General features: G+C 56.1%; 45 protein-coding genes and 1 tRNA gene (2 of these 46 cut by a window edge). 27 read left to right on the top strand and 19 right to left on the bottom strand.

Annotated features, from left to right (window positions below; genetic code table 11):
* The 3 genes from HNQ64_RS19175 to HNQ64_RS19165 form a co-directional block, all read right to left on the bottom strand.
* Positions 1 to 1318, bottom strand: partial view of a sulfatase family protein gene (locus HNQ64_RS19175; protein WP_184211702.1) — the 5' portion only. 293 nt of this gene lie to the left of the window's left edge; the window shows 1318 of its 1611 coding nt (coding positions 1-1318); the start codon lies at positions 1316 to 1318; its stop codon lies off the left edge, out of view.
* Between the two features lie 104 nt (positions 1319 to 1422).
* Positions 1423 to 2226 carry a hypothetical protein gene (locus HNQ64_RS19170; RefSeq protein WP_184211700.1) on the bottom strand — a complete coding sequence of 268 codons (804 nt, stop codon included), beginning with the start codon at positions 2224 to 2226 and terminating at the stop codon, positions 1423 to 1425.
* Positions 2227 to 2288: 62 nt separating this feature from the next.
* Positions 2289 to 3890 (bottom strand): sulfatase/phosphatase domain-containing protein, encoded by a 1602-nt coding sequence (locus HNQ64_RS19165; RefSeq protein WP_184211786.1) that lies wholly within the window; start codon positions 3888 to 3890, stop codon positions 2289 to 2291.
* Positions 3891 to 4007: 117 nt separating this feature from the next.
* On the opposite strand from HNQ64_RS19165, the gene HNQ64_RS19160 reads away from it, so the two are divergent.
* Entirely contained in the window at positions 4008 to 4241 is a 234-nt protein-coding gene (locus HNQ64_RS19160; RefSeq protein ID WP_221305502.1) for a DUF4160 domain-containing protein, read from the top strand.
* A gap of 28 nt (positions 4242 to 4269) precedes the next feature.
* A complete protein-coding gene (locus HNQ64_RS19155) occupies positions 4270 to 4554 on the top strand; it encodes a DUF2442 domain-containing protein (protein ID WP_184211698.1) in 285 nt (94 codons plus the stop codon).
* A gap of 114 nt (positions 4555 to 4668) precedes the next feature.
* Here the strand turns inward: HNQ64_RS19155 and HNQ64_RS19150 are convergent, their stop codons facing one another.
* Positions 4669 to 5766, bottom strand: coding sequence for a glycoside hydrolase family 3 protein (locus tag HNQ64_RS19150; protein WP_184211696.1), 1098 nt, complete (start codon positions 5764 to 5766; stop codon positions 4669 to 4671).
* 98 nt (positions 5767 to 5864) lie between these two features.
* Positions 5865 to 7070 (bottom strand): Tm-1-like ATP-binding domain-containing protein, encoded by a 1206-nt coding sequence (locus tag HNQ64_RS19145; protein ID WP_184211694.1) that lies wholly within the window; start codon positions 7068 to 7070, stop codon positions 5865 to 5867.
* Positions 7071 to 7265: 195 nt separating this feature from the next.
* Here HNQ64_RS19145 and lepA point away from each other — a divergent pair, with 195 nt between their 5' ends.
* The gene (gene lepA, locus HNQ64_RS19140; protein WP_184211692.1) at positions 7266 to 9062 is read left to right on the top strand and encodes a translation elongation factor 4; all 1797 of its coding nucleotides are present in this window, start codon (positions 7266 to 7268) and stop codon (positions 9060 to 9062) included.
* 48 nt (positions 9063 to 9110) lie between these two features.
* On the opposite strand, the gene HNQ64_RS19135 is transcribed toward lepA, so the two are convergent.
* The 3 genes from HNQ64_RS19135 to HNQ64_RS19125 all read right to left on the bottom strand — a co-directional run bounded on the left by HNQ64_RS19135 (position 9111) and on the right by HNQ64_RS19125 (position 14778).
* Entirely contained in the window at positions 9111 to 12488 is a 3378-nt protein-coding gene (locus HNQ64_RS19135; RefSeq protein WP_184211690.1) for an immunoglobulin domain-containing protein, read from the bottom strand.
* Between the two features lie 82 nt (positions 12489 to 12570).
* On the bottom strand, positions 12571 to 13671 hold the full coding sequence (locus tag HNQ64_RS19130; RefSeq protein WP_184211688.1) for a type IV pilus twitching motility protein PilT: 1101 nt from the start codon (positions 13669 to 13671) through the stop codon (positions 12571 to 12573).
* A 54-nt stretch (positions 13672 to 13725) separates the two neighbouring features.
* Positions 13726 to 14778, bottom strand: coding sequence for a type IV pilus twitching motility protein PilT (locus HNQ64_RS19125; RefSeq protein WP_184211686.1), 1053 nt, complete (start codon positions 14776 to 14778; stop codon positions 13726 to 13728).
* 196 nt (positions 14779 to 14974) lie between these two features.
* On the opposite strand from HNQ64_RS19125, the gene HNQ64_RS19120 reads away from it, so the two are divergent.
* Positions 14975 to 16351 (top strand): efflux transporter outer membrane subunit, encoded by a 1377-nt coding sequence (locus HNQ64_RS19120; RefSeq protein ID WP_184211684.1) that lies wholly within the window; start codon positions 14975 to 14977, stop codon positions 16349 to 16351.
* A 12-nt stretch (positions 16352 to 16363) separates the two neighbouring features.
* On the top strand, positions 16364 to 17998 hold the full coding sequence (locus HNQ64_RS19115) for an endonuclease/exonuclease/phosphatase family protein (RefSeq protein WP_184211682.1): 1635 nt from the start codon (positions 16364 to 16366) through the stop codon (positions 17996 to 17998).
* 11 nt (positions 17999 to 18009) lie between these two features.
* On the opposite strand, the gene HNQ64_RS19110 is transcribed toward HNQ64_RS19115, so the two are convergent.
* Positions 18010 to 19482 carry a glycoside hydrolase family 10 protein gene (locus HNQ64_RS19110; protein WP_184211680.1) on the bottom strand — a complete coding sequence of 491 codons (1473 nt, stop codon included), beginning with the start codon at positions 19480 to 19482 and terminating at the stop codon, positions 18010 to 18012.
* A gap of 155 nt (positions 19483 to 19637) precedes the next feature.
* Here HNQ64_RS19110 and HNQ64_RS19105 point away from each other — a divergent pair, with 155 nt between their 5' ends.
* Positions 19638 to 20405 carry a hypothetical protein gene (locus tag HNQ64_RS19105; protein ID WP_184211678.1) on the top strand — a complete coding sequence of 256 codons (768 nt, stop codon included), beginning with the start codon at positions 19638 to 19640 and terminating at the stop codon, positions 20403 to 20405.
* A 9-nt stretch (positions 20406 to 20414) separates the two neighbouring features.
* Here HNQ64_RS19105 and HNQ64_RS19100 read toward each other — a convergent pair whose 3' ends face one another.
* The 4 genes from HNQ64_RS19100 to HNQ64_RS19085 form a co-directional block, all read right to left on the bottom strand.
* On the bottom strand, positions 20415 to 21143 hold the full coding sequence (locus HNQ64_RS19100) for an isoprenyl transferase (protein WP_184211676.1): 729 nt from the start codon (positions 21141 to 21143) through the stop codon (positions 20415 to 20417).
* A 12-nt stretch (positions 21144 to 21155) separates the two neighbouring features.
* On the bottom strand, positions 21156 to 22280 hold the full coding sequence (locus HNQ64_RS19095; RefSeq protein WP_184211674.1) for an Ldh family oxidoreductase: 1125 nt from the start codon (positions 22278 to 22280) through the stop codon (positions 21156 to 21158).
* A 115-nt stretch (positions 22281 to 22395) separates the two neighbouring features.
* Positions 22396 to 26103, bottom strand: coding sequence for a hydantoinase B/oxoprolinase family protein (locus tag HNQ64_RS19090; RefSeq protein WP_184211672.1), 3708 nt, complete (start codon positions 26101 to 26103; stop codon positions 22396 to 22398).
* Between the two features lie 8 nt (positions 26104 to 26111).
* A complete protein-coding gene (locus tag HNQ64_RS19085; protein ID WP_184211670.1) occupies positions 26112 to 26798 on the bottom strand; it encodes a tetratricopeptide repeat protein in 687 nt (228 codons plus the stop codon).
* A gap of 217 nt (positions 26799 to 27015) precedes the next feature.
* Between HNQ64_RS19085 and HNQ64_RS19080 the strand changes: the two genes are divergently transcribed.
* Entirely contained in the window at positions 27016 to 28035 is a 1020-nt protein-coding gene (locus HNQ64_RS19080; protein WP_184211668.1) for a cytochrome-c peroxidase, read from the top strand.
* A gap of 196 nt (positions 28036 to 28231) precedes the next feature.
* Here the strand turns inward: HNQ64_RS19080 and HNQ64_RS19075 are convergent, their stop codons facing one another.
* Entirely contained in the window at positions 28232 to 29200 is a 969-nt protein-coding gene (locus tag HNQ64_RS19075; RefSeq protein WP_184211666.1) for a hypothetical protein, read from the bottom strand.
* Positions 29201 to 29970: 770 nt separating this feature from the next.
* Between HNQ64_RS19075 and HNQ64_RS19070 the strand changes: the two genes are divergently transcribed.
* A complete protein-coding gene (locus tag HNQ64_RS19070) occupies positions 29971 to 31161 on the top strand; it encodes a DegT/DnrJ/EryC1/StrS family aminotransferase (protein ID WP_184211664.1) in 1191 nt (396 codons plus the stop codon).
* Here HNQ64_RS19070 and HNQ64_RS19065 read toward each other — a convergent pair.
* Complete coding sequence (locus HNQ64_RS19065; protein ID WP_184211662.1) at positions 31151 to 31654, bottom strand: GtrA family protein; 504 nt, start codon at positions 31652 to 31654, stop codon at positions 31151 to 31153. The genes HNQ64_RS19070 and HNQ64_RS19065 overlap by 11 nt on opposite strands.
* A 111-nt stretch (positions 31655 to 31765) precedes the next feature.
* On the bottom strand, positions 31766 to 32083 hold the full coding sequence (locus HNQ64_RS19060; protein ID WP_184211660.1) for a glycine zipper domain-containing protein: 318 nt from the start codon (positions 32081 to 32083) through the stop codon (positions 31766 to 31768).
* Positions 32084 to 32274: 191 nt separating this feature from the next.
* Here HNQ64_RS19060 and rpmJ point away from each other — a divergent pair, with 191 nt between their 5' ends.
* The 10 genes from rpmJ to HNQ64_RS19010 all read left to right on the top strand — a co-directional run bounded on the left by rpmJ (position 32275) and on the right by HNQ64_RS19010 (position 40699).
* Entirely contained in the window at positions 32275 to 32388 is a 114-nt protein-coding gene (gene rpmJ, locus HNQ64_RS19055; RefSeq protein WP_133796336.1) for a 50S ribosomal protein L36, read from the top strand.
* 35 nt (positions 32389 to 32423) lie between these two features.
* Positions 32424 to 32807, top strand: coding sequence for a 30S ribosomal protein S13 (gene rpsM, locus HNQ64_RS19050; protein ID WP_184211658.1), 384 nt, complete (start codon positions 32424 to 32426; stop codon positions 32805 to 32807).
* A 35-nt stretch (positions 32808 to 32842) separates the two neighbouring features.
* Entirely contained in the window at positions 32843 to 33406 is a 564-nt protein-coding gene (gene rpsK / locus HNQ64_RS24380) for a 30S ribosomal protein S11 (RefSeq protein ID WP_184211656.1), read from the top strand.
* 27 nt (positions 33407 to 33433) lie between these two features.
* Positions 33434 to 34045 (top strand): 30S ribosomal protein S4, encoded by a 612-nt coding sequence (gene rpsD / locus HNQ64_RS19040; RefSeq protein ID WP_184211654.1) that lies wholly within the window; start codon positions 33434 to 33436, stop codon positions 34043 to 34045.
* A gap of 79 nt (positions 34046 to 34124) precedes the next feature.
* Positions 34125 to 34436: a gamma-butyrobetaine hydroxylase-like domain-containing protein gene (locus tag HNQ64_RS19035; protein WP_184211646.1), complete on the top strand. Its 312-nt coding sequence runs from the start codon at positions 34125 to 34127 to the stop codon at positions 34434 to 34436.
* A gap of 97 nt (positions 34437 to 34533) precedes the next feature.
* On the top strand, positions 34534 to 35949 hold the full coding sequence (locus tag HNQ64_RS19030; protein ID WP_184211644.1) for a Gfo/Idh/MocA family protein: 1416 nt from the start codon (positions 34534 to 34536) through the stop codon (positions 35947 to 35949).
* A 74-nt stretch (positions 35950 to 36023) separates the two neighbouring features.
* Positions 36024 to 37238 carry a hypothetical protein gene (locus tag HNQ64_RS19025; RefSeq protein ID WP_184211642.1) on the top strand — a complete coding sequence of 405 codons (1215 nt, stop codon included), beginning with the start codon at positions 36024 to 36026 and terminating at the stop codon, positions 37236 to 37238.
* A gap of 118 nt (positions 37239 to 37356) precedes the next feature.
* Positions 37357 to 37854: a low molecular weight protein arginine phosphatase gene (locus HNQ64_RS19020; RefSeq protein ID WP_184211640.1), complete on the top strand. Its 498-nt coding sequence runs from the start codon at positions 37357 to 37359 to the stop codon at positions 37852 to 37854.
* A 139-nt stretch (positions 37855 to 37993) separates the two neighbouring features.
* A complete protein-coding gene (gene rpiB, locus HNQ64_RS19015; RefSeq protein ID WP_184211638.1) occupies positions 37994 to 39703 on the top strand; it encodes a ribose 5-phosphate isomerase B in 1710 nt (569 codons plus the stop codon).
* Between the two features lie 162 nt (positions 39704 to 39865).
* Positions 39866 to 40699: a 3-keto-disaccharide hydrolase gene (locus HNQ64_RS19010; protein WP_184211636.1), complete on the top strand. Its 834-nt coding sequence runs from the start codon at positions 39866 to 39868 to the stop codon at positions 40697 to 40699.
* A 124-nt stretch (positions 40700 to 40823) separates the two neighbouring features.
* Here HNQ64_RS19010 and HNQ64_RS19005 read toward each other — a convergent pair whose 3' ends face one another.
* Positions 40824 to 41129: a hypothetical protein gene (locus tag HNQ64_RS19005; protein ID WP_184211634.1), complete on the bottom strand. Its 306-nt coding sequence runs from the start codon at positions 41127 to 41129 to the stop codon at positions 40824 to 40826.
* 204 nt (positions 41130 to 41333) lie between these two features.
* Here HNQ64_RS19005 and HNQ64_RS19000 point away from each other — a divergent pair, with 204 nt between their 5' ends.
* Positions 41334 to 44834 (top strand): PVC-type heme-binding CxxCH protein, encoded by a 3501-nt coding sequence (locus HNQ64_RS19000; RefSeq protein ID WP_184211632.1) that lies wholly within the window; start codon positions 41334 to 41336, stop codon positions 44832 to 44834.
* Positions 44835 to 45105: 271 nt separating this feature from the next.
* Here the strand turns inward: HNQ64_RS19000 and rlmN are convergent, their stop codons facing one another.
* Positions 45106 to 46197 carry a 23S rRNA (adenine(2503)-C(2))-methyltransferase RlmN gene (gene rlmN, locus HNQ64_RS18995; RefSeq protein ID WP_221305500.1) on the bottom strand — a complete coding sequence of 364 codons (1092 nt, stop codon included), beginning with the start codon at positions 46195 to 46197 and terminating at the stop codon, positions 45106 to 45108.
* A 129-nt stretch (positions 46198 to 46326) separates the two neighbouring features.
* Between rlmN and HNQ64_RS18990 the strand changes: the two genes are divergently transcribed.
* The 6 genes from HNQ64_RS18990 to HNQ64_RS18965 all read left to right on the top strand — a co-directional run bounded on the left by HNQ64_RS18990 (position 46327) and on the right by HNQ64_RS18965 (position 54733).
* Positions 46327 to 46398: transfer RNA gene (locus HNQ64_RS18990), tRNA-Arg, on the top strand.
* A gap of 147 nt (positions 46399 to 46545) precedes the next feature.
* A complete protein-coding gene (locus HNQ64_RS18985) occupies positions 46546 to 48045 on the top strand; it encodes a type IV secretory system conjugative DNA transfer family protein (RefSeq protein WP_184211630.1) in 1500 nt (499 codons plus the stop codon).
* 21 nt (positions 48046 to 48066) lie between these two features.
* Entirely contained in the window at positions 48067 to 49242 is a 1176-nt protein-coding gene (locus HNQ64_RS18980; protein ID WP_184211628.1) for a hypothetical protein, read from the top strand.
* A gap of 316 nt (positions 49243 to 49558) precedes the next feature.
* Complete coding sequence (locus HNQ64_RS18975; RefSeq protein ID WP_184211626.1) at positions 49559 to 50608, top strand: hypothetical protein; 1050 nt, start codon at positions 49559 to 49561, stop codon at positions 50606 to 50608.
* 315 nt (positions 50609 to 50923) lie between these two features.
* Positions 50924 to 54220, top strand: coding sequence for a hypothetical protein (locus tag HNQ64_RS18970; protein WP_184211624.1), 3297 nt, complete (start codon positions 50924 to 50926; stop codon positions 54218 to 54220).
* A 78-nt stretch (positions 54221 to 54298) separates the two neighbouring features.
* Positions 54299 to 54733 carry a cyclic nucleotide-binding domain-containing protein gene (locus HNQ64_RS18965; protein WP_184211622.1) on the top strand — a complete coding sequence of 145 codons (435 nt, stop codon included), beginning with the start codon at positions 54299 to 54301 and terminating at the stop codon, positions 54731 to 54733.
* A gap of 21 nt (positions 54734 to 54754) precedes the next feature.
* On the opposite strand, the gene HNQ64_RS18960 is transcribed toward HNQ64_RS18965, so the two are convergent.
* Positions 54755 to 55516 (bottom strand): dienelactone hydrolase family protein, encoded by a 762-nt coding sequence (locus tag HNQ64_RS18960; RefSeq protein WP_184211620.1) that lies wholly within the window; start codon positions 55514 to 55516, stop codon positions 54755 to 54757.
* Between the two features lie 167 nt (positions 55517 to 55683).
* Between HNQ64_RS18960 and HNQ64_RS18955 the strand changes: the two genes are divergently transcribed.
* Both HNQ64_RS18955 and HNQ64_RS18950 read left to right on the top strand, forming a co-directional pair.
* Positions 55684 to 55827, top strand: coding sequence for an entericidin A/B family lipoprotein (locus HNQ64_RS18955; protein WP_184211618.1), 144 nt, complete (start codon positions 55684 to 55686; stop codon positions 55825 to 55827).
* A 216-nt stretch (positions 55828 to 56043) separates the two neighbouring features.
* On the top strand, positions 56044 to 57671 hold the 5' portion of the coding sequence (locus HNQ64_RS18950; protein WP_184211616.1) for a serine/threonine-protein kinase. The gene runs 505 nt beyond the window's last position; the window shows 1628 of its 2133 coding nt (coding positions 1-1628); its start codon is at positions 56044 to 56046; the stop codon falls past the right edge of the window.

The following is a 57671-nucleotide window of genomic DNA, read 5'->3' as shown; positions in this document are numbered from 1 at the left end:
GGGCGAGCTTCCACGGCCCCTCGCGGATGGCAAAGACACCCTGGATGCTGTGATGGATGAGGGATTCGCGAGCGGGTTTGCCAGTTTCACCCAAGAGGGTAGGGAGGAAGCTGAAGCTGTCTTCGGCGGCAGTTTCTGGAGTAGTTGCTTCGGTGATGTCGGCGGCGGTGGCAAAAAAGTCCGTCAAGCAGGTGAGCTGGCTAGTCGTCTGGCCGGGCTTCACCTTGGCAGGCCAGCGGACCAGGAAGGGAACCCGGTGGCCACCATCGTAGATGTCAGCTTTGTGACCGCGCAGTTTAGAGCTGGGGTTGTGGCCTTTGGCCAGCAGTTCGGGATAGTTGGCACTGGGCGAGCAGCCATTGTCGCTGGTGAAGACGATGACGGTGTTTTCGGCCAAGCCGTTGTCATCCAGAGCTTTGAGGACTCGGCCAATGGCGGCATCGGTTTCCATCACGAAGTCGCCATATTGGTTCAGGCCACTTTTGCCCCGCCACTCGGGATTGGGCAGGATGGGGGTGTGCGGGGAGGCGAGGGGGAGGTAGAGGAAGAACGGCTTGCCTGACTTTGCATCGGCGGATTTTTCGCTGACGTAGGCGACGGTTTTGTCAATCAAGGTCGGCAGAACTTCGTAGCCAGTGAAACCTGGGGCAGCAGGGCCCTTGCGGGTGTATTTGTCCGTCTTTCCCTGAACCATTTCAATGGAGCGGTCTTCGGTCGGCAATGCCGTGACACGGTCATTCTCAATGAAGCAGTATGGCACCATGTCCAGGGAGGCACTGATACCAAAGTAGTGGTCGAACCCGACGCTGTTCGGCCCGTGGGTGGCAGGTTGGGTGAAGTCCACACTCCAGGTCTGTTGGGGGGATTCAATGTTCAGTTCCGCCACGGTCTGGCTCTCTTTGACTTTCCAGTCCATGCCGAGATGCCATTTGCCGATGACGGCGGTGTGGTAGCCCTGCGCTTTGAGCATGGAAGCCACGGTCATGCGATCTGTGGCAATTAGGTGCGGGCTGAGTCCGCCCAGGACGCCCTTTTGCAACTTGGTGCGCCAGTTGTAGCGGCCTGTGAGGGTGCCATAGCGGGTGGGGGTGCAGACGCTGGAGGGCGTGTGGGCATCGGTGAAGGTCATGCCTTCCTTGGCGATGCGGTCCATGTTGGGCGTGGCAATTTTGCCCTCAGGATTGAGATGCTTCACATCGCCATAACCCAAGTCATCGCAGAGGATGAAAATGAAGTTCGGTTTGTCTGCCGCCGAGGCGGCCAGCGTCATGCCCAGGGCAATAACTGCGAAGGTGAGTTTTTGGAACGAAGCGGTCATGGATAAAAAGAAGAATGTGGGCAACCACAGAAGACACTGAACACACGGAAGGGTATCGCCAGGATTTGAAATTCCGTGTGTTCAGTTTTTTCTGTGGTTGTTCCTCACGGTTGAGTATCGAAAACGATGCCCTTTTCAGGATCGGTATGCGCCAGGCGGACCTTGGCGGTGTTGCCGATGCCTTTTGTGGATTGATTCTCGGCAATTAAAAACTGGTTAGGCCCAATGCAAGCGAGGCCTATGGAAGCATTGAACTCCCACTTGCCTGTGAAACGGAAGTTTTCATCCGCACGCAGCAGAATGGCAGGTTTGCCATAACATCCGAACCACCACGAACCGTCGGCATACTCCACCGTCTGGATGCCCATGAGGGTGTAACCGCTGGCCAGCGTGTGACGTTGGATAAATTGGAACTTCGTGTCGTATTCATACACGTAGTTTTCATCCGTGCCGGGGGGCAAGCCGCCAATGAGGATGAAACGACCTTCACGATAGGCCATGCCTCCTGCACCATGAACAAGCTCTGGCACGGGATGACGAGAGAGCTCTGTGAGCGTTTCGCCATCAAAGACAAAGACCCAAGAATCGGCTTCGCCTGCGGGCTGATTGAACTTGCCTAAATTGACCGCGACATAAATCTTGCCGCCTTGATAACAGAGATCTCCCTGGTGGCTCGGCGCAGCAACTTTTTTGAGAATCTTGCCATCAAGATCCGTTTTCACGATCGCATCCGTCCAGGACCAATAGATGGCCTCTTCGCCATCGGTACAGATGCCCTGGACATGACGCGGGTAAGCCCCTTCGCAGTCCACGGGTTTGAAGGTTTCAGCCGCATTTGCAGCCGTGCTCAAAAGGAAAACAACCACGGAAAGCAAGGAGCACACGGAAGGCACAGGGAATGGATTCATAAAATCAGTTCATGAATACATTCCGTGTCTTCAGTGTCTTCCGTGGTTGTTCCATCTAGAGATCACTCCGCCTGTTTCTTTTTGCCCTTACCTTTCCCTTTGCCCATGCCTTTGGCATTCTCGGGAACAGGGGGATTCACCTCGCCATCGAAGGCTTTGTTACCATGCGTGAGGCGTGGCGGTGGAAGGATTTCTTTGACCTCGGTTTGCAGACGGGTGAGCTCGGTTTTCAGCTCTTTGACGGTGTCTGCATAGGCCGGATCTTGGTAAAAACTTTTGGTTTCCAATGGGTCTTTTTGACGGTCCAGCAGCTCCCAGTCATCCACATCTGGCGCATAATAACGGATGAGTTTGTAGCGGTCGGTGATCACTCCGTAGTGTGGACGCACGCGATGAGGCACAGGGAACTCATAGTAGTGGTAGTAGAAGCTTTTGCGCCAGTCCGCAGGCGTCTCTCCTTTGAAGAGAGGCACCAGGGATCGGCCCTGCATGTCCGCAGGCTGGGGCTGCCCCGCGATGTCCAGGAAGGTCTGGGCGAGATCCAGCAAGGAAACGATGCTGCTATTGGTGCTGCCTGCTTTGGCCACACCCGGCCAGCGGACTAGGAAGGGGGTGGTGAGGGATTCCTCAAAGATCCAGCGTTTGTCGAACCAGCCGTGCTCGCCGAGGTAGAAACCCTGGTCGCTGCTGCAAATGACGACGGTGTTTTCGGCAAGGCCGGATTTGTCCAGGTAATCGAGAACCGTAGCGATGCTTTCATCCACACCTTTCACGCAGCCCAGGTAGTCGTGCATGTAACGTTGGTAGCGCCATTTGATGAGGTCTTTCCCGGTGGGCGGTGCCTGATTGTACTTTTTGTTAATCGGGTCGTAATAGGCATTCCAGGCTTTCCGCTGTTCCTCATTTAAGGAAGGCGGCGCGATGAGCTTCATGTCACGCTCGGTGATGGTGCGGTCTAAGCCCATGTCATGATCACTCACGGCCTTGCTGCGTCCTTCGAAGTTGTCGAAAAGCGTAGGAGGTTCTGGATAAACGCGACCTTTATCATGGTCCAAATGGCGCAGTGCGGGTTCCCACTCCCGGTGAGGGGCCTTGTGCTGGAGCATCAGCATGAAGGGCTTGGTCTTGTCACGGCCTTCCAGCCACTTGAGTCCCTGTTCAGTGATGATGTCGGTGACGTAGCCAGTGTGCTTCACCTCTTGGCCATTTTCCACCATGGGCGGGTTGTAGTAGATGCCCTGACCAGGAAGGACGTTCCAATAGTCGAACCCCTGTGGGTCAGTCATCAGATGCCATTTGCCGATGACGGCGGTGGTATAACCGCCTTTTTGCAGCAGCTTAGGAAAGGTCTGCTGGTTGCCATCGAAGCGGCTGTTGCTGTTGTTGTGAAAGCCGTTCAAGTGCGAATATTTGCCCGTCTGGATGACCGCGCGCATGGGGCCGCAGATGGAGTTCGTGACTAGGCAGCGATTAAAACGAATGCCTTCTTTGGCGAGGCGATCAATCCCCGGGGTCTCGAGCAGCTTGCGCTCGTCGCCATAACTGGAGATGGCCTGGGAGGCGAGGTCGTCCGAAAAGAGGAAAAGGATGTTCGGCGGTCCTTTCGGCGCAGCCGAAAGAGAGGTGGCCAGCAAACCGGCGCAGGTGAGGAGGAGTCGTCGCATCATGGTCAGAGAATCTGGTAACGACGGGGACGGGGTTCACATTGCAGGGAAATGTGAGCGGGAATTGCCATTAAATCCAAAGTTGCTCCTCAGGATTTTTACGGCAGGTTTTGGAGTATGCCCGAAATCAGTCGGTTCTTTGGAATCCGAGTTGAGATGTTTTATGACGACCATCTTCCTCCGCACTTTCATGCACGTTATGAAGGCGAACGTGCTGCATTTACTCTGGATGGCGGATTGATGGAAGGTTCTTTCTCTGGCCAAGCTCAGCAACTGATTCGGGAGTGGGTGACCTTGCATCCAGCAGAGTTGGCCGAAACTGGGATTTGGCCGAGCACCATCTTCCCCTGAAGCGTATCCCACCACTTACCTGACCCTCATGAGCATCATTACAACTACTCCTGTGTCCCTGGAAGCCTGTGAAGTCTCTTCATTGCGGGTGACTGGCCCGCATCGGGTGAGTCTGCATTTTCGCGATGGTTATGTGTCAGATCTGGATTTTGCGGATTACGGGAATGAAGGCGGACCACTCCGCCGTGCTTTGTCTGATCCTGGTTTGTTTGCCGAGGCTTACTTAGCCTACGGAATTGTTTCCTGGCCAAATGGCTACGATATTGCCCCAGAAACGTTGCGCCGCTATGCTCAGCAGGGGTTCATAGGCTGAGAAACAGGAGATGATTCGTTCTGTGTCGGACGAGAGCAGCCTTATGGCTGGGTAAAATCATGGATAAAATTATTCATGATTCTACCGAATCGGTCGTTCCTGCGTGGCTGCTTTTTAGTACAGCTCCACCGGTGAGCGTTTTCCATCTTCTACGCTCTTGTTCTGGGCGAGTTCTTCCCCCAGCGTAGCTACGCGGAGGTCCCAAATGTCGCGATTGATTTTGGCGAAGCGGTCGAGGCTGAAAGGATCGGGAGCGACGAGGCGCTTTTTGGTCTTCTCGATGCGGACGAGGGCATCGTGAAGGATGGGGGCCTCCACACCTTCGAGGTGCTGGCGGGCGAGTTCGACCATCTCTAGGCGATGGCAGATCATGACAAGATCGTTCCCAGCGCGCACGGCTTCCTGGATGGCTTGCTCAAAGGTCACCTCATTGAGAATGGCGCCCATGTCCAGGTCATCGGTCATGGCCAGGCCTTCGAAGCCTAACTGATCACGTAACAATTTGGTGCACACATTGTGACTGAGGCTGGCGGGCCAGCGAGGACGGTCGGGATCGTACGCCGTGTAGTTGCTGTGGCAGGTCATCACGCTGTCAATCTCCGGCAGCAGGGCGGTGTAGGGCAGCAGCTCGGACTCCAGCATCTCCGGATGGGATTTGCCGATGACGGGCAGGAACTCATGTGGATCGCACTCGGCCGGGCCGTAACCTGGGAAGTGTTTGGCACAGCTCAGGATGCCTTCCCCCCGCATGGCACGGTTAAAGACGCCGGCGTTGTTGATGACTTGTTGAGGATCGCGGCCCCAGCAGCGGCCTTTGAGGGAGTTGTCTGCGGTGTCGTCGTAAGAGATGTCCAACACAGGGCAGAGATCCAGATTGAAGCCAAATAGACGCAAAATCTGGCCCGTGAGCTTGCCATGCTGCTTGATGAGTTTCACATCGCCTTTGTCACGCAGGGACTGGGCATTCGGCGGCTCCTCGCCGATGAGGCGCAGGCGGGACACGCGGCCTCCTTCCTGGTCAATGGTGATGAAGGGCTCGATGTCCGAAAGATCGCGCAGATCATCAATCAGCTTCCGCACCTGCTCCGGCGAGATGATGTTGCGGCCAAAGAGGATGAATCCACCGGGTTGCAGCTTCTTGAAACGAGCGGCGGTTTCAGAATCGAGTTCAGGACCGGGAACGCCGGTGAGGAGGAGTTGGCCGAGGGACATGGTGGGCAGCGGTGTTCAGTTTCCAGTATTCTGTGTGCAGTGCTCAGTTTTTAGGAACCCGTCAAGAGCGGAGATGAGAGTGATAGGCAAATCAGTCTCTACTTGGGTAAAGCGGCTAACAACGCCTCAACACACGCCGCCGAGAACTCGGGGGCATTGATCGCGCATTCCATCTCAATGATCGGGATGTCGGTGCGAAGGTGGGATTTGATGGCGGTAAACAGAGCCGTGTCAGCCGCTGGATCATGGAATGGTTTGCCAGGTGCGCTGATGACGCTGATGGCTTTCAGCGGGAGAAGCACGGTAACGGGGCCGGTGTAGGCATTGACCTTCTCGGCTAGGATGCGGCCCAGTTTGGCGCATTCCTCGGGCGAGGTTCGCATGAGGGTGACCTGGGGATTGTGCTGGTAGAAGAGCCGATCTTTGAACTTGTCTGGGATGCTCGCGGGCTCGCCAAAGTTCACCATGTCCAGGCAACCGGGGGTGACGATGGCGGGGGTGCCGGCTTTGCCTGCGGCTTCCAGCCGATGCGGGCCAGCATTGAGGACCCCACCGACGAGTTCATCCGCCCATTCTGTGGTGGTGATGTCCAGAACGCCAGTAATGAGGCCACTTTCGATGAGACTTTCCATGATGCGGCCCCCGGTGCCGGTAGCGGCGAAGACGAGGACTTCATACCCAGCTTTTTCGAGGATGGCTTTGGCTGCGTTCACGCACTCGGTGGTGTTGCCAAACATGGAGGCGGCAATGAGGGGCTTGTCCTCCGCTGCCGGGATTTCCATTTCCACCATGCCGCAGATGGCCCCGGCAGCACGGGCCAGGAGGGTGCGGGACAGGCGATTGATGCCGGAGACATCCACGATGCTGGGGATCATGACGATGTCCTTCGTGCCAACGTAGGGTGCGACATTGCCCGCAGCGAGGGTGGAGACCATGACCTTCGGGAAACCGATGGGTAGGGCACGCATGGCCGTGGTGCTGATCGCCGTGCCACCGCCGCCGCCCAGGGAGATGACCCCCTGAATGCGGCCAGAGGCAACGAGGCTCGCAAGGAGCTTGGCTGAAGCTTCCGCCATGGCCGTCACGGCCTCGCCACGATCTTGGCGGGTGAGGATTCCGGCCAGATCAATGGCCCCTGCGGCGGCGACTTCCTGCCGGGAAATGTCGGGTGAAACGGTGGGCGCGCTGCCGCTGCCGGTATCAATCAGCAGGGTTTCGTGCCCGCGTTGGCGGATGAGTTCCGCCACGTAGGCATGCTCCTGTCCCTTGGTATCGAGTGTGCCGAGAACGGCGATGGTGGCCATAATGCGGTCGTTTTAGCGGTAAAAGGCGAGGGGCGTCAAGGCACTGAAAGCCGCATCTGGCTATCTGAAAGCAACGCGGAAGAGGCAGATGCCCGAAATCTGGGCAAAAAGCGACTGCGACACTCCCTGCGGGCCGACCTTGACCCTTTCGCGACTCGGGGTTAGGGAGTCTATCCCCCAGCCGACTCTTTTCTGATGTCCATCGAACGCACCCGCAATTTCTCCATCATTGCTCACATTGACCACGGAAAGACCACTCTTTCCGACCGTCTGCTGGAGGCTACCCAGACCATCACGCAGCGGCAGCAACAGGACCAGCTTTTGGACAGCATGGACCTGGAGCGTGAACGTGGTATCACCATCAAGGCGCATCCCGTGTGCATGAATTACAAGGCCAAAGACGGCCAAGTCTATAAGCTCAACCTGCTGGACACCCCGGGGCACGTGGACTTCAGCTATGAAGTCAGCCGTTCCCTCGCTGCTTGTGAAGGTGCCCTCTTGCTAGTGGATGCCAGCCAGGGCGTGGAAGCCCAGACCGTGGCGAACTTGAATCTCGCTCTCCAGCAAAATCTCCACGTCATCCCGGTCATCAATAAAATTGACCTGCCGAATGCCGACGTGGACAAGGTGAAGAAGCAACTTGAGGAAATCCTTCAGCTCCCTGCTGATGAAGCCGTTTCCGCCAGTGCCAAGATGGGCATCGGTATCACAGACATTTTAGAAGCCATTGTCGCATTCGTTCCGCCACCGAAGGAACCCGGAGATGGCTACCTGCGCGCTTCGGTCTTTGATTCTGTTTTCGATCCCTATCGCGGTGTTATCAGTTACGTTCGCGTGATGTCGGGCTCCATTGTGCGTGGTCAAAAGGTGCGCCTCATGGCTTCTGGCAATGATTCTGAAATCAAGGAAGTGGGCACCTTCCGGCCCAAGATGGTGGCCTGCGATAAGCTGGAAGCTGGCGACGTGGGATACATCATCGCTAACGTAAAAACGACGGCCGATGTGAAGATCGGCGATACGCTGACAGAGTCGCGCAAGCCTGCGCCCGAGCCGCTGCCGGGTTTCAAGGAGATTCACCCCCTAGTCTTCAGCGGCATTTATCCCATCAGCACGGATGACTTTGAGGCGCTGAAGCTGGCCGTGGGCAAGCTGCAGATCAATGACGCCGCCTTTACCTTCATGGCGGAAAGTTCTGCCGCGCTGGGCTTCGGTTTCCGCTGTGGTTTCCTCGGACTCCTGCACATGGAAATCGTTCAGGAGCGTCTGCGTCGTGAGTTCAACATGGACGTGATTTCGACATACCCGTCTGTTATTTACGAACTCCGCAAAACGGATGGCACGGAGATCCTGGTGGATAACCCGAGCTTCCTACCCCCAGCCAACGAGATTGATGAAATTCGCGAGCCAATCGTGAAAGTTTTCGTGATGATCCCGAATGAATACATCGGCGACATCATGCAACTGGTCATGGACAAGCGCGGGCAGGTGAATAACACCGAGACCCTGGATGACCGCCGCGTGCTGCTGCACACCGTGATCCCGCTCAATGAGATCCTAGTGGACTTCAATGACAAGCTCAAGTCCCTGACCCGTGGTTACGGCAGCATGGACTACGAGCACGCTGGCTATAAAGCAGATGACCTTGTGAAGATGGACATGCTCATCGCAGGCGAGCCCGTGGATGCTTTCTCCTGCATCGTGCACCGAGGCAAGGCTGAGGCCCGCGGCCGCCAGCTTGCGGCCAAGCTTAAAGAAGTCATTCCCCAGCAGCTTTTCGTTGTCGCCATCCAGGCTGCCATCGGTGGCAAAGTGATCGCCCGTGAATCCATCAGCGCCCTGCGTAAAGATGTGACCGCCAAGTGCTATGGCGGTGACATTTCCCGTAAGCGCAAGCTTCTGGAAAAACAGAAGGAAGGTAAAAAGCGCATGAAGTCCATTGGTCGCGTGAACATCCCGCAAGAGGCGTTCATCGAGGTACTGAAGACAAACTGATTCCCCTTAACACAGAGCCGAGATGCGCGAAGCATCTCGGCTTTTTTGTCACTTCGCCGGGAAGATTCGGACTTGGCCGACATCCAATGTGGGAGACGTCAGGTTAAGTTTCAGGCTCTCTTCGGAGAGGCTTAGGATCGTCCCCACACCTTGCCCAAGTCTCGGGACGAAGACGCCCTGGAAGGTGGCTTTGATAGGATAGCCGCGATATTTTCCAGAGACATAACTCCCACTGAACAAGGAAGTGGAGGGGCTGATGGTCATGACCACGCCAGTCGGTGCTCCTTGGCCTGTGATGGTCGCTCTGTGATTGGGCTGAACTTGCAGTGTTTTCGTCACAGGTCCTGGAAGGCCAGGGCTGCTCAATTCAAGGTGATGAACCGTGTCACCCAAATTCATCAACGTCTGGCCCGGTGCAGGCGCCACGTGACGGCTGCCGATCACCTGGAGGGACTGGAGGAGAAAACCTTCGCGATAGGTGGTGTTTTTGACATGTGGCTGTTTGGCCCATTCCAGATTTCCATCCACCTGAGCCTTGGCATAGGAGACCCACCCGGAAAAGAAACTGCGCTGCGCCTGAGGCATCAGGTAAATCGGAAGCCTCGCTGCTTCGGGATCTTCGGGGTGAATGATCAGAGGATGACTGCCAGTCACTTGGGTGCCATCTCCCAGACGGCCAGAATAGGTGACAGTCCCTGTCGCACTCGCCTTGAAAGATAGATATCCGAGACCTCCGGGTATTGTGACCTCATCTTCAAGCATCGTTTGTGATACTTCTGGCAGGAGTGCGGCGGGATAGAGGCCCTGGTGCTGCTTGGCAGCGGCTTTCGATAGGATTTGGCCGCCTTCTAAAACACCATCGGGTGTCGAGGGGTTTGATCCAGAAGTGACTCTCCCATCGGGATGGATGCGCACGAAGATGGGTCCACTTTTAGCGGATTTGTTAAAGTGGAGCTCCCCTTCCAGCGCACCGTCATCGTTATTGTAGCTTGGGCTGCCGATCACTGGAAAAGATTTGCCTGCAAGGACCATCGAACCTGTCAAACTGCCTTTGGCCGTGATGCTCAAAGTAAAACGACCTCCTAACCCCGAGGAATCCATCGAGAGCTTTTCTCGATCAATGAGTCCGGCAAAGTTACGGGTCTGTGGTTTCGGATGGATCCACCACTCGAGTTCCACGGCAGGTCCTGCGCCGCTCTCATTGTAGGCAGTGAATGTCACCCGATATGGGGTTGCCCGATCCGGATGTGAAGGATCAGAGGTAATAGCTAATTCAGGCCGTCCGAAAACCCTCCCACTCCAGGGATCCAAAATGATACCGGAGGGTAAACCTGAAGCGCTAAAGAAGGTCGAGGCTGAAGACGTGCGAAGTTGGAAGCTGGTGTAATCCCCCACCCGCACGTGCGGGAGTTTGTCAGTTAGAATCCGGGGTGGTAGTAGAACCGATAGGTTTGCATCCATGCCTCGCACACTGGCGGAAGGACTGCCTCCGAAATTGCGAATGGAGACATTGCAGGTGTAGTGCCCCTCCGAAGACAGCCCGACGGGATGGAGGACTAAACTAGAGCCATTTGCGGACACAGGGCCTGAAGTTGTCTGGATTAACTCACCATTGCGCCTCCATTCATAAATCAGCCGTGAGCCAGCAGCCGTGCAGACAAGCTCAACCCGCCCACCTAAAGCGATCGTGCGATTGATCGTATCATGCCTAACCACTGCGATGTTGGCCTCCTTTGAAAAAACCCTCCGACCGTTGATGAGAACAGCGGCCACTTGGTAGAGGCCAGCATTGGCCAGCGTGGCCGATGTAATTTGGTGATTGTGCGTTCTCGAATTGGGAATCGGTGTGCCATTCAACGTCCATTCATAGTGGCTCACTCCTGTTCCTTCATAGATGGAGGTGAGCGTGACAAACTGGCGCTCAGTCATCACCTGAGTGCTAGGATGCAGTGAAAAATTCCCAGGTAGGATCTGCTGAAATCCAGTGACTGAGGCTGAGAGCGAAGCCATGTGTGGCCCTGCCTGCAGGTCCAAAATACCTGAGAAGGTTTCGCCTGATGTGGGAGCTGCCTTAACGGTTAAGACAGACGATTCTCTGGCAGGGATAAGCAAGGGGAGAGGAGTTTCGAGGGTGAAAACACTGGAACTCGACGTCATCCGCGTGATCGTTAAATCTTCGTCACTGATGTTGGTGACACTGAAGGAACGGGTTTGACTGCTTCCGACAGAAACCGTGTGGAAGTTAAGCTCAGAGGGCGATACCTGAAGCGGTGAGACACCGAAGGCGCTGATCTTGATGTTATCGATGCCGACGATGTCAGCGCCCGAGAGACTGAAACGGAATTGCCTCAAATCGAGGTCTGGCAGACGATTCATGACCCATTCGGCGACTTTGGTCCCGTTAATGACAATCTGGGCGCGTCTGTTGGCCAGATCAAAATCCATGGTGCAGTGGGTGATGGCGCGGGGGCTGTAGCTTGAGTTTGAATTGCTGCCAGAGAAAACGTTATTAGTCGTCCCGCTATAGAATGTCACCCCGCCGTTGGCGTTGAAGTCGGTCCTTAGCAGCCCATGACTATGATCCATGAAGACTGCCAGTGAACTGGAGCCGAGCTGAGTCATGTCAAATTCCATGACATAACGCTCGGCTTTTCTGGACAAGATCATGCCAAACTGGTCATAAACAGCTTCACCTCCGCCCAGTTCCAAAGGTCTGTCGGTCAAGGGGCCGATCTGACTTCTCACATACTGAGTTCCAAAAACGGAGGTGCTGGGGGATCGTTGGCCACCGATGGCCGATGGCTGATCTAGGCGGTGAGGTAGGTCGTTCCAGTTGATGTCATACACCAAAGGTGGGGTCAAAGGCGCTGGTTCAGGCGTTTCGATGCCCTGAGGCGTAACAACAAGGTTGTCTAAATAATAGATCGTTCCTGGCACGCTCAGCTCAACAATCTCGGCAAAGCTGGCTGGAAAGACAAAGGTTTCGAAGTCTGCCACAGGACCGGTGCCGTCATTTTGCCCGTCCAGGGTGAAGCTAACGGTGATCGTGCTGTTGTCTGCCTTTCTCCCTACGAAAGTCACGGGGCGGCTTCCGCTATACTCGGCCAGATCCACCTGATGCGGGGTGAATGGCAGTCCGTCTTTATGGACAATTTTTAGATTCTCAGCGCCAGAGATGAAGCGTGCGTAATTGCCCCCGTTGATCGGAGAAAAATTATAAAGGGGCCCTTGCACAAAAACGCCATCCTCTGGCGTCGAGAGGTGGAATCCCTGTTCGATCAGGCCTGGCCGAAAGTTAGAGGACGTCCCAGCAATCGCCAAATGTGGAAGATCAAAGCCAATGACTCGGCGGACAGGTTCGCTGGCTTCTGCATGGGCGCAAAAAAGCCCAATGGCCAGGGCGAACAAAAAGGTTGGAAAACGCATCAGGCAGATGACTAACCCAATTGAGGAATCATATCAACCTTCACAGGGATGCAATCTGCCTGATACCTGCTAAAGAGACATCTTATTTTCTCTTCGCTGCGAGTTCGCGATCACGCTTCATTTTTTCGTAACCGGCCTGGATGAAACTGAAGTCCCGACAATGGGCACGGCAGTCGTCGATGGTGATGAAATCATAGGACAGCAGGTGCACAAGGCTGTCGTCAATGGTGTGCATGCCGTCACGTCCGCCGATCTGGATCAAACTCGGGAGTTGTTGCAGGCGCTGGTCACGGATGCAACTTGAGATGGCGTTGTTCATCATCATCACCTCAGTGGCCATGACGCGGCCTTCACCATCGGGCCGGCGGATCAAATGCTGGCTGATGACCCCGCGCAGGCAGTGGCTGAGCTGGGCGGCCACGTAGTCCTGCTGCTCTTTGGGATAACTGTCGAGGATACGCGTGATGGTGCTGGGCACATCCATGGTGTGCAGCGTGCTGATGACCAGGTGTCCCGTCTCAGCGGCGGTGAGTGCCGTGCGCATGGTTTCTAGATCTCGCAACTCGCTGACGGTAATGACGTTTACATCCTGGCGGAGAGCGCTTTTCATGGCGCGGGCAAATTCGTGGGTATCAAACCCGACTTGACGCTGGCGGATGAGGCTGGAGCCGTGCTGGAAGACAAATTCGATGGGGTCTTCGATGGTGACAATGTTGCAGGAACGCTCGCGGGCGATGGTCTGCGTCATGCTGCACAGCGTGGTGGTTTTACCACTGTTGCTGACTCCGGTGATGAGGATGAGGCCATCTTTAAACTGGCACATGCCTTGCACATTCGGGCCGTGGCCTAACTGCGAGAGTTCAGGGATGCTGTCCGGGATGTAGCGGAAGTTTCCTTCAATGCGCCCCATGGCAAAACAGGCGTTGCCACGGAATCGTCCCAGGTTTTCCACCTCAATGGCAAAGTCCAATTCCCACTCCTCTTCCAGCTTGGCACGTTGGTTGTCTTTCAAACCGCCGAGGACGAGTTCGCGGACATCCAGCGCGTCAAAGAGCTCGTCCGTCACCGGAGTCATGCGACCATGGAGACGCATGGTGGGTGGTGCTCCCGGGGAAAGGTGGAGGTCTGAAGCTCCGGCCTGCATGGCCATGGAAAGGTATTCAATGAGGTCGTACTGGCGCATGGGAAAAGGGGGATGGGGAAAGGAGTGACTGAAGGAGCAAGTGTGGGGGGGGCTTTAGCTGATGCCGCGTGCCGCGCGTTTGAATTCGGTCTCGTTGCCGCTTGCGGTGATGGCTTCAGCTTCGGTGATGATGCCGGCCTCGTAGGCGCGAACGATATTGGTCAGGAAGGTCATGCAGTTCGGGTCACTGCCGCGCTGCATGTAGTTGCGTACTTGGTCCGTTTCTTTTTTGGAGATCCACTGCTTCACTGCACCGCCGTTTTCCAAGTGCTCGACCAGCAGGTGCAGGCCGCCATCGGTGCGAGGAATGAGTTTTTGACACACGGCACCGATCAATTGCTGTGACAGGAGGTGCAGGCCCAGGCCCGCTTGCTCGGGCGGGAAAAGGTGCGCCATACGGTCCACGGCATCCACCACGCTGTCGCTGTGGACGGAGGCGAGGACGAGGTGCCCGGTTTCGCTGGCTTGCAGAGTGGTGAGGGCCGTTTCCAGGTCACGAATTTCCCCCACCATGATGACATCGGGCGCCTGACGCATGGCCCCGCGCACGCCGCGTGCATAGCTGGCGGTATCGCGCCCCACTTCACGCTGGGTGAACATGCAGCCCTTGTTCGGGTAAATGAATTCCACAGGATCCTCAATGGTGACGATGTGGCGGGCCAGGGTATCATTCATCCAGCCGAGCAGACCGGCCATGGTGGTGCTTTTTCCCATGCCCGTGGGACCCGTGATGAGGATGAGGCCACGGGTTTTCATGGCCCATTTCGTCAGCAGCCAATCGGGCACGCCCAGATTCCCCAGCACCGGCAGGTCCGTGCGGATACGGCGCATGACCACGCCCAGGCGACCGAGGGCTTTGTGCATGTTCACCCGGTAACGGGTCCTGTTGGTTGAAACGAGGCCAGAGTCCTTGTCCGTCTCGCCTTCAGGGTTCACCCCACAGGCCTGCCAAAGGCCTACCATTTGGGTGAGTTGCATGGGCTCATCTCCGAAGAGCATGATTTGCTCATTGATCTTCATGCGGGGGATTTCTCCCTCCATCAAAAAGACGTCGCTGGCTTGATGGTCATCAGCGGATTGAAGGATGTCGTCTAGGGAGAGTGGCATGGTCGCCTTGCATAAAATGCGGTGTCCCTCGGTTTGTCGAGATGATGTTTAGGAAATGATCGTCAATCATCGAACCTCATTGGAGGGCATTCGGGGTTCAGGTTGAACCTGCAAGTAAAGCAGCTAAAAAAGACGGATGCCTTTTCCACCTACGCGGTTTTTGATGTCTCTTCGTCGGGGAAGTCCAGCTCTATACATGACGCTGCTGGTTTCGTGCGGGCTTTTACCCCCGCTTGGCAGTGGGCGTTTGAAAAAGGATGTCCACGCCATGCATGCCATGGCTCCGGAAAACTGGGCCGCGCTTCCGGCCCTGCCTACGCAGGCCTCCACCGGGTGGCTGGGGGATTTTAACAGCGCGCAACTCGGCGCACTGGTGGAGCAGGCCATCATTGCCAATCCCGATCTAAAGGCTGCCGCCGCCCGGGTGAAGCAGGCGAATGCCCAGACCGTGCAGGCTGGCGCGGCAATGTTTCCAACAGTGACCGCAGGCTACAATGCCAGCCGTTCTCAGAGCCCGGGAGATCAGCGTTTCCCTGGATTGACGCCCATCAACAACCGTTTCCGGCTGCCCTTCAACGTGTCCTGGGAAATCGATTTCTGGGGGCGAATTGCCGATGAGCGTGGTGCGGCAAAGGCGAGTCGCCTAGCAGAGGAGGAAAATTTCCACGCGGCACGACTTTCCCTGGCTGCCAATACAGTACGCACGGCCACCACTTTGGCAGAGGCGAAAGCTCTGCTTCATCTGGCCGAACAAAATGTGCGTACCCGCCGTGTGCAGTTGGGGATTTTAGAAAAGCAGCTTGATCGAGGTCTTGATCCTGACCGGGCGGCATTGGATGTCAGCCTAGCACGCGCGGATCTGGCTCGTACGGAGTCCACCCTCCAGCAGCGGCGCGCCACGGTGGATGAAACCCGCCGTGCTCTGGAAGTATTGTTAGGTGGCTATCCGGCAGGGAAGGAAGCCGGGCTGAACTCTCTGCCCACCGTTCAGCGCCGCATTCCAGCGGGGCTGCCTTCTGATTTGCTTCTGCGGCGGCCCGACTTGCGCGCAGCCGAGCGCCAGCTAGAGGCTGCTCTACGCCGTGAAAGTGCCGCGAAAAAAGCTTTCTTGCCGAGCATTCGTTTAACGGGGGAGAGTGGGCGCACCTCGCAGGACATGGATAATCTTTTAGCTCCAGATTCTGCCATTTGGTCCATTGCAGCGAATGGTGTGCAGACCTTGTTCCAAGGGGGACGTCTGGTGGCGGGAGTGAAACTGGAACGCGCCCGTTATGAGGAGCTACTCATGACGTACAAAGCGAGCGCTCTGACGGCCTTCCAAGAAGTGGAGACGGCATTGGCGGCAGATCGTTTCTTGGAAGAGCAGGCTGCGGCTCTTAGCCGTGCCGCGAATGAAGCTGGGCGGTCTGAGACGCTGGCGCTGGGACAGTATGAAAAGGGCCTGACGGATGTGCTGACACTGCTGGATGCCAGTCAGCGTGCTTTTGATGCCCGCAGTGCGCTCATCAGCGTGCAGGCACAGCGGTTGCGGAATCGAGCCGATCTGCATTTGGCTCTCGGGGGCGAATTTTAAAGGGGATTGTTCATGGTTCGTTTGTGCTTCTTTATTTTCATCTCAGGCGTGCTGTGTTCCTGCGGCACTCACACAAAGAAGAATATCAGCAAGACCATCGTCGAGTCACGTTCGCCTGCCGTTGGGGCTTTTTCGCAGGCCTCTTTCCCCCGCTATCAGGAGACTGAGTTCCTAAGTTTTGCTGAATTAAAACAGTTGGTAAAAAATCCCCTGCCAGGAGGTGCGCTGGAGGCCAAAGTGCAGCGCTTGCTGAATCGCCCCATCATTTCCAATGAGGCCTACTACAGAGGGATGAGACCTACCCGGGCGCAAAATGCCACGTTGGGGGACAGCCTGCGGGTAGCGACCTGGAACGTGGAAAAATCTCTGCGCATGAAAGAGGTGGCGGCCATTCTGAAGTCCCAGACAGGTTTGGAAGATTACTTGGATCCCAAAGCTTCTCCCAAAGGCAGTGCAGCTTATGTGGAACTTCTGCGTGAGCGTGAGCGCCTAGCCACCGCCGACGTCATTGTTCTTCAAGAAATGGATATCGGCATTAGCCGCTCTGGGTATCGCGATGCTGCTCGGGACTTGGCACTGGCCTTGGGCATGAACTACGCCTACGCCCCCCAGCAGTTGGAGATTGACCCCGTGTTGCTAGGGCTAGAAAGTGTGTCTGATGGGCGTGGTGGAGATGTGCGGCACCAGCCAGATGAGGCTCGCTACAAAGGTGTATTCGGTCTGGCCGTCCTTTCTCGTTACCCGATTAAAAGTGCGCAGAGTTTCCAGCTCAAAGCTCAGCCTTATGATTGGCATGCGGGGGAGAAAGCGGGCACGGACTTAGCCGAAGGCGCGCGCCGTCTCGCCACCGAGATCGTGTTTGAGAATCAAATCGTCCGTGAGATGAAGGTCGGTGGGCGCATCTTCTTTCGGGTGGATCTGGACGTGCCTGGGCTGCCGGATAACACGCTGAGCGTGGTGAATAATCACCTGGAAATCAAAGCTCGCCCGAAAGATCGCGAAGCTCAAATGGTCGAGATTCTTTCTTACATTCAGCCCATTCGTCACACCGTGATCATGGCCGGAGATCACAACTCTGCTCAGTCTGATCTGAGTCCGACTTCCGTTACCCGCATCTTTTCCCGCACGACTTCGAATCCGCAAACTTGGTTAGGTGTGAGTATGGATCTGCTCATGGCAGCTCCAGCCGCTGTGAATTCTGGACGTGTCCTGCTCAACACGGCCAAGAATTTTCACAGTCCCATGGCTCTCCACATACCTGTGGTACTGCCTAACAAAACGCGTGGTCTTTTCGCGCGGATTGAGGAATTCCGTTTTGCGGATGGTGGAGCCTTCGATTTCCGGGGGGACAAAGAGCGTTCCATCAATCGTTCTGGTGCAAAACTGGCGAACTCCAACGAGAAGGCCATCAAGGGCCAAACGCCAACTTTCAGTGTCAAACGTCCTATCGGGCCCATTGGTCGGTCACGGCTGGATTGGATCTTTGTCAAAGCGCCAGCCGCAGCTCAGTCGGGAGAGGAAAGTTATCGTCTAGCTCCCCATTTTGGGGAAACATTGACCGGGTTGCTCGAAGGATTGACCGTAAGATTATCCGACCACAATCCCTGTGTGGTGGACCTTCCTTTGCAGGAGCCTCCGGGAATCTAATCTTGCTTGGATCAGCGAGCGAGGACACCCGCCTGACCGATCTCCCATGACTTGCCTGCGGCACGCACGGCGACAGCAGTGGCCTTGGCAGGCCAGTCGAGTTCGTGCTGGTCCTTAAAGGTGACCTCCACGGTGCGCCATTTTCCCTCAATTTGGGCCTGGATCACCCACCAGCGGCTATAGTTCTCCCAGCGGGCATCGCTGAAGCCCCAGCGGAGGCGTTTTCCTTCGGCCTGTTTTTCAAGGAGTGGCGCAGGCAGGGCCACATTGCTGAGCCAGGGGCTTGCGGGTGGCAGCGCATGGACATTGTAGGCGCGCTCTTTGGCCATGCTGCCGATCTTCCCCAGATTTTTATCCAAAGCTCCAAAGTTCCAGTGAAAATGCCCAGGCGTCATGCGCAGTCCACGTTCTCTTAGCACGCTGATCTGTTTGAGGATCTCGCCAGCATTACGGTCATCACCGATTTTGCTGGAATTCATGCCGGGCCAGATGTGGCGGCCTAACGTATTTTCACTCAACCACCAATCGTAGAAGGTGGCAAAGCCCAGTTTGGGCCGATCAATCGTCCAGTAAAGCTGCGGGGTGAGGTAGTCTAGCCAGCCCTGTTGCAGCCATTTGCGGCTATCCGCCCCTAGGTCTTCATAGGGGTCCAGCCCGCCGCCCGTGCCTTCGGGATAGTTAGGCCGCCACAGGCCAAACGGGCTGATGCCAAACTTGACGGTGCGTTTGATGGCCTTGATACCCACATAGGTATTGTGGACGACTTCATCCACATTTTGTCGGCGCCAGGCTGTGAGGCTGAGGGGGGCACCGCCCAGGGACTGCGCTTTGGCATAGGCCTCAGTATCATTGAAAGGTATCAAGGTTTTGTCCGCGCCCGTCTGGGGATAGGGGTAAAAGTAGTCATCCAGGTGGATGCCATCCACATCGTAGCGGCGGGTGACATCCAGCATGACCTCCACGGCGCGCTGCCGCACCTCGGGGATGCCTGGATTCATCCACCAGTCGCGGCCATACTTGACGGTCCATTCAGGATGCTGGCGGCGGATGTGGTCGGAGCTGGGGGTGTGTTTGTCCCCAGCCAGAGCACGGAAAGGATTGAACCACGCATGCAGTTCCATGCCTAGGCGGTGAGCTTCCTGGATGGCAAACTCGAGCGGGTCCCACTTAGGCGAAGGGGGGAGGCTCATCAGCCCACTGAGATAGGGTGACCAGGGTTCTAGCTGCGATTCATACAAGGCATCTCCGGCGGGTCGCACCTGAAAGATGAGGCAGTTGAGGCCATGGTCATGGGCGCTCTGGATGAGTCTCTGGAGCTGCTCCTTCTGTCGCGTCGCAGGCAGTCCCGGTTCACTGGGCCAGTTGATGTTATGGACGGTGGCGATCCAGCTCCCTCGCAGTTCTCGAGCGGGCAATGGCACGGCACTCTGAGACCAGGCCTGGAGGCTGCTGAGAAAAAGCGCGGCGAGAATGAGGAAAGGCATGGGAGTTAAATGAGGCAGGGAAAGCTGGAAAGAGGGTAAGTACCCACAGAGGCGACATTGGCGGGAGATACGCGGTTTCTTTACCCGTGGACAGACCCTGGCAGACGTATCATTTCACGTGCCGATTTCCACAGTCTGTTTTATAGATCCCTCGCATGTCGCCCCTCACCCTCCATCGCTTTTTGCTCTGCGTCCTGCCGACGCTCGGGATGCTGTTGTCGGGGTGCGAGGGGTTTAAAGTCCCAGCTTTGGACAAGCTCAAGTCTGCTAGCCCGCCTGAGGAAGAAAAGAAGGACCAGCCGACCTTGGTCAAAGGGGATGTCGCCGCAGGTACAGATACTTCTCCCATAGATTTGGGATTTCTGCTCACGATGAACTATGCCGAGGCCTCCAGTTTATCCGGCCAAAGCCTGGACCTCGGGCCGAACGGAAGAGTCGCGGCGGAGAAGATCGAAGTGGTGAAGATGGACAAGGAAGGCCGCCCGCGAAAAGTTCGCGCCAAGGGCAAGGTTTACCTCGAAACAGGGGAAGACGATTCCGCTAAAATTCTATGTCAAGAGGCCTACATCAATGGTGATGAAGCCGTGCTGCGTGGCAAGCCGATCCTGCAACGCGGTGGCACCATCATTGAGGGGTTGGCCGATGACACGGTGTTTTATTTCTTGGGCACTCGGCTACGGGTGATTGGCCTGCATCGCGTGACCAGTCCGGATTCCATGATGGCGGGCACGGCAGAGCTTGGCGCATGGACGGAAGGGCCAAATCCACTTCTCCCCGCACTTACGGAAGACTCGGTGCCCCAAAACATTCGCGAAGAGATGCTGAAAGCCGCTGAAGCGGAGGCTGTGCTCCAGCAGCACCGGACCGAGGCGCTCCAGCAGCCGGATGCACCGCCTGCACCCTGGGTGAAACCCGGGGCGTGAGATTAGGTTTTAAACACCGCCGAACCGCCGCTGCCTGCGGCCATATTCGCGGATGGCTTCCTTGAGATCTTCCTGACCGAAATCGGGCCAAAGTTTCTGCGTCACGAAAAACTCGGTGTAGCTGAGCTGCCAGAGCAGGAAGTTGGAAATACGCATCTCGCCACTGGTGCGGATCAGCAGATCTGGGTCTGGATAGTAGCGGGTGTAGAGATGTTTGCTGAAGACATCCCCATCAATCATGCCCTTGTCCAGGTGGCCGCGCTCGATGCTCTCGAGCAGGCTTTTCACGCCATCTATGATCTCTTCACGCCCGCCATAGCTCAGGGCGAGGATGAGGGTGAGGCCATTGTTTTGTGCGGTGGCCTCAATGGAGCGGTGGAGCTGGTCCTGGCAGGATTTTGGTAGATCATTCAGCCGCCCGATGGCCTGCAGGCGGATGTTTTGCTCTTTCATCTCCGCCGTTTTGGTTCGGAGAAATTGCTCAAGCAGCTTCATTAGCGCATCCACCTCACGTTTGGGTCGCTTCCAGTTTTCGGAAGAAAAGGCGTAGAGGGTGAGGTATTCCACGCCCAGCTCGCCGCAGCCCTCCGTCACCCGGCGCACGGTATCGGCACCAGCGCGGTGGCCTTCGGTGCGTGGCAGTCCACGGTCTTTCGCCCACCGCCCATTGCCATCCATGATGATGGCAATGTGACGTGGGACGGATTTGAGGTCGTCAGCTTGAGAGGCAGCAGGCATGGTGGGCCGTGGTTACGGCGTGTCGTAGGTAGGCAAACTAGCGGCATCGAACCGGGCTGCGCCGACTTCATCGGCAATTTCGTTCAGGGCATCCACTTCGGCTGTGCTGAACAGCAGGCCCCCGGCTTTGCTGGTGTGGGCGGCATTCTGGGCTTCAGGCTGGCCAGGCAGCATGCAGCCTTCATTGCCGTGACCGAGGATGTCATCAATGACAGCCTTCATGTTGCCTGCAAAGTCGCGCCCTTGAGCGAAGAGGCCGCTGCTGATGGCATCTGGATGGATGACCTGGAAATAGAAGCTGCTGGTGCGTTTTTCGCCCGCTGGGGTGGGTTGGCCCTTGATGTCAGGGTGCGCACCGCCACCGCGTAGAGTTGGCAGGGAACCCCCGATCATGGCGCCCATGACTTCAATGAGAAGGGAGAGGCCGTAGCCTTTGTGTGCACCGAAGGGCAGCAGCCACTGGGCAGCGTTGGCATCCGTGGTAGGGTTGCCTTCAGCATCCACTGCGGCTCCTGGAGGCAGGGGTTTGCCCTCGCGCTTGAGCTGCTGCACGCGGCCCATGGCCACGGTGCTGGTGGCCCAGTCGATCACGATGGGGAAGCCACAGGCATCTTGGGTAGGCAGGCCCCAGGAGTGGGGATTCGTGCCCAGGACCGGGAATTTACCGCCGAAGGGTACCACTTCACCCAGGGTGGAGGTGCAGTTCGTGTAGGCGATGTAGCCCTTCTTGGCGGCATCCATAACGTAACCACCACCCCAAAGATAATGAAAGGCATTGTCCACGCTCACCTGGCCGATGCCGTATTTATCCGCCATCTCCATGCAACGCTCCATGGCGCTGAAGGCCACGCTTTGGCCGAGCTTGAGCTGGGCGTCCCAAACCTCACTCGCGGCGAATTTCTTCTCGATCACTTTCACTTCAGCTCCAGGCTTGCAGCCACCGGTGGCGCTGCCAAAGAGGTGGTCCAGGTGCAGGGCTTTGATAGCGTTGTGCGTGCGAATGCCATGTGCCGAGGCCATTTCGCAAAAGCGGGCTGCATCCTCAGCCTCCGCAGCGGTGTAACCGCGATGCACGTAGGCGGCGCGGACGAGGTCATTGTGAGCGGCAGTGGGCAGGACGTGATACGTGGTGGGCATGGCGGTTGAACGGGTGCTTTAAAACTGGGCAGGGTGCCGTGCAAGTGGAGACGCGGAGAGAAGAAGGACGAAACCTGGGTGAAAAGTGACTGTGGCAGGGATTTCAGGCGTGAAATCAGGCTCCTGGCACAGATCCCCAGCCACCACCGCCGGGTGTCTCAATGCGAACCCGGTCTGCGGGCTGCGTGAGAAAACTGGTGCTAGCGGGCAATGTGCGCACCTCATTTCCTCGAATGAGCACCTGCTGCCCAGGACTCCCAGCGCCGCCACCTTCCAGGCCATAGGGAGCTGACAGACGATGCTGAGTGAGGAGCGAAAAGGTCAAAGGGGCGAGGCATTCAAACTCACGAATCACCCCATTACCTCCGGGCCACTGGCCCACCCCCCCAGAACCATGACGAATGGCAAACTGCCGCAGCCGTACGGGGTAACGTTGTTCGAGGATTTCGGGATCTGTGATCGCTGTATTGGTCATGTGGCTGTGCAGCGCATCTGACCCGGCATAACCGGGGCCTGCGCCGGTGCCGCCAGCGATCGTCTCGTAATAACCAAAGTGCTCGTTGCCAAACAAAAAGTTATTCATAGTTCCCTGGCTGCACGCCTGCAGTTTAAAGGCCAATAGCAGGGTATCTACCAGACGCTGGCTCACCTCCACATTTCCTCCCACCACGGCGGGGTCGCGGGTGGTATCTCCGGTGAAGGTAGGATTGAGAAGACTGCCCTCAGGGAGCAAAATCTCCACGGGTTGGAGTAGCCCTTCATTGAGCGGTAAATCTTCCTGCAAAAGCAATCGCAGGCAGTATAAAATAGCACTGCTAACGATGGCACGTGTGGCATTTAAATTTTGCGCATGCACGGGTGAAGTTCCGCTGAAATCCAGACGTAGGATTTCCATCGTTGGATTTGAAACCTCTACCTTGATGATGGACCCATCATCCAGGGTTTGCCTGGCCTGACAGGGCTGAATGGCAGGGATCTTTTGGCGCATCACGGAGGCGCTGTGGTCCAAGATGGCTTGAAGATGATGCGGTAAGTTTGAGCCCGTTTCTCCCGCTAACTCCAGGAACCGCTCCACGCCGTGAAGGTTGGCCGCGAGCTGCGCATGGAGATCCGCTAAATTATCGGCCAGATTGCGGGTCGGATACTGGCCCTGGGTGAGGGCGGTGGCTAACTGATCAAAACAGGACTCTCCTGCCCGCACTAGATATTGGGGGGAAATGACCACGCCTTCCTCTGCGAGGCAGGTGGCTGAGGCTGACATGGAACCTGGGGTGATGCCGCCGATTTCGGCATGATGAGCCCGGTTTGCCACATAGCCGCGCAGTGTCTCTGCTGAATCAAACACCGGAGTGATGAGGGTGACATCTGGCAGGTGGGAGCCGCCAAAGGCCGGGTGATTGGTGATCAGTGTATCTCCAGGGCGTAGGTCAAAACCTCGTGTCGCCTCCCTCACACACACGCCCAGTGCGCCGAGGTGCACGGGGATGTGCGGAGCGCTGGAAATGAGGTGGCCTTTTTCATTGAGGAGAGCGCATGAGAAATCTAACCGCTCGCGGATGTTTGTGGAGATGGAGGTACGGCAAAGCAAGGCTCCCATATCCGTCACGATGCTGTGAAGCCGATGCCGAAGAAGATCCCGCGAGAGGTTCTGGGGGCGTAGGGGCGCTGTGTCGAGCCTCGTGAGAATATGGGCGGTGCCAGGCACATGCTGTACTTCCCAGCCTTCATGCACTACCAGTGTGCTGAAGCTGTCCTGAATCAGGAGTGGCCCGGCGATTTTTCCAGTTGCCGTTTGTCGGGACGTGGATGGCCGGGTGTGATCTTGTGGCACTAGAGCAACAACGACCCTGAGGCTAACCAGCTCAATGACACGATGAGCTGGTGGTAGATAACCAAAAAGACGTTCGTAAGCACTGCGGTAGCTCTGGGGTAAGTCAGCCGCTTTTTCAAAGGTGACCTGGATGGGCGTATCCTGTCCGCGCAGCCGCAACTCCGCAAGGAGTGAGGTCGTCTGGATCTCCGGTGAGACATCCGTGAACGCATCAGGTGAGAGCACCCTCGTGGCCTCGGAGACCAGTTGCTGCACCCACTCATCCACCTGCTCTTGGCATTCACTGAGCGGCCGTAACACTTGTCTTTGGGCGATCTTCTCAGGCGCGGCTTGGTGCAGGCCCACAGCGCTCAAAATACCTGCGTGTTCAGGTGCCAAAATGGTGGAGATGCCCAGACGCTCCGCCACCGCACAGGCATGCTGGGGGCCGGCCCCACCAAAGGCTAGCAGTGCGTAGTCAGCAGGATCATAACCCTCCGCCACGGAAATGCGGCGGATGGCATCGGTCATGTGCTCAATGGCGAGATCGAGGCAAGCCCACAATAGATCTTTCGGCGTCTCATAATCTGAGGTTTGCTGAAAGAGCTCGTAAAGGCGTTGCCGTGCAGCGTTTTTATCTAGGGGAATGGGGGCGCGTGAAGGGTTGAAATGGCCTAACAAAAGATTGACATCTGTGATCGTGAGCGGGCCGCCGCGTCCATAGCAAGCAGGCCCTGGATACGAGCCCGCGCTTTCAGGGCCCACGGCGAGTCCATGCGGTGTCCAATGGCAAACGGACCCCCCACCCGCTGCCACGGTTTCGATAGCGACGCAGGGGGCTAGTAACTGCATGCCAGCCACGTTTTGCGTGAAACGATAACTGGGCCGCCCATCAATGCGGGCTACATCCGTGCTAGTGCCGCCCATATCTAAAGTCAAAACGCGGGGATAGCCCAGATGCGCCGCTGCATTCGCTGCACCGAGGGCCCCTCCTGCTGGGCCGCTCAGCAAAAGGTCTTTGGGTTTGATGGCGGTGGTGGATTCGAGGCCACCAGCGGAGTTTAAGATCCGTAGCGAAGCGGAGGTGGTGCCGCCCTGCAATGGCCTGGCAACACCCCGGATAAAAGACTCCACAGGGCCTGTCAGATAAGCATTCGCCACGGCACTTTGAGCCCGGGGTAAAATCTTCGTGAAGGGAGCGATCTGGCTGGAGAGGGAGATGTGGATGAATCCTACCTCTCGCAAAAGTTCACCGACACGAATTTCATGCTGCGGATGTGCATGACTGTGCAGCAGGGCCACAGCGGCATGATGGATGCCTTGTTGCACCAAGATCTTCGCTTGTTCGATGACTGTTTGTTCATCCAAAGATGCAAGCACTTCCCCATCGGCTGAGAGCCGCTCTTTCACTTCTACGGTTGCCTCAAAAAACAAAGGCCGAGGTTCATGATGGAGCGCAAAAAGATCCTGACGACGCTGGTCGCCGATGCGCAGCAGATCCCCAAAACCCTGGGTGATGAATAGCGCGGTGCGCGTGCCTTTGCGCTCCAGCAGTGCATTCGTGGCCCGCGTGGTGGCTAATCTTAATTCGAGCGGTGGGAAGGCCTGGCCTAACGGCGTGTGTGTTAAAAGCCGTGTCGCTAAGATGGGGGCTTCTTCCCCCGTGGTTAGATCCAGGAGGAAGAAAGGTTCCGGCAGGTCGGCCACTGCAGCTCCCACCGTCAGCAAGCTATGTCCCGTTTCACCAGTGCTGTCAGGCAACGGGTGATAGTGAAGGATGGAAAAGGCCGCTTTGAATGTCTCGTGAATGATTTCAGCCTGAAACCCCGTATAGAAACCATCCGGCATGGCGGGCAGGCCGCTGACTCGTAAGTGACCGTTTGCGAGGATGTCGAGGACACGAACGCGGAGAACTCCCGTAGAAAGCACTTTGCAGCGCGTTTCATAGCCCTGGGGATTTCGAGCAAAAGCATCCGTGAAGGTGCCTCCAGTGTCCGTTGCGATCCGCCACATATTGCAGGCTATTTCTCCACCGGGGGAAGGCTGATGTTATCCACCCAGCGGGCTTCCATCAAGGTGTCCACATAGGCAGTGACCTCGGCGGGTTTGTAGATGCCTTGCGCTCGGGCCAGCCAGTCTCTGGCAGCGGTGCCATCTTTTTTGCCAAAGGCGATGGCCGCTTGGCTATAATAGTAGGCAGGCGTGTCATCCATGAAAGTGAAGTGGTCTTTGAGGGTCTTGGCCGCTTCATCCAGTTTTTCAAGTTTCACTTCGCAGACGAGACGTTTGTAGAGCGTCAGGTGGCGGAGGTTTTGTTGCAGCTTGGGGAAGTCATCCAACAGCTTTTGCAGAGCCGCTGCGGCTGCGGCCCACTCATGTTTGACGAAGAGCAACTCAGCCTTGTTAAACTTCGGCGCGATGGCGTTGGGGGCTAGGTATTCAGCCTTATCCAGGAGAGGTTGGGCTTTGTCAAAGTCGCGTAGGGCAGGGGTGAGGTAGATGGCACCACGCATGTTGTACAGGTCTGAAAGCTCAGGTGCCAGAGCCTCGATTTCATCCAGCTTGAGCAGCGCCTCTGAGTAACGTTGGGCCTGCTGGAGCTGATAAGTCTCCTCCAGTTTTTTCCGAACTTCTTCGGTGGGCTTTTCCTGGGCATGGCCCACGGCAGCCATCACCAAGATGAAGTGGAAGACACGGCTCAGTTTCATGTGTCACTAGCATACGAGCTGACTTCAGTCAGGCAACCAAAAGGCAGGAGCAAATGGATGATTGAGGTCACTGCCCTGGCTCCATATACCAAGGATTGAGGGGTTTTTCGCAAAAGACGTGGAGTGAAACAAAAACCTTTCCCTTCTTTGCAAATTGATTGCAACCAATGGGTTCATGACACCGTAGCCTACGCTCTGTTTTCCCCCCGAGAAAACCATGAAAAACACCCTCCTTCTTACCACCTCCCTGTTATCGCTGTGGGCCTCACCGGTCCTCGCCGATGCTCTCTCAGATTCCTATCTGGCCATGTTCAAGCCCCTGCCTACGGAAGCCCCGGCGGCAGACAATGAATTGACGGAAGCGAAGATCAATCTAGGGCGCATGCTCTACTATGAGACCCGCATCTCCAAGAACGGCCAAATGTCCTGCAACACCTGCCACGTGCTGGACAAATACGGCCAGGATAACCTGCCGTTTTCACCCGGCCATGAAGGGAAACTAGGCGGGCGCAGCTCTCCTACGGTCTATAACGCCGCACTTCACATTGCCCAGTTCTGGGATGGTCGTGCGCCCACTGTGGAGGAGCAGGCCAAAGGACCTGTGTTAAATCCGGTGGAGATGGGCATGCCTAGCGCCGACTTTGTGGTGGATGTGCTGAAGTCCATTCCTGGATATGTGGAGGCTTTTAAATCCGCCTTTCCTGGCGAGGCAGATCCTATCAACTATAATAACTTTGGCAAGGCCGTGGGCGCCTTTGAGCGCAAGCTGGTCACGCCCTCTCGCTGGGATGATTACCTGAAAGGCCAAAAGACAGCCCTCACGGCTGAGGAGCAAAAGGGATATGAAACCTTCGCCAAAGCTGGATGCGCCACCTGCCATAACGGGCCTGCCATCGGCGGTGCCATGTATCACAAACTGGGTCTCGTCAAAGCCTGGCCTGAACTCAAAGACCTCGGTCGTTATGAGGCGACGAAGGTGGAAAGCGATAAGCATTTCTTCAAAGTCTCCAGCCTCCGCAATGTCAGTGAAACCGGGCCTTACCTCCATGATGGGTCGGTGAAAACACTGGATCAAATGGTGAGAATGATGGCGGAGCATCAGTTGGGCAAGACGCTCACAGATGCAGAAACCGATAGCATTGTGACGTTCCTGAAGTCGCTCACGGGCGAAATTCCGAAGGACTACATCATGCAGCCGAAGCTGCCTGAAAGTGGCCCCAAGACCCCGAAGGCGTGATTTAGAGCATTTTTAAATTATTTTGCAGCTTATTGATGAAGCGCAATGGGAGGAGTGCCCACGCTCCTCTCTCGTTGTCTTCAGCGACCAATCGGATTGGTTGTAGTATTATTTAATATCCTCTAGAGAAGATTTATCGGAGCAAAGAGATACCATCCATGTTATCCGACTCATCCGTGGTTTTTGAACTCTCCGTTCAATCCGTGATTCCGTAGACCATCGCCTGCAGCCAGGCAGGGCGCTGGTTGCGCGGGTCCTGGGGATCTGGTAATGCGCCTACCCAGGGTAGGGGCGGGTTTGAGCCGTCCAAGATATGCACCGGCTGCCCATCCAGGGAGATGCCCAGTTCATCGCGGAAGAAGGTCACGCAGCGGCGGCTAAAGAGGATGCGGTGCATGGTGGAGCCGCCGCCCAGTTTCTCCAAGGTGATCCCTACATCCGGTGCCCCTGCCGCCAGCATGTCGCTGCGCCGGTAGTGCAACTCCGCCGGGCTGAGGAATCCCTGATACGGCAGGCACTCCTGGGGCCGCGCCGTGGCGGGATCATAGCGGTAGAGGTCGCGACCGCTCATGCACAGGTTCAGCATCGGCGGCAGGGTCATGTGACTCCACACCACCCAGGCCATTTCACTCTCCGGCACTGGCTTTTTCCCCGTCACCACCGGGCGGGTCAGGCGCAGGCCTTTGAGGCCCGACTTTTCCAGTGCCGCCTTCACCTTTCCGCGCACCAGCATCGCAGACGTGGTGGAGAGCGTGCCACATTCACGGCTCTTCGGAGTGATGGGTGCCTTCAGATGCGGCACGCCCGCGTCATCGTAGGTCGGTGGATAAAGCGGTTCGCCCACATAAACGTGCTGGTAGGGCTGGACATACTCTTGGTTAATCAGGTCGGCGGGCTGATACTCGCGCGTCCTCCGGATGTGGATGCCGGCCTTTTGCAAAGGCTCACGATCGGTGAGGTCATACCCGGCTTGCTGGAGGGCCTCCAGCACTCGCAGGACCCGGGGATCATCCGCCGTTGTGGGAGGCATCGGCAGATAGGTCGCCCCTTGCGGGATCAGGTCTGGGATGCCCTGCCTGATCCGCGCAAAGGCCTCCGGCGACACCTCTCGGGTCAAAGCGTTGCCGCTGCCTGCAAACACATGGAAGTTGTATTTCTCGATCATAAATCGCCTGTTTTAGGGGCATCGACTGCCGACTGTCCATGGCGAAATGGAGAGGGTATCTCATCGGGAGAAAATGTAACCCTTGTGCTCGAACGAATATTAGCTCCGGGTGAAAAGAACGAAGCGAGTTCGATGCGGGGACAGGGTAGGCCGCACGATGATCGAATCGTGATGCGCTCTGGAGGAGCGCGAAAAGCCCCCGCCAACAGTCAAAACGTGCATGGGCTCCGGCTCGGCTGGGGTCCTTTCTTGTGCCCCTTCAGGGCGCGTCTCTGGTTTGGCGACATGTGTCTCGCGGTCCAGGGGTTCCGATCGTTCCTCACTCCACCGCCCGGCTAGGCTAAGATTCCATTGCTGGGTGCGCCTGTTCGGAGGTTCTGGACAGGCGTTTTGTTATGTGCAGCGGGGCTTGGGAGATGCGATCTCATTTCGCGTAGCGTGGACGGGCGGGAGGAACCGCCGGGAGTGCGGTGGGCACTCTTGCCAGTGTATTTCGGGCGTCGCTCTGCGACGCCATGAGAGATGACATGGCCGGGGGGCGCGCCTTGAAAGGTGCGGCAAGGATACGGACGCCGCTCTGCGGTTGGGAAAGGGGCGCAGGCAACGCTTGAGCATTCAAAGATGCAAAGGAACTTATTTTTTGCGCTTTTTCATGAGCCCTCGGTTGGAATTTTGAAGGATGAATTTTCTCGCATCAGCCTCGATTTCCCATCTTGGAGCTTGTCTTGATCCTTGACCACTGCGTCTTGCCCTCTGAGTTTCTAGCCTCCATGTCCGTCCCACTTCTCGACGTCAACGCCCAGAATCATCCACTCGAATCTGAACTCCAGGCCGCCTTCGCGCGTGTTCTTCAGCATGGCCGTTTCATCATGGGGCCAGAGATGGAAGTGCTGGAAAATGAGATCGCTGAAATGGTGGGTGTGAAGCATGCCCTCGCCGTTTCTTCCGGCACAGATGCACTCTTACTAGCCCTCATGGCGCTGGACATTCAGCCTGGGGATGAAGTTCTTTGCCCAGCTTTCACTTTCTTTGCCACAGCAGGAGCGGTCTCTCGTCTGGGCGCCATTCCTGTCTTTACAGATATTTGCCCCATCTGCTTCAACATGGATGTGAATGATGCGCGAGCCAAGATCACGCCCCGCACGAAGGCCATCATTCCCGTTCACCTTTTTGGACAGAGTGCCGATATGGACCCGCTTCTCGCCTTAGCCGAAGAAAAAGGGCTGCGTGTTATCGAAGATGGGGCTCAGGCCATTGGCTCTCTTTATAAAGGCCGTGCCTGCGGGGCCATGGGAGACTTTGGCACCTACAGTTTCTTCCCCAGCAAGAATCTCGGTGGCTTTGGTGACGGTGGTATGCTAGTGACTAATGACGACAACCTCGCCGAGTTTGCGCGGGTGCTGCGAGTGCATGGTTCCAAGCCCAAATACTACCATCACTACATCGGTGGCAACTTCCGCATGGACACCGTGCAGTGTGCTCTCCTGAGCGTGAAAGTGAAGCGTTATGCCGAATACACGGCCCAACGCCAAGCCAACGCGGCTCATTACACCGAAGCTCTTTTGAAGCTGCCCGGTGTGGTCCAGGCGGATGTTTCACACTGCAAATGTGTGAGCGCCCAAGATGCCTGGCTAGCAGGGCAGGGGGCACGTCTGGTGCTGCCCGTGGCCTATGATCACAACACCCACATTTGGAATCAATACACCGTGCGTGTGCTGGATGGTCAGCGGGATGCCTTCCGTGATGCTCTGCAAAAAGCCGGCATCGGCTGTGAGATCTATTACCCGCTCACGCTGGATCAGCAGCCTTGTTTTGCCCATCTGCCTGAGGCTTCTCGGTTGGGCTGTGAGGTCTCTCACCGCATGGCGCAGGAGGTCATCAGCCTACCGATCTATGGTGAACTCTCGGAAGCTCAACGACTTGAGGTCATCGCGGCCATTGCCGGATGGCTCAATGCTTGAAGATAAAAAACTTCCGGCAGACAAAATTGATCAGCACGGAGGTAACGGCCATGCTGAGCTGCGCCACCAGGGTATTGAGACCAAACATCTTGATTAACCAGGGCCCTGCCAGCAAGCCGCCTCCAAAGCTGATCACGCCGATACCAAAAAAGCTGGCGATTTCTACCGCCCGGCTATGACGCCCAGATTTGAAGACCCACAGAATATTGGTGACGTAAGCGACGGCAGTGCTGAAGAGAACCGCGATGGAGTTGCTGATCGTGCTGTTGAGGGCACGGGTTTCATCTGGGATGGAGGAGTCAATGGAAGGAAAAGCCCAGAACGATAAAGCTACCCAGATGACCTGGTGCGTGATAAAGGCCCCCAGCCCGCAGATCCCATATTTGATGAATTGGAGCAGTGGGTGCGCATCTCGGGAGTTCACCTGCGCCAAAATGGTGCGCCAGTCATTGTTGCGGACGAAATGGGCGGCGGAGCTAAGCTGGGAAATCATAAAGCAAGAGCAGTACTGACGCCGCCTTTCCCAGGGAGCACAAGAAACAAAAAAACGCAGTCGGTAAATTCCGACTGCGTTTGGGTAGAGGCCTAGGCTCTCGTTAAAAGATCAATACGGGTTGCCATAATAAGGCTGACCGTTCGGATAGTAGCCCGTGGGGCGACGGTATTGATTGTTATACTGCTGGTTTTGGTAGTATTGTTGGTTGCGCTGATCCTGCGCGTTGCCGATGGCGTTGCCGCCCAGGGCACCGAGACCGGCACCGATGGCAGCGCCTTCCAGGCCGCGACCACTCTGGTTACCGATGATGCCGCCGGCTGCCGCGCCGCCGAGTGCGCCGATGACTGTGCCGGTTTGGGCATTGGGTCCCGTGGCGCAGGAAACCAGGCTGAGAGCGGCAAGGAATGAGAGTGCTGATGTTTTCATACTTGGGTAAGTGACTGGTTAGTCGAGACGAGGCTATCACTTGTTCACCAAAAAATAGTTAAACTTTCCGAAAAATTTTTGTCAGCCCTGCAAGTGAAAAAGTCTGAAGATGTGAAAAACGGGGTTGCGTAGCGATTCTGGTGTGGTAGGACTTTCGACTCCCCCGCCCGCTAACTGGGCGCTGACCTCTTATGCGTGTCCGTACATCCGTCAAACCTCTCTGCGAACTCTGCCGCGTCATTCGCCGCAAAGGCGTGGTCCGCGTCGTCTGCAAAAACCCACGCCACAAGCAGCGTCAGGGTTAATTCCAGGCACATTCATTCATAGCAACTTACTGATTATGGCACGCCTACTTGGAGTCGAAATCCCAAACGAAAAGAAGATCGAATATTCCCTGCCTTACATTTATGGCATCGGTCTTCCCCTGAGCCGCAAAATTCTTGCCGCTAGCAACATTGATCCTAACGTCCGCGCTGGAGAGCTTACGGATGACCAGATTGCACTCGTCACTCAGGTGATCCAGGGCATGGGCATCGTGTATGAAGGTGACCTTCGTCGTGAGCAGGGTATGCACATGAAGCGCATCCTTGGCATCAACTGCTATCGCGCCACTCGCCACCGCCGTGGCCTGCCAGTTCGCGGTCAGCGCACTCACACCAACTCCCGCACTCGCAAAGGTCCTCGTAAGACCGTCGGCGCGCAGAGCAAGCCTGGTAAGAAGTAATCAGGTAACAACCCAGGCTCCTATCCTTTCGTATTATGGCAGAAGAAACAACAACTCCGGCAGTGGCTCCTGAAGCTGCCGCCCCAGAAGCCGCTCCAGCTCCGGCCCCAGCGCCTGCAGCCCCCGGTGCACCGGCCGCTGACAAAGCGCCAACCAGCGGCGACCGCGCCGTTTCCCAGAGCGTCTGGCTTGAAATCGGTGGCGGCGACGGCACTGAAACCGCCAAGGTCATCAAGGCCAAGGGTTCCAAGAACGTTCACTCCGGTATCGTTCACGTCCGCTCCAGCTTTAATAACACGATGGTTTCCATCACGGATCGCGTGGGTAACCTGATTGGTTGGTCCACCTCTGGAAAGATGGGTTTCCGCGGTTCCCGTAAAGGCACTGCATACGCAGCCCAGGTCGTTGCTCAAGACGCTTGCCGTCAAGCCATGGGTCACGGTCTTCGCGAAGTTGAAGTTCGTCTTCGTGGCCCAGGTTCTGGCCGTGAGTCTGCTGTCCGTGCCGTTCAGGCCATGGGCATCGAAGTCACCGTGATCAAGGACGCTACCCCGATCCCTCACAACGGCTGCCGCCCACCGAAGGCTCGCCGCGTCTAATCTCGTTTCTCTCCGCATTTTACTCGTATGGCACGTTACACAGGTCCCCGCGAAAAGATCGCCCGTCGTTTTGGCGTCGCGCTTTTCGGTCCTTCCAAGTCTCTTGAAACCCGCAACTTCCCACCTGGGCAGCACGGTGTTAAGAATTCCCGCCGCAAAAACTCTGATTACGCGGTCGCTCTGATCGAAAAACAGAAGCTGCGTTTCCAGTATGGCGTGCTTGAAAAGCAGTTCCGCCTTACCTTCGCTGAAGCTCAGCGCCGTAAGGGCGTGACGGGTGAAAACCTGCTTCAGATGCTCGAGTCCCGTCTCGACAACGTGGTTTATCGCTTCGGATTCGCGAACACTCGTTTCGCTTCCCGCCAGCTCGTCAGTCACCGCCACATCACCGTCAACGGTAAGATCGTCAACATCGCTAGCTATCAGGTCAAGCCTGGTGACGTCATCGCCGCTAAGAACAGCCCTCGCTCCCAGCAATTGGTCGGCCGTTTCTTGGAAATGACCCTCGGTAACCCTTCTCCAGATTGGGTGACTGTGGATCGCGACAAGATGTCTGGTGTGTTTAACCGCGCCCCGATCCGTGACGAGATCAACCCGATTGCCAATGAGCAGCTCGTGGTGGAACTCTACTCCCGTTAATCCGGAAGTTTCACAGACAGCCTTTCCGAAAGGGACACCGCGAGGTGTCCCTTTTTCGTAATCACTCCCGATCCCATCCATGCTCATCCCCGAACATCTTGAAATCATTGGCTCTGAATTAGCCATCCGTTGGTCCGACAAGTCCGAAGACTACATTCCCTGTGAGCGCCTTCGCGCCTGGTCTCCCAGTGCCGAAAACACGGGCGAGCGGGATCTTCTAGGGCGTAAATATGGCGGCACAGACCAAAAGCATTTCCCCGGCGTCACGGTGCGTGGCTGGCGTGTCATTGGCGGTTACGCCGTGCAGTTTGACTTTTCTGACGGGCATAACACGGGGCTTTTCAGCTTTGATTATTTGAAGGCCATCTGCCGGGAAGCGCCGAATCTCTGAGCCGCTTTTCTGAGGTATGATCTAGCGCGAGATGATTTCTTGGCCGCTCATGACTTCAGGGTTGCTGCTAAGGGGGCATTTCCATTAGACTGACTTCATGCCCCTACGTTTTTCTCGTCGTCATTTCTTGGCTAGCAGTGCTGCTGCCATCGGTTTTCCCACCATTGTTCCGAGCAGTGTCTTCGGTAAATCAGGACGTCCTGCCCCCTCGGAGCGTATCACTGTCGGCTGCATCGGTTGGGGGACCATCGCCGGAGATTGGACCCCTTCGTTTTTAAACAACGAAAAGTGCCAGGTCATCGCCGTGGCGGATCCCATGAAGGAGTATGGCCACTACGGCTACGATGGCAAAGAAACTGGTGGGCGCGAGGCGGGTCGCAAGATCATTGACCAGCACTATTCCCAGGCGGCAAACAAAAATGTCAAGACCTGCACCGCCTATGAAGACTTTCGTGAAATGATGGAGCAGGAAGATCTGGACGCCGTCCAGGTCTCCACGCCGGATCATTGGCACGCCTACATGGCCGTGTATGCGGCCCGCAAAGGGAAACACATCTATGGCCAGAAACCTCTCGCGCTAAACATTGGCGAAGGTCGCCTCATGGCAGATGAAGTGGCCAAGGCGGGAGTGACCTGGCAGACCGGCAGCCAACAGCGCAGCGATATCTATTTCCGCATGGCTTGCGAAATGGTCCGCAATGGCCGGATCGGCAAACTCAAACACGTCCGCGTGGGGTTGCCCGGTGGTCATTCCAACTGGAATGGCATGGCCGACAAAACCGAGGTGGCTCCGCTCCCGGCTGATTTTAATTACGAACTCTGGCTGGGTCCTGCAGAGCAGATGGATTACCGTCCAGCTTTGTTGCCACTCAACTGGCGCCACAATTTCAATTTCAGTGGCGGTATGATCACAGACTTTGGCGCTCACCACATAGACATCGCACAGTGGGGCATGGGCACGGAGCACACCGGCCCCGTCGAGCTTCGCGCCGTCTCAGGCACCTTGAACAAAGATGCGCTTTATAATACCGCCACCGCCTTTTCCTTTGAGTGCGTTTATGAAAATGGTGTCATCATGAAGGTGGCTAGCCCGGATCATAAGCTGATGCCGGAAGTGGAAGCGGCCATGAAAATACCAGCGGGCAAAAAAGCCTTCGATCACGTCGGCGTGATGTTCGAGGGCGATGCGGGTAAGTGGATCTATGTGAATCGTGGGAAAATCACTGCCAGCGATCCAGCCATCCTCCGTGAGAAGATCGGCGCGGATGAAATCCATCTTTATGAAAGCAAAGACCACACGGACAATTTCCTGAGCTGCATCTACGACGGTAAACCCACGGCCACACCCGTCGAGATCGGTCATCGCAGCATCACGGTATCGCACCTCGCCAATATCGCTTTGCGCACCGAGAGCGCCGGACTGAAATGGAATCCACAGACGGAAAAGATCGAGGGAAATGAGGCGGCTTCAAAGTTGCTTTCGAAGGAATGGAGGAAGCCTTGGATTTTGTGAGTCCATTTGCGCGAGATCTTAACCGCGGGTGGGGGCAGTACTGGGTCTTGTTAGCTCTGTTCCTGAGGGTCGTCATGCCTGGGCTCCAGGCTCAGTCCTTGCAGCTCGATGCGAGCAAGATTTTGAGCCAGCCCCTTCCTGTTGCCGTTTCACCATCAGCGGCGGCTGAGGCCATTTTTCAGGGTTACTTGTATCTGGAGCCTAACCAGATGCGCTTTGAGGTGCTGTATGATGCGACGACCGTCCTCTCATGGGCAAAGTTACCAGTCACGCCTCAACTCGATGCCGCCCAGCAAAAGACCTTGGCGGCTGCCCTCGCTGCCAAAGCCGAGGACTGGTGCCGTCTAGGGACCACCCAGGTGAGTCAGGGGACTTTTTTGGGAGCTTCCATCATCAAAGGAAAGCCCGGGGCCACTCTGCCCTTTGATGAAGGCAGCAGCCTACCCACTCGTGAAGCCATGGTGGGCCTAATCTGGGAGTTTCCCTTGCCGCCCATGCCTGAAGAAATCCTCATTCAGTGGACGGGTTACATCCAGGGCCAAAAAGTCCTGCCTATCCGCCTTTTCTATGGAGTGAAAAGTGAATCTGTCGAAGCTGCGATTGGTGTGCCTTTGCTCAAGTGGTCGGTCAAAGGAAAGCTGCCCATGCCTGGGCCCCTTGCCGCCGTTCCCCGTATCGCTTCGCTCCCACCTTGGCAGCTTCCATTGGCCAGTATCATCTGGGCTTCAGCCGGACTGATTTTTTTCCTTTGGGTCAAAATGGGTAGGCACCGGCTGCCTGGTGGCGCGGTCGCATTTTTTGGGGCGTGGTTGCTCGGGGCAGTGTTGACCTGGCCGTTTTTGGTTATTCAGGTCCCTCGGGGTCCTGCTGCACCGCCAGTGAAAACCACGGCTGAAGCGGAGGTTATTTTATCACCCCTGCTACGGAATGTGTATCGTGCTTTCGACTACCGTTCGGAGTCGGATATTTATGACACTCTAGCCCGCAGCGTGGATGGTGAGCTGCTCCGTCAGCTCTATCTGGAGACCCTACAAGCCCTGACGCTGGAGGGCAGGGAAGGCACCCGGGTGACCATCACGGAATTCAGTGCTGAGGTCATGGCTGTGAAAGATAATCCCGCAGGGGCAGGGTTCGTCACGGATTGTCAATGGACCGCTCTCGGCACTGTGGGGCACTGGGGGCACGCCCATACCCGCGTGAATCGTTACACAGCTCAGGTGACCGTCTCCCCAGTGAAGGCTGAGTGGAAGATCATAAAACTCGAGGTGCGGGAAGCTCGGAGAATTTGAGGTTTTTCTCTCAAAGTTGACATTCTAGGGCACTCCCCTTTTGACAAAATGCCCCTGCGCGGCACTCTGCCGTCCCGCCTGCCCTGGTGGGGCGTAGTCTCTGAAACCCACGCGTCTTTTGAAAAACGTCCTCTTTGTCTGCACTGGAAACACCTGCCGCAGCCCTCTGGCTGAGGTGCTGTTCCGTGACCTGACGAAAGACTTGGCCGATTACCAGGTCGGCAGCGCGGGGGTGGGGGCCTACTCTGGGCAACCGGCCAGTCGCAGCAGTGTCGTCCTGGCCAAGGAAAAAGGACTCGACCTAACCAAGCACAAAAGCCGGGCTGTCACGGTGGATTTGGTCGAAAACGCCACCCACATTTTTGCCATGAGCCGCAGCCATCTGGCGGCCATTCTCATGAACCACCCCGAGGCTGAGGACAAAGTGTACTTGGTTTCCGAGTTCACGGCGGATGACCGCCTGCGTGGTCGGGATCTTAGTGACCCATTTGGAGGTGATCTTTCCGAGTATCGCGAGACGCTGGAGCATCTGGAAAAGATGCTGCCTAGTGTGCTCGCCTACATCGAACAAACCTGGAAAGCGGAGGCTGGCCGAGGTAGCACGCAGGGAGATTAGACTTGGGGAAAGGGCATCTTTAACGAGGCCTTTTCCCGCGCTTCATCTTCCTGCTACACCCGCCGCATCATTCGATTTTTTCATTTTTGTATTCGAACTTTTCATTTTCAAAACCCCCTCCTTTTCGCCAATCATCTCCATGAGCACACCCCCCGCCCCAGACCTGCCGCAGAAACTCGCCATTGGTTCCGACCATGGCGGGGTGGCCCTGAAGGACGCCGTCGTCGCCCATCTCAAAGATAACGGTTACGCCGTTCAGGACTTCGGCACGCATTCCGCGGCCTCCGTGGACTATCCAGATTATGCGGAGCTCGTCTCTCAGAGCGTCCTTTCAGGGGAGGCTGATGCAGGCATCCTCGTCTGCACCACCGGCATCGGCATGAGCATCGCTGCTAATCGCCATCCCGGCATCCAGGCCAGTCTGGTCAGCGATGCTGAAACTGCCGCCATCACCCGTGAGCACAATGACTCCAACGTCCTGTGCCTCGCTGCTAAAACCACTTCCGAAGCCACCACCAAAGACATCCTCAACGCCTGGTTGAAGACACCCTTTGCTGGAGGCCGTCACGGACGCCGAGTCGCCAAAATGAACACCCAGCCCCAACTCCACCCCCTCACCATCCTTGAAACCGCTGATCCAGCCGTCGCCGAAATCGTGCGCGGTGAGCAGCATCGCCAGCAGAACAACATCGAGCTCATCGCCAGCGAGAACTTCACCAGCAAAGCGGTGATGGCTGCGCAGGGCTCCTGCCTCACCAACAAGTATGCTGAGGGCTACCCTGGCAAACGCTGGTACGGCGGCTGTGAAGAAGTGGATAAGGTGGAGCAGCTCGCCATTGACCGCGTCTGCAAACTCTTCGGTGCCAAGTATGCCAACGTGCAGCCGCATTCCGGCTCCCAGGCCAATGCCGCCGTTTACTTCAGCGTGCTGCAGCCTGGTGACAAAGTGCTGGGGATGAACCTTGCCCACGGTGGTCACTTGACCCACGGAAATCCGGCCAACTTCTCCGGCCGCTTCTACAACTTCTGCCAGTATGGCGTCCGTCAGGACAATGAGCTCATTGATTATGATGAACTCGCCGAAGTGGCCAAGCGTGAACAGCCGAAGATGATCACCGCAGGGGCCTCTGCCTACCCGCGCATCATTGACTTCAAAAAGATGAGCGAGATCGCCAAAAGCGTCGGCGCTTACCTGTTCGTGGACATGGCCCACATCGCCGGTCTCGTCGCCGGTGGCCAGCACCCGAACCCGATGGAATACGCGGATTTCGTCACCAGCACCACCCACAAGTCCCTGCGCGGGCCTCGCGGTGGGATCGTGCTGACAAACAACGAAGACCTCATCAAGAAGATCAATAGCCAAGTGTTCCCTGGCGTTCAGGGTGGCCCTCTCATGCACGTCATCGCGGCGAAGGCCGTTTGCTTCGGCGAGTGCCTGAAGCCCGAGTTTGCCGAATACACTCAGCAGGTCGTAAAGAACGCCCGTGCCCTCGCCGCACGTCTGGCGGAGCTAGGCTACCGCATCGTCAGCGGCGGCACAGACAACCACCTCATGTTGGTGGATCTGCGCCCTCGCGGCCTGAATGGCAAAGTGGCCAGCGAAACCCTGGACCACGCTGGCATCACCGTGAACAAGAACGGCATCCCGTTTGATACCGAGAAGATCACCCTCGGCGGCGGCATCCGCATCGGTACTCCGGCTGTCACTACCCGTGGCATGAAGGAAGCCGAGATGGTGCAGATCGCCAACTGGATCGACCGCGCCTTGGGTAACAAGGACAACGCCGAAGTCCTTGCCTCCATCCGCGCCGAGATCGCCACCGTGAACGAGCGTTTCCCGCTGCCGTAATCTTCGTTAGTCTAAACCTCTCCTTGCGGCCGGAACGGAAACGTTCCGGCTGTTTTTTTATTGGTTGGACGCCCATATCACAAAAGCATCACCACCGGTTTCATTCGGGCGGAGGAGTAGCAGGCAGCGGGCGTTGGTATCTGGACACCCCCTTTGCAAATCATGATGCGTCTCCTTTCCCTCTGTGCCTTCTTGGCCACCTCTTCGTTGTTCGCGGCTGAACCCGTCACGGAGAAAATCAACGTGCTGGATCTCATGAAGGCCGGCGAGGTGGAATATCACATCAATCCGAAAGCTGACTTTCATGATCCGGCCAGCGAAGTCTTCCAACTCAAGGATGGCCTGCTGAACATCAGCGGTAAAGGCTACGGCTACATGGTCACCAAGAAAGGGTACAAAGACTACCATCTGGTGGTGGATTTTAAATGGGGGCCAAAGACCTGGGGCAAGCGTGCAGATCGTGCTCGTGACAACGGCATTCTGGTGCATTCCTATGGCCCACATGGGGCCTATGGAGATACTTGGATGGCCAGCATTGAGGCCCAGATCATCGAAGGTGGCATCGGCGACATCTTAGTTCTTTCCCCCAAATTGGCTGATGGCACGGAACTGACGACCAGCCTGAAGGCCGAATTTGAACTGGACCGCGACAAAGAGAAGCGTTGGAAGAAAGGTGCGCCTCTCCAGGAAGTGACCAAGGGCCGCATCAACTGGGAGAAGCGTGACGAAGACTGGGCGGACAAGATTGATTTCCGTGGCAAAGATGATCCCGATTCACCCGTGGGTGAGTGGAACCGCCTCGAAGTCATCGCCAAAGGCGATACGCTGGAATACTTCGTCAATGGAAAGCTGGTGAATGCCGCCTTCGCGTGCAAGCCTGCGGAAGGCCGCATCTGCATCCAGACCGAAGGGGCAGAAATGATCGTTCGCCGTTATGAACTTCACCCGTTAGGCCAGTTCAAGGAAAAGTGGACCCCGGAGATGGCGAAGAAGTAGAACGAGTTTCCAACTCGTTGCCAAGGATCCCTCTGCCAGTATCATCCAGCATCACCAAACGTTCCATTAAGGCCGATAACCTAACAGGATGTGAATCATTATGGGCACGTCGTTATGATAAAAATTACCGGACGCCGAGTCTTTCTGCACCCAGTTCCAGTAGCACTTCATTGAGCACCTTAAACAGAGTTTCGGGAGGGCATGGGCCGACCGTCAATACCCCGGCGTTTTCATCCAGGGGCCATATCCACCACATGACCAACGGGTTTTTTTCACCCTTCGCAGTAAGCTTCCATTCACGATAACGATCCTTCTGATTTCTTTGTAGGCAGTCCCGGACCATGATGACCTCCAGACCTCTTTGCTGGAGTTTATCCGGTAGAAATTTGGCATGAACATCAGAGATCCAATAGGCGGGCAGGGCACTCATTTACTCAAGAACGACCAATAGCCGGTCGAAGACGGGAGGCACTCTTTATTTTCCGAATATGGAGAGCGCACCATCATTGATGCAAACTGAAGCGATTTCATTTCGAGCACCATGTTAAGGTGTTATCACAAAAACACCACCTCCGGTGCCATTCAGGCTGAGCACGAGAAGGTTGGTTCCGTATCTATCGTAGTACTCCCCATCATGATGCGCTCCACTTTACTTTGCGTCCTTGCATTCGGTTCCGCCCTGTTTGGGGCACAGCCAGTCACTCAAAAGTTGGACGTGCTGGATCTGATGAAGTCGGGGAAGGTGGAATATCACATCAATCCCAAGGCCGATTTTCATGATCCGGCGGATCAGGTCTTTCAGCTCAAGGATGGTCTGCTGAACATCAGCGGCAAAGGTTACGGCTACATGGTGACCAAGGAGAGCTTCAAGGATTACCATCTCGTGGTGGAGTTTAAGTGGGGGGCAAAAACCTGGGGCAAGCGTGTGGACCGTGCCCGTGACAACGGCATCCTTGTGCATGCCTACGGACCGCACGGCACCGTGGGGGATACTTGGATGGCCAGCATTGAGGCCCAGATCATTGAAGGTGGTATCGGGGACATCCTGGTGCTTTCGCCCAAACTCGCCGATGGGACGACGCTGACCACCAGCGTGTCTGCGGAGATCGAACTGGATCGCGATAAGGAAAAGCGCTGGAAGAAAGGGGCACCGCGCCAGACGGTCACGACGACAAGCCGCATCAACTGGGAGAAGCGCGACGAAGACTGGGCCGACAAGATCAATTTCAGGGGGAAGGACGATCCCGATTCCCCCGTGGGCGAGTGGAACCGCCTGGAGGTCATCGCCAAAGGCGACACCCTGCAATACTTCGTCAACGGCCTGCTGGTGAACGAGGCGTTTGACTGCAAACCCGCTGAAGGCCGCATCTGCATCCAGACCGAAGCGGCGGAGATGATCGTTCGCCGTTATGAACTTCATCCGTTAGGCCAGTTCAAGGAGAAATGGAATCCTATCCAGGCCAGCGGCGGCAGCGATGTGAGTGTGCGCGATGGCCAAGCCGTGGCGCTTTCTCCTGAGGAGTCGTTAAAATCCATCCAATTGGATGGTGACTACGAGGCGCAGCTGGTGGCCGCAGAGCCGCTGGTGCTCGATCCTGTGGAAGTCACCTGGGATGCGCAAGGTCGTCTGTATGTGGCGGACATGCGAGATTACCCTCTGGGGCCGGAACCCGGCAAACCTGCACTTTCCCGCATCCAGCTTCTCTCCGATGAAGATGGCGATGGCCGCATGGACAAAGCGGTGACCTTTGCCGACCATGTGGACCATGTGCAGGGGCTGCTGCCTTACAATGGAGGGCTCATCGCCACCACCCGCACGCAGATTCTCTTTCTCGAGGACACGAATGGTGATGGCAGAGCGGACATCAATGAACCGCTGATCAAGGGCTTCAATCCCCGTCATAGCCAGCTCCAGGTCAGCGCCCCTCGCTGGGGAATGGATAACAAAGTGTATTTCAACAACGGTCTGGATGCCAAGGAGATCTACCCTGTCGCTAAATCGGATCCTGCCAATGTCGCCCGCTTCAACTTCCGCTGGGACCCGAAGACCGGGAAGATCGAGCCCACTAGCGGCTATGGCCAATACGGCGGTGCCTTTGATGACTTCGGGCATCACTTTTTCTGCTCGAACCGCAACCCTGTTATGTTTGCCGTCATGCCCTACGAGGCCGTGATGCGCAATCCCCATGCAGGCATCAGCCAGGGGCATGAAGACATCGCCCCGCCTGGGGCTGAGACGCGTGTTTATCCGCTGAAGATCACGCACACAACGGCGGATGCACACGCGGGAACCAATACCGCCTGCAGTGGCCTGGGCGTGTATCGCGGGCATCTCATGCCGGAACTGAAAAACAATGTCTTTGTGCCGGATCCGACGGGACAGCTTGTGACTCGTTACAAGGTGGAGCCGAACGGGGCTTCCCTCAAGGCCACGCGTGTGGGTGATCGTACCGAGTTCTTCCGCAGCAGCGATGAGTGGAGCCGCCCGGTCAACATGACCACCGGCCCTGATGGCGCGATGTACATCTGCGACATCTATCGCCGTTGGATTGATCATGCCCGCTTCTTCCCAGAGGAGTTTGTGAAGACACATGACATGCGCCAGGGAGAAAATGAAGGCCGCATCTGGCGCATCGTAAAGAAGGGGCAAAAAGTACCGAAGATCGAAGCCGCCCCGACAGATCCAGAAAAACTCACCGCCTGGTTAGGCCACGAAAATGCCTGGCAGCGCGAGACGGCGCAGCGGCTGCTGGTGGAGCAAGGGAAACCTGTCGGAGGCCCAGTCGAGGTGGTGGGGGACAATCGCCAAACTTTTTTCCAGATTCTGAATGCGCCGGACCAAGACGCCGCGTCAGAAGGCGCTGTCATTGAGGCCCGAGCGAGTGCCATCAGCCAAGCTCCGGAAGATGCCTGGGTGATGCGCGCGGTGCTGAGTGCCAGTGTCCACTCTGCCGGCGCAGTGCTGAGTAAGGTGATCGAAAAAGGCGAACTCACCCAGACCTACTCGGCCCAGCGAATGGATACCCTTCGTGCATTGGCCAGTGCTGCGGCGGCGGTTGGCGAAAAAGGTGACTTTGTTTTGGCTCTGCAAGCCTTGGAGACTCAGGCCGGGCAGCTCGCCTGGTGGAAGCCCGCTGTGCTGCAAGGTCTCGCCGAAGGATTGCCTAAATCTGGTGGCAAGATCGGGGCGAAAACTTTGGCTGCTTTTGTCAGTCAGCCACCTGCCGGGCAAGAAAAAGCCGCCGCCGAAATCAATGCCCTCCTTACTAAGGTGGACATGGTTATGAGCGACAACAAAGCGCCGCTTGATCAGCGTCTCGCGGTCATGCCTTTGTTAGCTCAGCGTTCCTGGGACAAGGCGGAGCCGGTGCTGCGCAAGCTGCTGGCAGAAGGCCAGCCCACGGAGCTGCAAACGGCTGCACTGGCCGTGCTGAAGAAGTACGGCGCGGATAAAGCCTCCCCACTCATCTATGACCTGCTGCCTGCGGCGGGCCCGACCGTGCGGCGGGATCTGGTGACGCTGCTGACCTCGAATGCGAAGACGGCGCTCGACCTCTTCAAGCGCATGGAAAAGGCTGAGTTCTCTCCGGCGCTGGTGGATGTGGAGACGCGCTGGCGTTACCAACGTGGCACGGGTGAGCTGCGTGATCTGGCCGTGAAACTCTTTGGCCAACCAAGCGAGGACCGCGCCGCCGTTATCGCCAACTACATGGACAGCACCCATGCAAAAGGGGATGCGAAAAAGGGCCAGCAGGTCTTTGCGATGATTTGCATCACATGCCACAAACATGGCGATCTCGGGGTGGAGGTTGGCCCTCCTCTTTCCGATGTTAAGGCCAAGCCGCCGGAAGCGCTGCTGTCTGACATATTGGACCCCAACCGCATGGTGGAAGCACGCTGGTGCGCCTACACCATTGAGACGCAGGATGGACGCGCTCTCAGCGGTCTCATCTCTGCCGAATCCGCCGACAGCGTCACACTGAAAATGATGGGCGGCCTTAGCGAAACCATTCAGCGCAGCCAGATCAAAAAGATGGTCAGCACGGACAAGAGTCTCATGCCTCCGGGCCTGGAAGGCGCGATCAACAAAGATCAAATGGCCGATTTGCTCGCTTTCCTACGCGGAAAAAATTAAAGTCCGTCTAACGAAAAGTGTGGAATAGCGCAAGCCGTAGGCTGGGTGTGTCCGGCGCAAACGATCCCGCAAGCTCTCCCGCCACCATCGCCGGATTACCCGGCTTTTTGGGAAAGCTGGAAGCCCCAAGAGCGCGGCACATTCAGGGAAAGTGGGATGGCGAAAATAAGGGGCTTTATCTTTTACCATACATCTTTTTGCCAAGGGTTTGCACACGCACCCGTGGCCTTTTGAGACCTGCACATAGACTCACTATGTGATTCGCTTTCGGTTAGGCTGATGCAGGCTGAAGCCGACGATTCTTCTGCTTCTCCGCCTTGAGCTGACCACAACCCGCTGCCACATCAATGCCACGCCGCTGCCGAACGGTGCAGGGGATACCCGCCTCCTGAATGATGGCCTGAAAAACATCGGCCGAACTCTCCGCACTCTCACGCCCACTGTAACCAGCGGTTTCATTGAGGGGGATGAGATTCACATGCGCATCCAGTCCCGCAAGAAGGGTGGCGACACGCCGTGCATGCTCAGGAGTGTCATTGACACCTGCGATGAGAGTCCAGGCGAAGAAGATACGGCGTCCAGTCTGCTGTCCGTAGCTTCGGCAGGCGGCGATGAGCTCTGCCAGAGGCCATCGTTGATTGGCGGGGATGAGGGCCGCGCGTTCAGCCTCCGTGCTGCCATGCAGGCTGATGGCCAGGTTGTAGGGTCGGTTTTCAGCCGCCAGGCGCAGGATGCCCGGCACCACGCCGACGGTGCTGACACTGATCTTGCTCGGCCCGATGTTGCAGCCACGCGTGTCACTGATGAGGTCCAGCGCCTTCATCACGTTATCGTAGTTATGCAGTGGCTCGCCCATGCCCATGAGCACGATGTTGCGTAGCCGCTCGCCTTTGGCCCGCAGGATGCGTTGGGCATGCAGGACTTGGCCCACGATCTCTCCCGGCCGCAGGTGTCTTACAAAACCCATCTGGCCCGTGGCACAAAACACACAGCCCATGGCACAACCCGCCTGGGTGCTCACACACACCGTGTGGCGTCCCGTGTAGCCCATGATCACGGTCTCGATCTCCTGCCCATCTTGGAGACGTAGCAGGAACTTCTGCGTCAGCCCATCCCCACTCGGCATGTGGGAGGCCACGGCGAGGTGATCCATGGTGTAGCCACCTTCACCCCCGACTTTTTCCCCCAGCCAGCGGCGCAAAGGCGGTACCCATTCATCTCGCACAGCACGGGCTTCCAGATCCGTCTCGGCCCGGAAATGCAGCGCATTCCATACTGTGCTGACATGGGCCGGGCGCAATCCATCCGCCACGAGGAGATCACGCAGTTCATCAAAGGTCAGGTCATGGAGGGAAAGCGGCACTCGTCCACTATGCCTCAGCCTACGCGCTCTGCCACTGCGGAGTGTTCCCCACACTGCGCCCCAAATCTCTTCATGAAAACTCACTTGCCGCCCCCCCTAGAGCGTGCGAATCTCAACTTCACCCTGAACGCGCTCGTAGTTCAACGGATAGAATGGTGGTCTCCGAAGCCGCATATCCAGGTTCGATTCCTGGCGAGCGCACTCTTTGGCTTCAATAAGATGCATCCAACTTGCTGCATTTACGGGGTGACGACGATGTATTGATGGGACTTACGGCTCAATGGAGCGGGGATTTTGTCACAGTTTGCCAAGGCTGGCTTATATGCAGTAGAGTCTGGCCTTCTCATCATGTTTTCCTTCCTGAAATTCCTCGTCGCTGCGGGTATTGCCACGTTTGGCATCTGGTATGTTTTTCAATACGACAACATCACGGAGGTCACGGGTGGGGTGGCGTTTGTCTGTGTGATCGTGGCTTTTTGTCTGCTCAAATGGCAGCCTAAAATGGACTTCGGCCCGAAGGACTTCATCGTTCGCTACAAGCACCTCAAGTGGCAGCCCGGTGAGTTTACGCGGCACTGGCTCATTACGGGAGATACGGGGGTGGGGAAGACCACTTCGGGGTTCAATCCACTCCTGCACCAGATCAGCATGAGTCGGCCGAACTGGGGTGGACTGATTTTGGGTGCGAAGGGGGATGAGCACTTTTTCGCCATGGAACATGCGGCCGGGCATGGGCGGCCTGAGGCCATCTGCGTGCTGGCGGTGCGTCCAGATCGTCTCGATAAAAACTGGAAACCGAAGGAGCGATACAACTTGGTCTCAGATCCCCGCCTGCCCTACACCACTCATGCGAAGAATTTGGTGGATACCGGGGCTTCCCTTACGGAGGGGGAGCAGTCTTCTTTCTTCAAGCCTGCGGCCCAACAAGCGCTCACCAGTGCCTTTGAGTTGCTAGAGACGCTGGGCCACCCGGTCAATGTGCTGCGGGCTTATGAGATCCTGACGGATAGCTCCGCTATGGAAAAGATCTTTGAAGAGCTGCTGGATACCGACAGCACGCCTGAGCGCATCAAACTGGCGAAATACTTTGACCAGACCTTTCTCAGCGCCAAGGCGGCGGAGCAGAAAGAAGGCCTGGTGGGGACACTCAAAGTCATGCTGGGTTTCTTCACTCACCCAGACATTGCTGAGGTCTTCTGCTCGGATGAACCGAACACGATTGACATTGCCGATGTGGACAAGGGGCGCATCTTTTGCACCGCGCTGCCGCAGACTTTCCAGACGGAACGCCGTTACATCAATACCTACATCAAGCTGCTTTTTTACACGCACGCTATGATGCGGTTTGATAAACCGAAGTCAGAACGAAAAGGCGAGAATTTGCTGATTGCTCTCATGGATGAATTCCAGGCCCTGGCCACCGCGAGTGAAGATGGCATCTCAGATCACAATGTCATTGACCGTCTGCGTGCGGCGAATTGCTGCCTCATTTTGGGCATGCAAAGTGATGCCTCTCTTTTCCCAGTCTTGGGCAAAGAAACGGCTCAGGTGCTGACGCTGAACTGCCGTTCTCGAATTGCGTTTCGGCAGCCAGATCCAGAAGGTGCACTGGCGGTAGCGGAGTTCATCGCCAAGGTGGAGAAAAAGAAGGTCTCCAAATCTTCCGGCTTCATGGGTAAAGACGCGAGCAAGACGGTCAATACGGAATGGGACTACGAAGTGCAGCCGGGTGAGCTCATGAAGATGCCAGATGCAACGGCCTGGATCGTCCACCCTTCGAAGGACAAAATCAAAATGCGCATCCCCGCCATGGATGGCGCTGGGAAGATCCCAGACTGGTGGAAGTGAAACCCCTAACAGGCCGTTTTTATGCAAGCTCAGCCGCAAGATATCCAGCAACAAATCGAACAGCTCCAGGAGCGCCTGGATTCACTCCAGGAAACGCTCAATGCAAATGCACCGAGTGACTTGGCTCGTGATCATTGGGGAGATGTGGAGATTAACTCCATTTTATTCAAGGACCCAGCGCCCCCCGGTTATTTGGATTCAGACATCTATAAACTCGCTGCGGAAATAGATAGTATTGACCGTGATGTCGGACGGCTCAAAAATGACTTGGATCGGCAGCTGCTGGCCCAGCAAGCGCGACAACCGCAGCCGCATCTTCAGGCGCAGGCATCAGCAGTGCCTGTGAACCCGCCAGCGGCCAGTGTGAATGCCAACGTAGCCACCAGTTTTTATGCCGATCCTGCGAAGCAGCAGGCGAAAGCTGCTCTGGATCCGCAACCAGGTAGCCTCACGGCTGCTCAGGCGGCAAGCTATTATGCCGATCCCGTGAAGCAGCAGGCGAAAGCTACTCTGGATCCGCAACCAGGTAGCCTCACGGCTGCTCAGGCGGCAAGCTATTATGCCGATCCCGTGAAGCAGCAGGCGAAAGCTGCTCTGGATCCGCAACCAGGCAGTCTTACCGCGGCTCAGGCAGCGAGTTATTATGCCGATCCTGCGAAGCAGCAGGCGAAAGCCGCGCTGGACCCGCAGACAGGAGGGGGCGCTACGGCACCAAGCGTGCGGGATATTTTGCGCGGGGCTGCTAAGGGAATGAGTCAGGCGGCGAATTCGGTTAAAGAGACGATTCAGGCGAAGCTGGGCTTGCTCAGCCACGAGGAAAAAGTGTCTCGCGTAGAAAAGCAGATCGAAAAACGCAATGATCATGGGAATGATCTCAGGGCGAAGCGTGAAGAGCTTTTTAATGGTCGCCCGCCAGTGCCTAACAACAGGGCTGACCGCGATCAACTCATTCAAACGCTCCAGGCAAGTCTCGACAACCCTCAGATGACGGATCCCTCACAAAGAAAGGATCTCGCTGACAAGTTGGATAAGTGCAAACAGGCGAACAAACTGGATGAACGAATCGGGAAAAACGAAAGTAAAATCGAAGGGCTGACGCAGAAAAAAGAGGATCTACAGGCCAAGTTAAAAACTGGTGCGTCCCTCCCTGCAAACGCTAACAACCAAGGTGTGACAACGGCTATCAAAGTGCGGTGATCGAGAAGGGGGGCTCCCTTGTATTCGATCGGGCCGACATGCAGCGATTTGTCTCAAGATCTATTTTGATTGATGAGCGGCTTTGGGAATGCAGGGAAAGTCTGTGGTGGAATCGTCATTTTTTCTGTCACAGAATTTTCGTGTTTGGCAATTTTAGGTAGAGCCCAGCTTAATTTTCATATCTTTCCTTTGTTGTTGGATTGTTTGTTAGGTCTTGTTCCAGGTGTGCCATGACACCTCAATTCTACGCCTTTTATCCCACACAAGTTCTCCACCTCATTTCCTAAAAATAGACAACATCGTTCTCTCGAAACTCATGACTCCAGAACAACTCGAAATCGGCAGACAGATTGAGCAAACAAGATTCCTTATCGGTGAGGCTCAAGAAAAATTGGGTGCGGGTGTGGATCCGCAGACATTCATTCGGCAGCAGAATGAAGAGTTGGTAAAACAGTCCGCCCGGGGCGGTGTGATGAGCCGTGCGGAGCAAGAGCAAGCGTCCATTGATGCTGACAGATACGAAGCGGCAGAGAAGATTTTAGAATTGCAAGAGAGACTGGAGAAGCAGCAGCGGCAGATGGCGGCTGCCGGAGCTTCGGTGGCTGGCCCTGCGCCCGGGGGACCGAGCGGCCCTGGTGGCCCTGGTGGATCCAGCGGGGCTGTTTTGAGTGGTCCTACGTCATCCAGTCTCAAGCGGGATATCGCCATTCTGGAGGCTTCGATTGATGAGAATCAACAGATTTTGGGAGAAGGTGTGGATCCTCAAACTTTCATTCAGCAGCAGAATGATGCCTTAGTGGCACAATCTCGAAGAGGCGGGGTGATGAGTGCCGCAGAGCAGCAAGAGGCATCTGTCAACGCGCAGAAATATGAAGCGGCAGAAAAGATCTTGAATCTTCAAGATCAATTGACGGAAAAGCAAAAGCAGTTAGGCGCTTCTGCACCTTCGGTGAGTTCTGGTGGCCCCTCGGCAGATGGTGATTCTGGCGGTAGCAAAAGTGTCCGTGAGAGAATGCGAGATGCCTTGCAGAAATTGGGAAGTGAACAAAAGCTCAGTGCCGTGGATTCTGACACTCAGGCACGATACAAAGCTGGCAAAAAGGAACTTGATGACTTACTTAAAAAGGAAAGCAAGGCCCTAAGCAGTGCTCTGAATGGAGATGTGGGATCCCTCGATGATTTGAAAACAGAGTCACCTGCTGAAAAAAAGGATCGTGCAGAAAAGATCCAGAATCTCCAAAAGAAACTGGCTGAGATGAAAGAAAAAGACCCTGGCTTGGCTCAATTGGACCGCAACACCGTGGGGCGAAACGTGCATTCTGCTGTCCGTGATCTTGCAAATAAAGTGGGGCAGAAACTGAAGTAAGACGGATTTCTCGTCATCTGGGCAAGTTGCTGGGCATTGCCTATTTTTTAAACGGTCGAAGGGGGTGGCTCCCCCTTCGGCTTTTTTTTAGCAGGCTCTTGTTCGCACTTGGCTGGTGGCCAGAACTAGCTTCTTCCGATACTTCTCCGCCGACTTTTTATGTCACACCTCCAGATCTCTGGGGTAATCCGAATGCGCAGTGCGCCGGACGTATTTTTCACGCGTTTTGTGTTCATTTTGAATGCGGTGATGCGACCTCGTTTCTGACGTAAGTTTACTTGCCTCCTGCGCCATTGACCCCAAGATTTCAACATCATGCCACTCTCTGAAAGCCAACAGGCTCGCCTCGACGAAATTAAGACCAATCTTGGTTATACCTCTGACATGCTCCAGGGCATGCAGGCTTTCCCTCGCCAGATTGCGGCTTTGGAAAAGCTCGATACACGCGGCCAGGAGCTTGATTTCGACACTTTGACCCTGGATGAAATGCGTGACATTTACGAACGTGGTCGGGTCAATTCAGACATCAATGGTTGTGAACTCGAACATCCTTATTCCCCTGGGAACTTGCAGCAAGTCACGTTGGAGTATGGCTTTGAGACAGACGAGAATGGAGTACTGAAGGTGGGCACGAAAGAGAATCCCATTGAAACGAGCCGAGAGTCTTTGGAGAATGTGATGTTTAACTGGATGCATGCCAACAACCATGCCATCGACCCTAGAAACATCAGTGCGGCGCAGATCAATATCCTGGGAAGCATTGATCGGGGGCTGGGAGGAAAAATCGAAAAGGCGAAGTTCGATTACATGAATCTTCAGGAGGAGATCAAGCAGAGCACGGGTGAAAATTTTCGAGATCCTGCTTTTGAGGCCAGTTACCAATCTCTCAAACAGCAGGCTGATGAACTCGTCTCCTTTGCCAATGAAGCCCAGTCTAGCCTCGCATTAAAAGGTGCTGCCAATTCCATCGAAGCTGCCAGCAGCCAAAATCTGACAGCCGATCAAACGGCAAAAGTCTTTTTCGAAGCAAAGCGGTTCATCACAGGGACGGATACTCCGGCGATTGATCTTACTGGGCGAAACTTGAAGGGACTCAACATCAGTGAGTCTGATCTTTCAGGCATCAAGATGGATGCCGTGACGCTCAGCCGTGCAACTTCCATTAAGAGCAGTTTGGGAGTGGACCCAGATCTGAAAGCGGCCGCCATCGCCCTGAGACCGCAGGTAGAAGAGTTGGACGCTCTACAGGCGGAACAGCAGACGCTTCGCGAATCGCTGCCTACGACTCAAGCTGCAAAGCTGGTGGGACGGATCAATGGCAGCACCCGAGCGAAAGAAGATCAAATCGCAGCTTTGGAGGAGCAGATCCAAAATCTTCAGGCTGAAGTAAACCAGCAAAACGTGATTTTTACTCCACCACCGCGCCAAGCTGCGGTGACCTACATTGCCCCGCCAAAGCCCGAGCCGCTGCCGCTGCATAAGCAGTTAGAAACGTCTGATTCCTATGTGGTGGGGGCAGGTGCTTTGGAGCCTAAAATCAGCTCTGGCCCGGCAAATGCCATGCAGAAAGCGCAGGCTAGCGAGTCTTTCAAAGTGTCTGGAAGTCAGGTTCTTGATAGCAAAGGGGCTACCACGGCTTTTGCGAAAAAGCCCATTGGTTCGCGCTCACAGGCATTGCGTGAAAATGGGGCAGATGAGATGGCTCTGCAGCAAAGCCTCGGTAAAGATGGTGACCAGATCGGCACCGTCGCGCCGCTTTATGGCACATCCGTAAAGGTCGGGGATTGCAATGCCACGGATGTCTCCGCACGTCTCCAAGCCATCCAGGGAGATTTGAGTTCCTTGCCCTCTCGCTCGGTCGCCAGTTCAGTGGTGAACAAGGCCCTGCAAATGGATGCTGTGGCGGAGGAAAAATTCGGCGTGGACCTCAATGGTGTGCCTCATGGCATCAGTGTGGGGGTGGCAGGTGCTGCGATCCGTACCCGTCCCAGTGACCCGACAGAGCCAGAGGCTTTTTTAGACATTGATTACACCAATGCGCAGATTCAAAAAGGTCTCTTCGATCTGGAAGCGCAAGATTACATCACCGGGCAGATTGATCGCCATGGTGGGAACATCTTCATTGATCCGCATAACCAAGAAGTTCGTGGCATTGATAATGACTTGGCCTTTCCAGTGGTGGATCGCGCGGAGATGGTGAAAAATGGCGATGTGAATAACAAGGCAGTGGCCACGCTACCCATGTTCGTTCATGAGGATACCGCCGCCAAGATCATGGCTTTGTCGCCTGAGGCTTTGCGTCAATCGCTGGAGGCCATCGATCCACCAAGGGGTGTGGGCAGACTGGAGCCTGCGGCGATTGATGGGGCCTGCAAGCGTTTGGTGGAATTGCAGGATCATATTCAGAACCTCGAGGCTCAGGGGAAGCTGGTGAAGGAATTTAACATGGATACCTACCAGCAAGCGCGGCAAGCCCAGCTCCTGTTGTCTGGAGATCCTCCTGAGTTGGGCGGGGTCAATCATGGGAGCCTCCAGCGCGCCTCGTATCTGGGCACGGCTCTTATTGAGAAGGCCCGCACAGAGAGTCTCAACGCCAATGAGAACAAGCCGTGGGAGCACCGTAAACTCATGGATGAAAATGATGTGCCAAAACCGGCCGTCAATCTGGTCTATGCCAAATACCAGGCCGATGTGCAGGCGGCCAGGGAGCAGATCGACCAAAACGACCCAGACATTGCTCGTATCCGAACGGAAATCGCCAGTTTGGAAAGTGATCTTAAATGGCAGATCAATGATGTGGACTCCATGCGGTCTGCTTTGGACGCGGCAGAAAGGGTAGAGAACTCCGCCCGATTCGCAGATGCCAACAGCGCCTATGAAGGGGCTTTGAGCACGGTGGAGGAAACCCGAGAAAAAATCGCCCAAGCTCAGGAAAAGATCGAGCTCTTTGCCGACTATAAGCTGGAGTCCATGAAACCGCGGCTCGCTGTGGCAGCTTATGAATTGGAGGTGGCCGAATACACGAACCAGGAAGTGCAGTTGCAGGGAGAGCTACAAGAAGCCCAGGCTGAGATAGCGGCTATCGAACAAGAGATGTCTGTGGTCTTGGATGAAATTGCCGCGCAAGATCTGGGCGCTGCCAAGCACGAAGGAGGAGAAGCTCTGCAGCAGAAGCGTGTGGAGGCCCAAGTAAAATTGGAAAACATCCAGCGTCAGCTTGAAGCCTGCCAAACCCAAAAAGCTGACTTAAAAGGTCGTATGGAAGTGACCATGGCGCAAAATCCAGAATGGCAGCGTATCGCTCAGCCCCAGCAAGTCGCCAAGCCAAGTGCCCGGATGAATATGGGCACACGTGCGGTACCTTCCTCCCAAGTTCAGCGTAACCAGCCCTTGGCGCGCTCTCCTCGCCCCCTGCCGCCCATCCCTGGTGAAAAACCACCGCAAGAAGGTGCTGAGGTGAAAGCTGTAAAGCACAAAGTCAAAGAGGATATTCAGGCGCATCATGAAGCTGGAAATCATGAGCATAATCGTAGAAACTCCACTGGTGCAGCCGTGCAGTGGAAGCGAACAGCTCCCTCCAAAGGGCAAGATCATCACCTGGGCGCCAAGTAGCTTTTTCATCAATTCGCGCACACCTTTATCTCTGGTTCATCGTTTATTTTTTAGCGTTTTGTTTTTTGATACAAAGTCATGCCCTCGCTCACACCCCTCCTTGCCAATTTCACCCCTGAAGAACTTAGCCTTTTGTCCAGCTTTGGAGATTCACGTTCTTACCAGCCGGATGAGGTGGTGATTCGCCAGGGGGAGGAGAATGATCACCTTTATTTGGTGTTAAAGGGGAAGCTGGATGTGTTCCAGGACATCGAAGGCATGAATAAAAAGGTGGCCTCATTGGAGGCGGGAGATTCTTTGGGAGAGGTAAGCGTTTTCGATCCCGGCCCTGCCAGTGCCACGGTCAGTGCGGCCACGGAAACGGAGGTGTGGTTGATCACCCGCAACAGCCTAGATCGTCTCCATTCTGCCAATCCCAAGGTGGCTTACCGTCTGCTAAGCCGCATCACCACCTGTCTGTCCAAACGTCTTCGCCAGATGAACGATAAAGTGGTGGATCTGGTCAACCGCTGAGTGTGCCGATGGGGCTTAGGGCTACTTTGTGGAAGTCTTCGTGAGGTGTTGATTGAAAAATACCAGCGTCCGCTGAGAGGCATCCTGGATGGCTTCAGCGGACAGTACATGGCCTTCGCCATCATAAGTTTTCATCTCGGGTTTTGACCCGAGTCGGCTGGCCATTTGCTGGAGTTCGTAGCCGCGGCTTGCGGGGACACGTTTATCCTCAAGCCCATGCAGGATGAGCAAAGGCGGCAGCCGTTTGATGCGTGGCTTTTGCTCATCAAAAAGTCCGCCGGACAGTTCTGCCACCGCCTGGATGCGCGCATCATCCGCAGCGACGGAGACGGCAAGATAAGCACCCAGCGAAAAACCGAAAATGCCGATGGCATCCGCCCTGACTTCGGGGTGAGTGCTGGCAAAGTCCACGCTATCGCGAACCGTTTTCGCCCAGGTGCGCCAGTGTTGGTGGATGGCCTTGTCACCGCTCCAGACTGTGCCCGTGCGGTCAAAGTAGTGCACCAGCATAGCCGTTTTTCCCTGGCTGGCTAACTCACGGCTCAAGTCCACCAAAGGGCCTTTCCCAATGACGTTCCCTGAAGAGCCATGCAGGATGATTACTCCTGGATAGCGGCCGGGTTTCGCAGGGGAGAAAGTCTCCACCTGGATGCGGTGGCCTTCGCTGAGAAAGGATTCCGTGCGTCTGGTAACCGCTGGCAAAGTTTTCACCGTTGTACAGCCCGTGTGCAGTTGGGCGCAGATAGCGAGGAAAAGTACAGAGGAGAGGGAATGACCATTCATAAGTTCGTCTGTAAACGGATTCCACTGCCTGGCAGGACGGGCGCAGCATTGCGAAAGACAATTTATAGAGGACAGGCACAACCAGATGTCTGCCATCGTGCGAAATAGGCATGTCTCCGGTTTACTCTGGACGACTTGATCCACGAACTTATTAACCGCATCCTCCCATGAAAACATCCACCAAACGTCTGTCTCTCCTCGTCCTTGCTGCTGGGCTTTTTGCGATTCTCGGCACCAGTTGCAACACCACCCGCGGTTTAGGCCGTGATGTCAAAAAAGCGGGCGACAAAATCGAACGCGCTGCCAGCTAGTCTGAAGCCACGATGTGCGAGCGTTGTCAGTGGGTTTTCTAAGACCTGCGACAACGCTTTTTTGTTTTGTCCACGTGCTTAGCTCTGGGTGAAAAGGATGATTCTGGTAAATTAACTGACCTTTGTGACATTAAAAACATCCGTCAAAGCAAGTGAAATATTCCGATGACAGGTCCACTCGGGGAACCTAAACTAAAGGACGTTATTTTTGTTGTTATGGATACCCCCACTCCATCAGGCTCTGGCCCAGTGGCAGCCCCGCAGTCTGCGGCGGTCACGTCCCACACCCTCTATCCAGGTGGCAGTGCCGAGGTGGACTATGACCAAACCATCAAGTTCAAAACCCCGGGCAGTGGCATGACGGTGTTTAATCGTTACAAGCTGGAGCGCGTGCTTGGCCGTGGTGGTATGGGAGTCGTATGGCTAGCGGATGATTTGAAGCTGGAGCGTCCTGTGGCGCTGAAATTCCTACCGAGTCTCATCGGGCTGGATCCTGCGGCGGTGAAGGAGTTGAAGACGGAGACCCGGCGTGGCCTGGAGCTGTCTCACCCCCACATCGTCCGCATCTATGACTTTGTGGATGATGAGGATGCCGCTGCCATTTCCATGGAGTTTGTGGATGGCAAGACCCTGTCTGAATTGCGCATGGGCACTGAATTCGGTGTCTTCACCGTGGATGACATTTCCAGGTGGCTTTTAGGCGTGTGCGATGCGCTGGATTACGCGCATTTTCAGCGGAAACTCATTCACCGGGATCTCAAGCCGGCGAATATCATGCTCACCTCCAAAGAGGCTGTGGCAAAGATCGCCGACTTTGGCATTGCCCGCAGCCTTTCGGATACAATGAGCCGCCTGTCCGTAGCCAATCTGGGCACCAGTGGCACGCTGCCTTACATGAGCCCTCAGCAGGCCATGGGTGAGAGACCCCAGCCAACGGATGATGTGTACTCGCTGGGTGCGACGATCTACGAATTGCTCACAGGTAAACCGCCCTTTTATCGCGGGGATTTGCCCACTCAGATCAATTCTAAGATCCCACCTTCCGTCCAGGAACGTCGCACGGAATTGGAGATCAGTTGCAAGGAATCCATTCCGAAAGTGTGGGAAGAAGCCATCGCGGCTTGTCTGCATAAAGAGCCAACTCTACGCCCTAGTTGCGCCGGTGCTTTGGCGGAAATGCTCGGCCTGAAGCCTGCGACAGTCACCGTTCGCACCGGCGCCTATGCGGCTGCCACTGCCGCCGCAAATGCTCGCAGCCTGTCCCAAAAAGCAAGCAGCCGTGCACCGCTCATCGCTGCTGCGGCAACGGTGATCGTGGGGGCTGGAGCGGCAGCCTATTTCTTTGTCAATTCGAAGCCGGAGGCTAAGCAAACGCCGAGTGCAAAAGCCACCACATCCGTGGTAACGACTGCCGACGCGGCTAAGAAAGGCGTGACAAAGGCGGAAGATAAGGGCGAGCCTCAAAAAGCGGCCACCAGCGCGGAACCAACTTTGGTCAAAGTGACCGAGGCTCCTACTGGCTCTCCTTCTCAACCGCCAGCGACGAGCGCTGGCACAGTGCCGCCTGCTGGGCTTTCACAGCCAGCCATGCCCAGCCCTCCTGCAGGTTACCAGCCGCCCACGCTGACTGCTGCTGTACCGCCAGTTTTAGGGGGAATGGCTTCAACAGATCCTGCAACGGTACCGAATGTGGCTGCGGTGGCATCTAATCCTACTTTGACACCCTCCACCCAGCCTCCTCCAGCGCTGGCGATGGTAGGGGCTACTCCTGCCCCAGTTTTAGGAACTCAGATCCCCGTAGGCGGATTGGCGATGACACCGGATCCTGCCACAGCGACCCAAGG

The organism is Prosthecobacter dejongeii (assembly GCF_014203045.1).
In the GTDB taxonomy this organism is placed as follows: Bacteria; Verrucomicrobiota; Verrucomicrobiia; order Verrucomicrobiales; family Verrucomicrobiaceae; genus Prosthecobacter; species Prosthecobacter dejongeii.
The sequence above is the reverse complement of the archived record's forward strand: the minus strand, read 5'-3'. Positions and strand labels throughout refer to the sequence as shown.

What these genes read in the sequence shown, in the direction of transcription:
- HNQ64_RS19170 (WP_184211700.1), bottom strand. Translation starts at nt 2,226, where the DNA reads ATGAATCCATTCCCTGTGCCTTCCGTGTGCTCCTTGCTTTCCGTGGTT.
- HNQ64_RS19165 (WP_184211786.1), bottom strand. Translation starts at nt 3,890, where the DNA reads ATGCGACGACTCCTCCTCACCTGCGCCGGTTTGCTGGCCACCTCTCTT.
- HNQ64_RS19160 (WP_221305502.1), top strand. Translation starts at nt 4,008, where the DNA reads ATGCCCGAAATCAGTCGGTTCTTTGGAATCCGAGTTGAGATGTTTTAT.
- HNQ64_RS19155 (WP_184211698.1), top strand. Translation starts at nt 4,270, where the DNA reads ATGAGCATCATTACAACTACTCCTGTGTCCCTGGAAGCCTGTGAAGTC.
- HNQ64_RS19150 (WP_184211696.1), bottom strand. Translation starts at nt 5,766, where the DNA reads ATGTCCCTCGGCCAACTCCTCCTCACCGGCGTTCCCGGTCCTGAACTC.
- HNQ64_RS19145 (WP_184211694.1), bottom strand. Translation starts at nt 7,070, where the DNA reads ATGGCCACCATCGCCGTTCTCGGCACACTCGATACCAAGGGACAGGAG.
- lepA (WP_184211692.1), top strand. Translation starts at nt 7,266, where the DNA reads ATGTCCATCGAACGCACCCGCAATTTCTCCATCATTGCTCACATTGAC.
- HNQ64_RS19135 (WP_184211690.1), bottom strand. Translation starts at nt 12,488, where the DNA reads ATGCGTTTTCCAACCTTTTTGTTCGCCCTGGCCATTGGGCTTTTTTGC.
- HNQ64_RS19130 (WP_184211688.1), bottom strand. Translation starts at nt 13,671, where the DNA reads ATGCGCCAGTACGACCTCATTGAATACCTTTCCATGGCCATGCAGGCC.
- HNQ64_RS19125 (WP_184211686.1), bottom strand. Translation starts at nt 14,778, where the DNA reads ATGCCACTCTCCCTAGACGACATCCTTCAATCCGCTGATGACCATCAA.
- HNQ64_RS19120 (WP_184211684.1), top strand. Translation starts at nt 14,975, where the DNA reads ATGACGCTGCTGGTTTCGTGCGGGCTTTTACCCCCGCTTGGCAGTGGG.
- HNQ64_RS19115 (WP_184211682.1), top strand. Translation starts at nt 16,364, where the DNA reads ATGGTTCGTTTGTGCTTCTTTATTTTCATCTCAGGCGTGCTGTGTTCC.
- HNQ64_RS19110 (WP_184211680.1), bottom strand. Translation starts at nt 19,482, where the DNA reads ATGCCTTTCCTCATTCTCGCCGCGCTTTTTCTCAGCAGCCTCCAGGCC.
- HNQ64_RS19105 (WP_184211678.1), top strand. Translation starts at nt 19,638, where the DNA reads ATGTCGCCCCTCACCCTCCATCGCTTTTTGCTCTGCGTCCTGCCGACG.
- HNQ64_RS19100 (WP_184211676.1), bottom strand. Translation starts at nt 21,143, where the DNA reads ATGCCTGCTGCCTCTCAAGCTGACGACCTCAAATCCGTCCCACGTCAC.
- HNQ64_RS19095 (WP_184211674.1), bottom strand. Translation starts at nt 22,280, where the DNA reads ATGCCCACCACGTATCACGTCCTGCCCACTGCCGCTCACAATGACCTC.
- HNQ64_RS19090 (WP_184211672.1), bottom strand. Translation starts at nt 26,103, where the DNA reads ATGTGGCGGATCGCAACGGACACTGGAGGCACCTTCACGGATGCTTTT.
- HNQ64_RS19085 (WP_184211670.1), bottom strand. Translation starts at nt 26,798, where the DNA reads ATGAAACTGAGCCGTGTCTTCCACTTCATCTTGGTGATGGCTGCCGTG.
- HNQ64_RS19080 (WP_184211668.1), top strand. Translation starts at nt 27,016, where the DNA reads ATGAAAAACACCCTCCTTCTTACCACCTCCCTGTTATCGCTGTGGGCC.
- HNQ64_RS19075 (WP_184211666.1), bottom strand. Translation starts at nt 29,200, where the DNA reads ATGATCGAGAAATACAACTTCCATGTGTTTGCAGGCAGCGGCAACGCT.
- HNQ64_RS19070 (WP_184211664.1), top strand. Translation starts at nt 29,971, where the DNA reads ATGTCCGTCCCACTTCTCGACGTCAACGCCCAGAATCATCCACTCGAA.
- HNQ64_RS19065 (WP_184211662.1), bottom strand. Translation starts at nt 31,654, where the DNA reads ATGATTTCCCAGCTTAGCTCCGCCGCCCATTTCGTCCGCAACAATGAC.
- HNQ64_RS19060 (WP_184211660.1), bottom strand. Translation starts at nt 32,083, where the DNA reads ATGAAAACATCAGCACTCTCATTCCTTGCCGCTCTCAGCCTGGTTTCC.
- rpmJ (WP_133796336.1), top strand. Translation starts at nt 32,275, where the DNA reads ATGCGTGTCCGTACATCCGTCAAACCTCTCTGCGAACTCTGCCGCGTC.
- rpsM (WP_184211658.1), top strand. Translation starts at nt 32,424, where the DNA reads ATGGCACGCCTACTTGGAGTCGAAATCCCAAACGAAAAGAAGATCGAA.
- rpsK (WP_184211656.1), top strand. Translation starts at nt 32,843, where the DNA reads ATGGCAGAAGAAACAACAACTCCGGCAGTGGCTCCTGAAGCTGCCGCC.
- rpsD (WP_184211654.1), top strand. Translation starts at nt 33,434, where the DNA reads ATGGCACGTTACACAGGTCCCCGCGAAAAGATCGCCCGTCGTTTTGGC.
- HNQ64_RS19035 (WP_184211646.1), top strand. Translation starts at nt 34,125, where the DNA reads ATGCTCATCCCCGAACATCTTGAAATCATTGGCTCTGAATTAGCCATC.
- HNQ64_RS19030 (WP_184211644.1), top strand. Translation starts at nt 34,534, where the DNA reads ATGCCCCTACGTTTTTCTCGTCGTCATTTCTTGGCTAGCAGTGCTGCT.
- HNQ64_RS19025 (WP_184211642.1), top strand. Translation starts at nt 36,024, where the DNA reads ATGCCTGGGCTCCAGGCTCAGTCCTTGCAGCTCGATGCGAGCAAGATT.
- rpiB (WP_184211638.1), top strand. Translation starts at nt 37,994, where the DNA reads ATGAGCACACCCCCCGCCCCAGACCTGCCGCAGAAACTCGCCATTGGT.
- HNQ64_RS19010 (WP_184211636.1), top strand. Translation starts at nt 39,866, where the DNA reads ATGATGCGTCTCCTTTCCCTCTGTGCCTTCTTGGCCACCTCTTCGTTG.
- HNQ64_RS19005 (WP_184211634.1), bottom strand. Translation starts at nt 41,129, where the DNA reads ATGAGTGCCCTGCCCGCCTATTGGATCTCTGATGTTCATGCCAAATTT.
- HNQ64_RS19000 (WP_184211632.1), top strand. Translation starts at nt 41,334, where the DNA reads ATGATGCGCTCCACTTTACTTTGCGTCCTTGCATTCGGTTCCGCCCTG.
- HNQ64_RS18985 (WP_184211630.1), top strand. Translation starts at nt 46,546, where the DNA reads ATGTTTTCCTTCCTGAAATTCCTCGTCGCTGCGGGTATTGCCACGTTT.
- HNQ64_RS18980 (WP_184211628.1), top strand. Translation starts at nt 48,067, where the DNA reads ATGCAAGCTCAGCCGCAAGATATCCAGCAACAAATCGAACAGCTCCAG.
- HNQ64_RS18975 (WP_184211626.1), top strand. Translation starts at nt 49,559, where the DNA reads ATGACTCCAGAACAACTCGAAATCGGCAGACAGATTGAGCAAACAAGA.
- HNQ64_RS18970 (WP_184211624.1), top strand. Translation starts at nt 50,924, where the DNA reads ATGCCACTCTCTGAAAGCCAACAGGCTCGCCTCGACGAAATTAAGACC.
- HNQ64_RS18965 (WP_184211622.1), top strand. Translation starts at nt 54,299, where the DNA reads ATGCCCTCGCTCACACCCCTCCTTGCCAATTTCACCCCTGAAGAACTT.
- HNQ64_RS18960 (WP_184211620.1), bottom strand. Translation starts at nt 55,516, where the DNA reads ATGAATGGTCATTCCCTCTCCTCTGTACTTTTCCTCGCTATCTGCGCC.
- HNQ64_RS18955 (WP_184211618.1), top strand. Translation starts at nt 55,684, where the DNA reads ATGAAAACATCCACCAAACGTCTGTCTCTCCTCGTCCTTGCTGCTGGG.